Raw genomic sequence first — 56465 nt, 5'->3', positions numbered from 1 at the left:
AGCCACAACAAGGGCAAGCTGCGCGAAATCGGCGCGCTGGTCGCGCCCTATGGCATGGAGGCGATCAGCGCCGCCGATCTCGGCCTGCCCGAGCCGGAGGAAACCGGCACGACCTTCGCCGAAAACGCGCTGATCAAGGCGCGCAGCGCGGCAACAAGCGGGTTCGTCGCGTTGTCCGACGACAGCGGGCTGGAAGTCGCCGCGCTGGGCGGGCGGCCGGGGGTCTATACCGCCGACTGGGCGGAGCGGCAGTGGTTCGAGGGCGAACCGGGTCGCGACTGGTATATGGCGATGGGCAAGGTCGAGGGGATGCTCGCCGCGCTCGGCCCCGATGTCGACCGCTCGGCGTGCTTCGTCTGCACGCTGGCGCTGGTCTGGCCCGATGGCGAGGAACTGGTGGTCGAGGGCAGGGCGCATGGATCGCTGACCTGGCCCCCGCGCGGTACGCTTGGCTTCGGCTATGATCCGGTGTTCGTGCCGACCGGCAGCGACCTGACCTATGCCGAGATCGATCCGGCGGAGAAACATGCGATCAGTCACCGGGCGGATGCGTTCGCCAAGCTGGTGGCGGCGGTTTTTTGACGGCCGGATGAGGTTCAATTGCCGTCATTGCGAGCGCAGCGAAGCAATCCAGGGTGGTCCTGCGCGACTCTGGATTGCTTCGCTACGCTCGCAATGACGTTTGTGTTCGAGGTGAGCGTTTGACCAGATCATTGCTCTCAGACGCACCCACCCCCACCCCATCCCTTGGAAGGGAGGGGCTTCAGGGTCTCGCTCTCTACATTCACTGGCCATTCTGCGTCAGCAAATGCCCCTATTGCGATTTCAACAGCCATGTTCGCGATGGCGTTGATCAGGCGGCGTGGCGCGCGGCACTGCTGGCGGATATGGCGCATGAGGCGCGGGTCACGACAGGCAGACGCGTCTCCTCGATCTTCTTCGGCGGCGGCACGCCCAGCCTGATGCCGCCCGCCACCGTCGATGCGCTGATTGCCGAGGCGGACCGGCTCTGGGGCCTCGCGCCGGACTGCGAGATCACGCTGGAGGCTAATCCCACTTCGGTGGAGGTCGCCAACTTTGCGGCGCTCGCCAGCGCCGGGGTCAGCCGCGTCTCCATCGGAATACAGGCACTTGACGCGCAAACCCTGCAGTTTCTGGGAAGAGCGCACAGTGTCGACGAAGGCCTGCGTGCCATCGCCACCGCGCAGGGACACTTCGCCCGCGTCAGCTTCGATCTGATCACCGCCCGCCCCGGCCAGTCGCTCGCTGCGTGGCAGGCGGAACTGGCGCGCGCGCTTGCCTTCGGCACCGGCCATCTCTCGCTCTACCAGCTCACCATAGAGCCCGGCACCCGCTTCGAGACATTGTATCGCAAGGGCGAACTGCACCTGCCCGACGAGGATCTCGCGGCCGATCTGTTCGCCGCCACCCGGGCGCAGATGGCAGCCGCCGGCCTTCCCGCCTATGAGACGAGCAACCACGCCCGCCCGGGCGAGGAAAGCCGGCATAACCTCACCTATTGGCGCTATGGCGATTATGTCGGCATCGGCCCCGGCGCGCACGGCCGGCGCAATGGCGTCGCCACGGAGCGGCACCGCAAGCCGGAAAACTGGCTCGCCGCGGTCGAAGCGAGCGGCCACGGCATCAAGGCCGAACGCCCGCTCACCCCGCGCACGCGTGCCACCGAAGCCCTGCTGATGGGCCTGCGGCTGGCCGAGGGCATCGATCTCGACGATATCGCCGCCCGCACCGGCGTCGGGGCGACGTCGCTGGTCGACCCGGTTTCAGCCGAACGGCTCGCCGCGCTCGGCCTGCTGCGCCGCGATGGCGCGCGCCTGATAGTCACCGAAAGCGGAGCACCGCTGCTCGATGCGATCATCGCGCAACTGGTCATCGCCTGAGAGGCTTGACTCAATCCCCATTTGCGGCGCGACTGCGCTGCCAAGCGAAGGAGAGACGCGCATGCCGCTGGAAATCGCCCGCATCCCGGTGCTGTCCGACAATTATGTCTGGCTGGCGCATGATCCGGCCAGCAAAGAGACCGCGGTGATCGACCCGGCGGTCGCCGAGCCGGTGCTTGCCGCCGCGGCCGAGCGCGGCTGGACGATCAGCCAGATCTGGAACACGCACTGGCACCCCGATCACACCGGCGGCAACGCGGCGATAAAGGCGGCGACCGGCTGCATCATCACTGGCCCGGCAGCCGAGGCGGAACGCATCCCCACGCTCGACCGGCAGGTGGGGGAGGGCGACAGGGTTCATCTCGGTGCAAACGTGGCCGATGTCATCGCCGTGCCGGCCCACACCGCCGGCCACATCGCCTATCATCTGGCCGAATCCGCCGTCGCCTTCGTCGGCGACACGCTGTTCGCCATGGGCTGCGGCCGCTTGTTCGAAGGCACGGCGGAGCAGATGTACGCCAACATGGCGCGACTCGCCGCGCTGCCTGACGATACCGCCATCTATTGTGCGCACGAATATACGCTCTCCAACGCGCGCTGGGCGGTGACGGCGGAGCCGGACAATGCCGCGCTCGCCGCCCGCCATGACCAGGTGGTGGCACTGCGCGCGGCGGGCACGCCCACCGTCCCCACCAGCATTGCGCTGGAAAAAGCCACCAATCCCTTTATGCGCGCGCATTCGGCTGCGCATCTGGCGGAACTTCGCGCTGCCAAGGACGCTTTCCGTTGAAATGATGAACCGCCGTTCATCGTGCGTTTTGCCTGGATGGCGGATAGTATCGCAATATCCCAACAGTGGAGGTCGTCATGGTCCGTAAATCCACCCTCGCCGTCGCCCTTGTCGCTCCGCTCCTGCTCGCTGCCTGCGCGGCGGGTGAACGGACGGCGGAGCCTGAACAGCTGACCCCGGATCAGCTCGCGCTGCTCGACCGCCATCTCGGCGGCAAGGTGGCGGGAGAGCCGGTAAGCTGCATCCCGGTCGCACGCGGCTCGCTGGAAACCATCCGCGTGTCCGACAATGTGCTGCTTTACCGGGCGTCGGGTCGTCTGGTGTACAAGAACGAGCTGCGCAGCTCCTGCCCCGGTCTGGCGCGGGACAATGACATCATCGTCAGCCGCCAGTTCGGCAATGGCCCGTGCCGTGGCGACATCATCCGCCTCGTCGATCGCAGCAGCGGCATCAGCGGCCCGAGCTGCGCACTGGGAGAATTCGTCCCCTATCGGACGCCGGCAGGGCAGTAGAGTCCGTCGTAAGGTTTTGCCGCAGCAATCGGCTCCGACAAGCCCAGGGTGGTCGGGTCGTTTCAGGGAAGTGACCCGACAGCGGTGTGCACTGCACTACCGCAACCACCCCTCGTCGCCCCGTGCTTGACACGGGGCAGGGCTTTATCTGGCGCCCTTGCCAAAGCAGCCAGGCCCCGCATCACGTGCGGGGCGACAGCGGCAGCGATGCGGATTCAGCTCCGGGGGACTATGTCCTCATGCTCTGAAACCGACAAAATTTGCCCGACTGCCCTAGCCCCGGTACATCGCCCCGATCTTGTCGGCATAGACGGTGTTGAGCACGTGCCGGCGGATCTTCATGCTCGGCGTCATCTGCTCATTCTCGATGGTGAAGGGTTCGTCGGCGAAGTCGAACTTGCGGACCTTTTCGATCACCGACAGATCCTTGTTGACCCGGTCGATGGCGGCGCGGACGGCTGAGCGGAAGCTCTCATGCTGCTTGAGCAGGGCCATGTCGGTGGGCAGGCCGGCGGCCTTGGCCCATTCCATCGCCCATTCAGGGTCGGGCACGACGATGCCGACCAGATTGGGCCGCTTGTCGCCATGCACCATCGCCTGCAGGATTTCGGGCTGCAGCGTCAGCATGCCTTCCACCCGCTGCGGCGAGACATTGTCGCCCTTGTCGTTGACGATGATGTCCTTCTTGCGGTCGGTGATCTTGATCCGGCCCTTGGCGTCGATCTCGCCGATGTCGCCGGTGTGCAGCCATCCGTCCTTCAGGACGCGCGCGGTTTCCGCCTCATTGTTCCAATAGCCGTGCATCACCAGCTCGCCGCGGACTAGGATTTCGCCATCCTCGGCAATGCGCACCTCGGTGTTCTTGAGCGGCGGGCCGACGGTGTCCATCTTCAGGCCGGCGCGCGGGCGATTGCAGCTGATGATCGGGCCGCTCTCGGTCTGGCCATAGCCCTGCAGCAGCGTCAGGCCGATCGAGTGGAAGAAGATGCCGATGTCCGGGTTGAGCGGCGCACCGCCCGACACCAGCGCCTTCATCCGCCCGCCGAAGCGCGCGCGGATCTTGGGGCGGAACAGCTTGTCGACCGCGACGCCGACCGGCTTGTCCCACAGCGGCACGCTTCCGGCATAATCCTTGGCGCCGATGCGCAGCGCCTGGCGCAGCAAGAAATTGGGCAGCTTGCCCTGTTTCTCCACCGCTTTCAGCATCCGTGCGCGGATCACCTCGAACAGGCGGGGGACCACGACCATGATCGTCGGGCTGGTCTCCTCGATGTTCGAAACCAGCTTCTCCAGCCCTTCGGAATAATAGATTTGCGCGCCCATCGCGATCGGCAGGAACTGGCCGCCGGTATGCTCATAGGCGTGGCTCAGCGGCAGGAAGGACAGGAACACCTCGTTGTCGATGCCGAAATCCTCGTCGACGATCGCCGCTGCGCCTTCGACATTGTGCAGGATTGCGCCATGGTGCTGGCGTACGCCGCGCGGGGCGCCGCCGGTGCCCGAAGTGTAGATCAGGCACGCCAGATCGTCGCGGGTGACGCTGGCCGCGCGCTCGCGCACCGCCGCCACCTTGTCCGCACCGCCCTTGATCTGGTCGGCCCAGTCGAGCACGCGCACGTCGCTCTGCTGCGCCATCTTCATGTCTTCCATGACGATGACGAACTCGACCTGCGCCCGCAGCGCCGCCGGCATCACCGCGCGCGCCAGCTTGGCAGTGGAAACGATCACGCCGCGCGCGCCACTGTTGTCGAGGATATGCTGGTGGTCGCGCTCGGTGTTGGTGGTGTAGGTCGGCACCGTCACGCAACCGGCGGCCATGACGCCGAAATCGGCGATCAGGAATTCGGGCCGGTTTTCGGACACCAGCACCACCCGGTCGCCCTTGGCCAGCCCCAGTCCGAGCAAGGCGGAGGACAGCGCCGCGACCTGCTCGCCCACGTCGCGCCAGCTCTGGCTGACCCAGCTTCGCTCGGCCTTGTGCCACAGAAAGGGCCGTTCGCCGCCCTCGTCGACGCGGGTGTAGAACATCGAGACGAGGTTCGGAAAACCGTCGATCTGCGCTGGTTTGGTCATGACTCTCTCTGTCTTTTCCCGGGGAGGGAAATGGCCCTGTCCGGACGTCTTCCGGAATCTTGGGCGCCTATGTGGTCGTTTTGCTATTCGACTGCAACCGCCCCGACGCTGCGCGGGTCGGCGGTGCCCGTCCAGCTCCCATCGGCCTCGCGCTCGGCGGCGTTGAGCTTGGAGCCGAGCTCGCCCGACAGCGTCGGACGGCCGAACTGCGCAAGCTGGGTCGCCAGCGTCGCCCCCAGCGGCGTGTTCTCGATGATCGTGCCGTCGCCCGCCATATAGATGTTGGGGAGGGCAACCGCCTCCTCGACCGGCAGGCCGAAATCGAGCACCCCGACCAGCGTCTTCAGCACATGCATGATGATGCGCGGTCCCCCGGCAGAACCGACCGCGAGGATCGGCGCGCCATCGGGGCCATAGACGATGGTGGGTGACATCGACGAGCGCGGGCGCTTGCCGCCCTCCACCCGGTTGGCCACCGGCGCGCCGTCCCGCTCGGGTGCCAGGCTGAAATCGGTCAGCTCGTTGTTGAGGATCATCCCGCCCGCGACCAGCTGGCTGCCGAAAATGCCTTCGACGGTGGATGTCATGCTGGCGACATTGCCGGCGCGGTCGACGGCGACGAAATGGCTGGTCGACGGTACTTCGCCGGCGACTGCGGTGGTGCGGGGTGCCGCACCCGGCGGCGTGCCCGCACTCACCCGCTCGGCCGCGCGGAACGGCGAGATCAGCCGCGCACGATCCCTCAGATAGCTTTCGTCGATCAGCCCGGAGACCGGCACCTCGACCACGTCGGGGTCGGCGACATAGGTGTCGCGGTCGGCATAGGCCAGCCGCATCGCCTCGCTGATCAGGTGCCAGCTCATCGGATTGTCCTTGCCCATCGCGTGCAGGTCGAATCCCTCGAGCATGCCGAGGATGCCGAACACGGTGGTCGCGCCGGAAGAGGGCGGGCCCATGCCGCAGACGCGATAGACGCGATAGGCAAAGCACACCGGCGCGCGATCCGCGCTGCGATAGGCGGCAAGGTCGGCCAGCGTCATGTCGCCCGGATTGCGCGGCGCGGTGCGCACCGCCTGCACGATCGCGCGCGCGGTGGCCCCGGTGTAGAACGCGTCGGGCCCGCGCGTGGCAATGCCGCGCAGCGTCGCCGCCAGGGCCGGATTGCGCAGCGTCTCGCCTGCGCGCGCCGGGCGCCCGTCGATGAAGAACAGCGCGCGCGTCTGCGGAAAATCGGTCCAGCGCTCGTCGCTGCCGGTCAGCGCCGCGGCCAGCCAAGGGCTTACCTCATAGCCTTCGTCGGCCAGCCGGATGGCGGGGGCGAACAATTGCGCCCAGCTCACCCGGCCATAGCGGCGATGCACTTCGGCAGCGAGGCGGATGTTGCCCGGCACGCCGACCGAGCGCCCGCCCGGCACCGCATCGCGCATGCCCAGCGGCCGCCCGTCGGGGCCCAGGAAGCGGTCGGGCGTCGCGGCTGCGGGCGCTTCCTCGCGCCCGTCGATGGTGATGATCTCGCCCGAGGCTGCGTCATGATAGACAAAGAAACCGCCACCGCCGATGCCGCTCGACTGCGGCTCGACCACGGTCAGCGCCAGCATCGTCGCCATCGCCGCATCGGCAGCGCTGCCGCCCAGCGCCAGCATTTCGCGCCCGGCCGCAGAAGCGCGGCCATCGGCGGAAGAGACCAGCGCCGCACCGCTCGCGGTCCGCGTCGGCGGGCTGGCTGCAGCCACGGTGGGGGCGGTGTTGTCTTGGGCCAGCAGCGGGGCGGGCAGCATCAGGCCAAGGGCGAGCGCGGGTAGGAGCAGATGTCTCATGCCCACGACCCTAGCCGTTACGCCTTGCGCGTCAACGCCCGGATGCGCACCCGCAATGCCTGTCCGGCCCACCAGCCAGCGCTGCCAACCCTTCGTCCAGCAATTGCATGGTGCCGGATGACAATTGCACCCGCCACAATCGCGCGAGCGCCTCGGTCGACACCGGCGCTGCGTTGCTGCCGATCAGGTCGTGAAACGCGGTGAACTCGCATTCCTCGCGCCATATGTCCTCGAGGATGCGGATGCAGCGGAAGCGCGGGTCTTCGCGTACCCGTTCCAGTACCTCGTCGACCGCGTCGCCGGTGCCCTCGATGCAATGCAGGAAGCCGCGCCGATCATAGGCCAATATGCCGCCGATACCGTTGAGCAGGTTGAACCCGCGCGCTTCGAACATCAGGCTCCTGACTTCGTCGAGCGACAGGTCGGCAGGCGCGTGGCTGATATGAATGAGCTGCCGGGTCGGCAATGCTCCAAGGCGCGGTCTGGAATGGGGGAGCGTCAAAAGCGTCATCCTTCAGAGCAGATGATTTGACATTGAAGCACTATCCCACCCCCGCGGCGTGTAGGAATGACACTCGGACGGGCGATGCCGAAGACATCTCCTTCCAGCGGCATTGCCAAGCAGATCAGGCCTTCTACGCGGCGGGCCGCCGGTGCCACATAACCTTTGTTACGCAGCAGCGATAAAGCTCCGTCCGCGCGCGTGCGCCGTCGCCGACACCGTGTCTGCGGAACCGCCGCTCTTTTGCCTCGTTTCGCGCGCGTGGGGATCGTCCCTGCGCAACATGCAGGGGAGGATGATGATAACACGGGATTTTCTGGCCGGCCGCGTGCGCCACGGTCTGGCAGAGGAAGAACTCGCCGCCCTCGATGCGATGATCAGCGGTGAGAGCGTGCTCGCCCCTGGAGAGGCGATCGTCCGGCGCGGGCAGCGCATCGACACCAGCACCTATCTCATCGACGGCTTCGTCATCCGATCGGTGCTGGACAGCGAGGGCGGACGGCAGATCCTCGGCTTGCATGTGCCGGGCGATTTTCTCGATCTGCACGCCTTCCCCATGAAGCGGCTCGATCATGAAGTGACCGCCATCAGCGAAGCGCGGATCGCGCTGGTTCCCCACCATGGACTTCGCGAGACACTGGAGCAGCGACCACATCTCACCCGCATCCTGTGGTATTCGACGCTGCTCGACGCGGCGATGCATCGCGAATGGATCTTTCGCCTCGGCCGGCTCGATGCACTGGGCCGCGTCTGTCATTTCCTGTGCGAAACGGAGATGCGTCTGCGGTTCGTCGGCCGGTCGGACGGCGTGCGCTTCCCCATACCCTTGTCGCAGCGCGAAATCGCCGAAGTATGCGGCATAACCGCGGTCCATATGAGCCGTACCATGACGACGCTGCGGCGGCTTGATCTGGTGCGCTTCGAAGGCGGGGACGCAATCATCGTCGATCACCCCAAGCTCGCTGAAATCGCCGAGTTCGATGGCGATTATCTCTACGGACGCGAAGGCCGCCTGTTCGACGACCGCTACGACGATTGAGCGGATGCAACTTTTTTGGGCGACCCTGCGTAACCGCAGCGCAGCCGCTGGCGAATGGATCAACGAGCCGCCGATGCGGCACCCCGATTACCGCCAGAGGGAAATTCTTCATGTCGTTCACCCATGCCCGCATCGCGCTCGGCGCGCTGGTCGCGACCATCGCCATCACCCCGCTCGCCGAAGCACCGGCCTTCGCACAGCAGCAGCAGGTGCGCGCCATTCCCTTCACCCAGGCCGCCTTCGATGCCGCCCGCGCCGCCGGCAAGCCGATCCTCGTTGAAGTCTATGCCCCCTGGTGCCCGGTATGCCGCGCCCAGCAGGCGCCGCTGGTCGCCGCCCAGAATGATCCGGCCAACGCCGATCTGGTCGTCTTTCGCATCGATTTCGACAGCCAGCGCGCCGAACAGCGCCCGTTGCGCGTCACCCGCCAGTCGACGCTGATTGCCTTCCGCGGCAATCGCGAAACCGGCCGGTTGATCGGCGATACCAATCGCGCGGCCATTGCCCGGCTGGTTGCCAGCACCCGCGGCTGACGATTTCCCCTACCGCCCGGACCATGCGCACTCCCTGCGCTCGTCCCCCCTTACGAACGGTCCGGGCGGACCCCACTCCCAAAGCTGATACAGGGCGCCGCCGATGGACCTGCTCACCCTTGGCGCGGCTTTTCTGGCCGGCGTCCTCACCATCCTCTCGCCCTGCATCCTGCCGATCCTGCCGATCGTGCTCGGCACCGCCAGCAACGAACATCGCCTCGGGCCTGTCGCGCTGGCGCTCGGCCTCTCCACCGGCTTCGCCGCGCTTGGCCTGTTCATTGCCACCATCGGCTTTTCGCTCGGGCTCAACCCGGATCTGTTCCGCACCAGCTCGGCGGTGCTGCTGATCGGTTTTGGCGCACTGCTGCTGATCCCTGCGGCACAGCGGCAGATGCAGGCCGCGCTCGCCCCCATCGGCAACTGGGCCAACCGCCGCACCAGCGGCGTGCGCGGCGGCGGCTTTGCCGGCCAGTTCGGGCTCGGCCTGCTGCTCGGTGCGGTGTGGAGCCCGTGCGTCGGCCCGACGCTGGGCGCGGCGACCCTGCTCGCCAGCCAGGGCGAGGCACTGGGGCAGGCGGGCCTCGTCATGCTGCTGTTCGGCGTCGGCATTTCGATCCCGCTGCTCGCCATCGGTCTGGCCGGACGGCAGATGCTGGCCCGGCTGCGCGGCGGGCTGGGCTCGGCAGCCAGCACCGGCAAGCTGCTGCTCGGCGGCGGCATGCTGGTCGCCGGCCTGCTGGTGCTGACCGGCTTGGACAAGGCCACCGAAATCTGGTTCCTCGATCATGGGCCCGCCTGGGCGACGGAATGGTCGACCCGCTTCTGAGCGCATTGCCAAATTCCGGCGTACCGGCCATGCGGCGGCCGTGTCTTTCCTCACCCGCATCATCCCTGACCGCTTCATCTGGATACTGATCGCCACCATTATGCTCGCCAGCCTGCTGCCGGTGCGCGGCGGGCAGGTGGCGGTGGCCAATCTCGTCTCCTCGGGCGCGGTGTTCCTCATCTTCCTGCTGCACGGCATCCGCCTGCCGCGCGACGAGGTGCTTGCCGGGCTGCGCAACTGGCGGGTGCAGGGGGCCATCGCGCTGTTCGTGTTCGGCGTCATGACGCTGGCCGGTCTCGGCCTTGCCCGGCTGACCGACGGCTGGCTGCCGCCGCTGGTCGCGCTCGGCTTTCTCTATGCCGGAGTGCTGCCCACCACGGTGCAGTCGGCGACCACCTACACCAGCCTCGCGCGCGGGGCGGTCGCGGTCAGCGTCATCGCCTCGGCGCTGATCAATCTTGCCGCGATCATCGTCTCGCCCGCGCTGTTCGCACTGCTGGCCGGACGTGATGGCGGAGTCAGCCTGTCGGGGGATCTGGCCATACGCATCGCGCTGATCCTGCTGCTGCCGTTCATCGTCGGCCAGCTGGTGCAGCGCTGGGCGCGGCCGTGGGTGCTGCGGCACCCCTCCGGCGTCAAGCTGATGGATCAGGGGGCGATCGCCATTGCCGTCTATGTCGCCTTCAGCGCGGCGGTGGTCGATGGCATCTGGAGCAAATTGTCGGGCGGCGACTTCGCGCTACTCGGCGCCGGCGTCGCGCTGATGCTGGTGGCGGGTTTCGGCGGCGCCTGGCTGCTCGGCGGCGCGCTCAGGCTGGCGCAGCCGGAGCGCGCGGCGGTGCTGTTTGCCGGCGCGCACAAGAGTATCGCCGTCGGCGCGCCGCTCGCCGCGTTGCTGTTCCCGGCCAACGCCGCCGGCATGGTACTGCTGCCGATCCTCGTCTACCACCTCGCCCAGCTCATCGTCTCCGCCTGGATCGCCCCGGCACTGGCCAAATCAGCTCCTCCCCGGAACGGGGAGGGGGACCATCCGCAGGATGGTGGAGGGGCCGGAGCAACACAAGGCGACCCCGGCTGACAAGCGCATAGCCCGCCGCCGTCGCCACGGCACTGGCGGCGCGTGCCTGACGCGCCCATTGCGCACACCCGCTGCCTTATCTATATAACACACTGTTTCCCCCTTGCGGGAAGGCGCATCTGACCCCACTCTTCGCAATGGATGGGGCATGAAGGATTTGAGCGGGCCATGAGTGAGACGCAAACCAAGACCGAGACGCTCGATGCACCGGCCATCGTGCTGGAGCCGCCGGCGCCGGTGCCGCAGGTCGCGCCGGACAAGGCAGCGGGCCTCGTCAGCATCTCCAGCGAGCAGCGCAGCAAGCTCGACGAGCGGGTCGACGGCTTCATCGAAGACCTGATCTCGACTGACGCCAACAGCCCGGAATTCGGCCAGAAGATCGACCAGATCACCAACATGGGCCGCGCCGAAATCGCGGCGGCGGTGGCGCACAGCAACCGCTTCCTCGATCGCCCGGTCAGGGCGATGAACAATGATTCCAACGTCGGCGCCGATCTCGCCGCGCTGCGCCGCACGGTCGAGGATCTCGATCCATCGAAGCAGGGCGCGACCTCGAAGAAGAAACTGTTCGGGCTGATCCCGTTCGGCGGATCGCTGCGCAACTATTTCGACAGCTACCAGTCGGCGCAGACCCACATCAGCGAAATCCTGCGCCGTCTCGCCAACGGCAAGACCGAACTGCTCAAGGATAATGGCGATATCGATATCGAGCGCCAGAATCTGTGGGCGGCGATGGGCCGGCTCGAGCAGATGGTGCATGTCGCCAAGACGCTCGACGAGCGGCTCGAAGCCAAGGCCAATGAGCTCGACGCGACCGATCCTGAAAAGGCCAAGGCGATCCGCGAAAGCGCGCTCTTCTATGTGCGGCAGCGCAGCCAGGACATTCTGACCCAGCTCGCCGTCAGCGTGCAGGGCTATCTCGCGCTCGATCTGGTCAAGAAGAATAATGTAGAGCTGATCAAGGGCGTCGATCGCGCCAGCACCACCACCGTCGGCGCGCTGCGCACCGCGGTGACGGTGGCGCAGGCGATGAACAACCAGCGTCTGGTGCTCGATCAGATCACCGCGCTCAACACCACCACTGCCAACATCATCGATGGCACCGGCAAGATGCTCAAGGACAATACCGCGCGCATCCATGAACAGGCCGCCGCCTCGACCATCCCGATGGAAACGCTGCAGCGCGCCTTCCAGAACATCTATGACACGATGGATGCGGTCGATGTGTTCAAGCTGAAGGCGCTCGACAGCATGAAGACGACCATCAACACGCTGACCGTCGAGGTGGAAAAGTCGCGCGGCTATATCGCGCGCGCCGAGGGCCAGGCCCAGGCGCAGGCGCAATTGACCAGCAAGGACAGCCCGTTCGCGGCGCTGGAGGGTTAGGCACGCCGCCATGACCTCCGATCTCCCCTCCGGTCCCACCACCGTCGACACCGCGAACCGCGAGGCAGCGCTCAGCATCAACCGCTCGCGCCAGCGGCGCAGCGGCCAGCCGATGCAGGGCATCCCGCCCGCGCTCGGCCATGTCGCGCGCCGGGCGATGCGGCGCGGCAAGCGCTTCGTGCTGTTCGCGCTGGCCGGGATCGTCGCGCTGTTCCTGTCCGCCGGCATCCTCGGTGCCGTCATTGACGGCATCGGTTTCTTCGGCGTGCTGGCTGTGTTCCTCGCCATCCCGCTGGTGCTGATGATGGCCTTCCTGTTCAGCCGGGAAAAGGAAGTGCGGGCCGACACCATCGTCCAGGCCAGCCTGCCGCAGCTTGCCGATCGCACCATCGGCTGGATCGACCAGCAACGCCGCGCGCTGCCCGCGCCCGCGATGACGCTGGCAGACGACATCGGCCGCAAGATCGCCGCGCTGCAGCCGCAGCTCGCCACGCTCGATGCCAACGCGCCCGAAGCGCACGAATTGCGCCGCCTGGTGGGTGAGGAGCTGCCGCATCTGGTCGAAGGCTACAAGCGCGTCCCCGTCACCATGCGGCGCGAGGAGCGCAACGGCCGCGTCGCGGAGCGCGAGCTGATCGAAGGCATGCAGCTGCTCGACGAGGAAATCGGCGGCCTCGCGCGCCATATCGCCAGCACCGACATGGACCGCCTGTCGAGCCACAAACGCTATCTCGAGCTGCGCTACAAGGGCGACGAAGCCTGATCGCTCCAACGCCGACCCTCCGGCGCAGCATCGCGGTATCCATTCCCCCGCCGTGGCCGGGGCGGACCGTGCGGCCAGGTTGCACCGCCCGCGTGTCGCTGGCAGAAGCAGAAGCATGAGCCAGTCCGCCACCATCCTTGCCGCAGAGGCCGCCCATTTTGACGCACTCGCCGCCGAGTGGTGGAGCCCGACCGGCAGTTCGGCGATGCTGCACCGGCTCAATCCGGCGCGGCTCGGCTACATCCGCCGTGCCATCGACGCGCACTGGCACGCCGATAGCGCGCAATTGCGTCCGCTGGCCGGTCGCCGCGCGCTCGATGCCGGCTGCGGCGCCGGGCTGATCGCGGAGCCGCTCGCCCGGCTCGGCGCGACGGTCACCGGAGTCGATGCCGCTGCGGCCAACATCGCCGTCGCCGCCGCGCACGCGGCCGGGCAGGGGCTGACCATCGACTATCGCTGCGGCGATCTCGGCGATCCCGCCTTTGCCGGCGCGCTGGGCCAGTTCGACCTCGTCACCTCGCTCGAAGTGATCGAGCATGTCTCCGATCCGCACCTGTTCCTCTCGGCGCTGACCGACCGGCTGGCCGATGGCGGGCTGATGATCCTCTCCACCCCCAACCGCACCGCCGCCAGCCGCCTGCTGCTGGTCGAAGCGGCGGAACGCATCGGCATGGTGCCGCGCGGCACCCATGATTGGGACCGCTTCCTCACGCCGGAGGAGCTGACCCTGCTGGCCGGCGATGTCGGGCTCAAGATCGTCGATATCACCGGCCTCTCGGTCGATCCGGTAACGCGCGGCTTCCGCGCCGGCGGCTCGCTGGCGCTCAACTATCTGGCGACACTGACCCGCGCCTGACCGCAACGGTCGGCCGCGCCTCCCACAGATCATCGTTGCCGAACCCGGTTACCGGATCGTCTATGAGCGGGTAGCGCTGCACCGTTGCGGCCGAGGCATGCGCCATCCAGTCGCGCAGGGTGGACGGCGGGCCACGCCGCTTGGCCTCGGTATCCTCCGGCCCGGCTGGCGGCTGTGGCGGCTCCAGCCTGGGCGGGGGCGGGGGAGGGGGGCGCAGTACCACCGGCGGTCCGTTACCGCCCGCTCCTGGCAGCGCCTGCGCCAGGGCAACGGCAGGCGCCGCTGCGGCGAGCAGCGCCAGCCCGCCGGTCAGGGCGCCCTTCCGCCTCAGGCTGCCGTTTCGCTCAGCCGTTCGGCAAAGCGCTTCTTCAGCTTGGCGAGCTTGGGCGGGATCACCGCCAGGCAATAGCCGTTGCGCTGGCCTTCGCCTTCCCAGTAATTCTGGTGGTAATCCTCCGCCGGATACCATTCGCCGCTCTCGATGGTGGTGACGATCGGCTGCGGCCAGTCGGCCTGCGCCCGGGCGATGCCGGCGCGCGCCTCCTGCTCCTGTTCGGGGGTCAGCGGGAACAGCGCGGTGCGATATTGCGTGCCGACATCATTGCCCTGGCGGTTGAGCTGGGTCGGATCATGCGTCCCGAAATGCACGTCGAGCAGGTCGCCATAGCCGATCACCGCCGGGTCGAAGGTGATGCGGATCGCCTCGGCATGGCCGGTCGTGCCCGCACACACCGCCTTGTAGGTGGGGTTGGGCACATGCCCGCCGATATAGCCGCTCTCGACGCTCTCCACTCCGGCCAGCGATTTGAACACGGCTTCGGTGCACCAGAAGCAGCCTCCGGCGAAAATGGCGGTCTCGATGGTCATGGCAATGCTGTCCTAATCAGTGGGTCAGTTGGCAAATGGGGGCGCGTGCGCCGCTGTCAACGTCCCCCCATTCGCGCAGCCCTGCCGGCGCGTTACTGGCGCCCGGCCGGAGCCGCCACCGGCGGCGGCGGGGCGTTGGCGCGATCGAGCAGGGCCGGCCGCGCCTGCGGGTCGGCGGCCTTGGCCGCGCGCATGCGGGTCAGCTCGTCCTCGATCGCCGCCACCCGGTCCTCCCACCGGTCGTGCAGCCGCCCGAAACGCGGCGATCCGTCATTGCCGGGGCCGAACCGGCGCCAGAAGCGCAGCGGCGCCTCCGGGTCATACCCTGCCGCCGCGAGCAGCCAGACCGAAAGCCGGTCGGCTTCCTGCTCCATCTCGCGGGAAATGCGCGCATAGCGGGCGAGATGCTGGCGATAGTCGCGCGGCGTCCCCGCCTCCTCGGATCGCGGAATATGGCGCAGCATGTTGTGTGCCAGCTCATGCGCGATCACCCCGGCCAGCTCCTCGTCGCTTTCCCGGTTGTACTGCGCCATGCCGGCGGTCACCTGCACCACCTCGCCATCGGCAAAGGCATTCTCGAAATCCTCGGCCGACACTTCGAAGCGCGACTGGCAGGCATTGCGCCCGGTCACCGTCACCTGGCGCCGGCTGCCGTCGGTCTCGACCACCTCGAGCTGCAGCGGCCCGGCATCGAGTCCGCGCTGCACGGTGCGCTCGTTGCTGGTCAGCGCGCTGCGGGTCAGGCCCGTGCCGCGGAACCGCACCGGTACGGCATCGCCGATGCGGCTGATGCCGATGCCTTGGCGGATCCCGGTCTGCGCCGCCGCGCCATCGGGCGCCAGGCTGGAGACGAACAGGCTGACATCGGCGGGCAGGCCGAAATGCGCACGTATCGTCGGGCGCAGCGCCTTGGGGTACATGCCCAGATCGCCAAGCGTCCAGCCGGCCGAGCGGGTCGGCGTGCACCAGCCCTGCGCCGCGGCGGCCACCGCCAGCCGCTCGCCGATCGCGGTCACCCGCTCCTCATGCTTGAGCAGCGTGCGCAGATTGTCGATCACCTGCACCGCTGCCGAATTTCCCGGACGGTTCTGCGCCACCGCTGCCGGCCCGCCTGCCAGCACCAGCGCCGCGACCATCGCCCAGCCTGCTGTCCTCATCCTGCCTCCCCCGCCAGTTCGGCGCGCAGCGCCTTGCGATCGAGCTTGCCGATCATCGTCTTGGGCAGGGATGCGCGCACGATCACCGCATCCACCCGCTCATGCTTGCCAAGCTGGGCATTCAGCCAGCCGGTCAGTTCGACGCCGTTGGCCGGCGCGGCATCTTCATCCAGCGCGACATAGGCGCGCGGGCTTTCGCCGCGATAGGCATCGGGCACGCCGATCACCAGCGCCTCCTTGACCGAGGGATGCTGGTACAGCACCGCCTCGATCACCGACGGATAGACCTTGAACCCGCCGACCGCGATCATGTCCTTCAGCCGGTCGACGATGCGGATATAGCCATCCGCGTCGATCACCCCGACATCGCCGGTGCGCAGCCACGCGCCCGATGCGGTGACCACGAAACTGTCGCTGTCGGCCCCGGGCTTGTTCCAATAGCCCTGCATGATCTGCGGCCCGGCGATGACGATCTCGCCCGGCTCGCCTGCCGGCGCGTCGCGGGCCGGGTCTTCCTTGTCGACCAGCCGTACCATCGTCCCCGGCAGCGGATGGCCGATGGTTCCCGGCTTGCCGTCGCCCGAATAGGGATTGGCCGAAACCACGCCCGAACTCTCGGTCAGGCCATAGCCTTCGACCAGCTTGGCCCCGGTCTGCGCCTCGAAGCGCGCCTTGAGCTCGGCAGCCATCGGCGCGCCGCCGGAAATGCACACGCGCAAGTTCGAAAAATCGGTGCGGGCGATGTCGGGATGGTCGAGCAGCGCCTGGTACATGGTCGGCACGCCGGGCATCGCCGTCACCCGCCCGCGCGTCACCGCCTCCAGCGCCTGCCCGGCGTCGAAGCGCGGCAGCATCACGATCTCCCCGCCATTGAGCACGGTGCGGTTGAGCACGCAGGTGTTGGCAAAGACATGGAAGAAGGGCAGCACGCCCAGAATGCGGTCCTCGCCGTCCTTCCACGGATCGAGCATGTTCACCTGCCGCGCATTGGCGGTCAGATTCTGGTGGGTCAGCCGCGCCCCCTTGGGCGTGCCGGTGGTGCCGCCGGTATATTGGATCAGCGCGACATCCTGCTCCGCCTCGATCGGGGGTGGCGTCACCGCGCCGCGATTGGCGATCAGCGCGGAAAAGCGGGTGATGCGCGCGTCCCTGGGCAGCGGCTCGACCTCGCGCCGCTTGAACAGGCGGTAGGCCAGGCTCTTGACCGGGGACAGCACGCCCGCGACCGACCCCACCACCAGCCGCTCGAGGCTGGAGCCTTCCAGCACCTTCAGCGCGGTGGGCAGCAGCGCGGCGGCGGTCAGCGTCACCAGCAATTTGGTGCCGCTGTCCTCGACCTGGTGGGTCAGTTCGTCGACCGTGTAGAGCGGGGAGAAATTGACCACCGTCGCCCCGGCGAGCAGCGCGCCATAATAGGCCGCGACATAGTGCGGCACATTGGGCAGGAACAGGCCGACCCGGTCGCCCTTGCCGACGCCCAGCGCCTGGAATCCGGCCGCCGCGCGCCGCACCGCGTCCGCCACCTCGTCGAAACGGTATTTGCGCCCCAGGAAATCGAGCAGATTGGCCTTGCCGAACCTGGCGGCGGAAGCCGCGAACATCTCGTTCATCGACAGCGGCGGAAACGCGCTCAGCCACGGCACCGGATGGTCGAAATGGCGCGCCCAGATGGCGTCGGGGTCGATGGCAGGGCGGGCGGCAAAGGTCATCGTTGGTCCATGGCAGGGAGAGATGAAGGATTGTCTATCCCAAGCGACGCCGCGCACAAGTGCCGCGCGTCACCGGCCAGCAAATTTCACGCCCGCGGATGCGCGCTGGCATAGACGTCGAGCAGGTGCGCGGTGTCGATCGCGGTATAGATTTGTGTCGAACTCAGGCTGGCATGGCCCAGCAGCTCCTGCAGGCTGCGCAGATCCGCCCCGCCGGCCAGCAGGTGCGTGGCAAAGCTGTGGCGCAGCGCGTGCGGCGTGGTGCGCTCGGCCAGCCCCAGCCGCCGTCGTGCTCCCTGCACGGCACGACGCACCAGCGCCGGATTGAGCGGCCCGCCGCGCGCACCGAGCAGCAGCGGCGCATCGCGCGGCAGCGGCCACGGGCAGAGCGCCGCATAGTGCGCCAGCGCCTCGCGCACCACCGGCAGCAGCGGCACCACCCGGGTCTTGCCGCGCTTGCCGGTCACGCGCAGCACATCGCCGGCATCGAGCGCCGCCCCGGTCAGCGCCAGCGCCTCGCCGACCCGCAGGCCCGCGCCATAGAGCAGCAACAGCACCGCAAAGTCGCGCGCGCCGATCCAGGGGGTGTGCGCCGCATCGGCGACATCCTCGGCCAGCGCCAACGCCTCGCCGGGGGAGACCGGCCGCGGCAGCCGCGGTTTCAGGCGCGGCCCGCGCACCGCCGGCACTGCCGCCCCCTCGCCCCCGGTAAAGCGCAGGAACCCGCGTATCGCGGAAAGCTCGCGCGCGGCGGAGGCGTTGGCGAGCCCGCCGTCGCGCCGGTCGGCCAGAAACGCCCTGAGATCGGCCGGGCCGAGCCGTCCCAGCATCGGCGCATCCACCGCGCCGCCATGATAGGCCGACAGGAAATCGCACAAGCGCTGCGCCGTCGCGACATAGGCGCGCACCGTATGCACCGATCGTCGCCGCTCCAGCGCCAGGCTGTCGCGCCAGGCCGCTACCAGCGGGTGCAGCCCCAGCGCTGCCCCGCCGCCCTCGTCATCGTCGCCCGTCACCATTCCCCGACATTGGGCATCGACGCCCAGGGCTCCTGCACCGGCAGATGCCCGTCCTGCAGCAGCTCGATCGAAATCCCGTCGGGCGAGCGCACGAAGGCCATGTGCCCGTCGCGCGGCGGGCGGTTGATGGTGACGCCGGCGTCCATCAGCCGCTGGCAGGTCGCGTAAAGATCGTCGACCCGGTAGGCGAGGTGGCCGAAATTGCGGCCGCCGCCATAGACTTCCGCCGGGCTGCCGTCCTCGGGCGGCCAGTTATAGGTCAGCTCGACCTCGGCCACGCCTTCCTGCCCTGGTGCGGCAAGGAAGATCAGTGTGAACCGCCCCTTCTCGCTGTCGAAGCGGCGCACCTCCTCGAGCCCGATCAGCTTGAAGAAATTTACGGTGGCGTCGGGGTCGGCGACCCGGATCATGCTGTGGAGATATTTCATGCGGGCACCTTTGCAGCCTTGAGCGACTGCCCCTCATATGTGTCGAACAGCGCGATAATCCAGTCCGGCACCGGCGCGGGCGGGCCCTGCGCCTCGCTGACATGCACTGACACTTCCTCGCCCGTCGCGCGCAGATCGTCCTTGCCCGCCCCATGCAGCTCGAACAGGAAGGTCATCGAGCTCGATCCGATGCGCGAGCAGCGCACGCAGATGTCGATTTCCTCGTCGAGCACAATCGGCGCCTTATATTCGACCACCGCCTTGGCGACGTGAAACTCCGGCCCGCCGGCGATCGGCGCGGCATCGTACATGCCCACCGCGCGCCAATATTCGGTGATGCCGATGTCGAAATATTCGAGGTAGCGGGAATTGAACACCACCGCCTGCGCGTCGATCTCGGCGTAGCGGACGCGCTTGCGGAAGGCGAAGCGGTAGTCGGAACGGGCCATTCTATCTCACTCGGTTCGTCGATAAAAATAAACGGTTCATCGCAGCGACAGCCTGGGCATGGCATGGCGGCGGTGCGGTGGCCGATGGGCGGTATGCCGTATCATCAAGGGAAGGGAAACCGGCCATGCCGGAAGAATCAGTGGCGCAGCGCGAGGGGTGGAGGAGCTGGCTCGCGGATCGCAATCGCGTGCTGCTGTTGGCGACAGCCATCGGCGCCATCGGCATCATGGGCGGCGGCTGGTTCGCCGGATCGGGGCTGGTGCGGATGAAGGATGCCGAGCGCGCCGTCACCGTGCGCGGTCTGGCCGAGCGCGATGTGCGCGCCGATCTCGCCACCTGGACCGTGACCTATTCGACCAGCGCCGACAGCCTTGCCGCCGCGCAGGCGGAGGCCGATGCCGACACCGCTGCGGTGCGTGCCTATTTCCAGGGCATCGGCTTTCCTGCCAGCGCGCTCACCCCGGCCGGGGTCAGCGTGTCGAGCTACAACAACAACGGGCTGATGACCTACACGGTGCAGCAGCGCATGCAGTTCCGCTCGACCGACATCGCCCGCGCGCAGACCGCGGTCGCCCGCCAGTTCGACTTGGTCCGGCGCGGCGTCAGCCTCGCCGAAGGGTCGTCGATGAGCTACAGCTTCACCAAGCTCAACGACATCAAGCCGGCGATGATCGCGCAGGCGACGCAGGACGCGCGCCGCTCCGCCGAACAGTTCGCGCGGGACAGCGGCTCGGCCGTCGGCGACATCCGCTCGGCGACCCAGGGCTATTTCGAGATCACCGCGCGCGATGGCGCCAGCGAAGGCTATGGCGTCTCCGACACCCCCGACAAGCGGGTGCGGGTGGTGACCACGGTGGAGTATTTCCTCGATTGAACGCAGTGGCGCCGATGACACACCGCCAGCAAACCCGTCATTGCGAGCGTAGCGAAGCAATCCAGGGCGGTTGACGCCGACTCTGGATTGCTTCGCTGCGCTCGCAATGACGTGCTGTGTGGCGTGCTATCGCCGCATCACTGGGGCGGCGTTGCGGTTTCCGCCGCAGGCGCAGCGGCCGCCGCCGCCGCTTCCTCCGCCCGGAATGCCGCCAGCTCCTGCAGCCGCGTCCGTGCGGTCGTGCCGGCGGGCGTTTCCCCGCCCAGCGCCACCGCGCTTTCCCAGCTCCGCTGCGCCGCATCGAGCCGGTCGCCAGCGGCGGCGATGTTGCCGGCCTCCAGCGCGATTGCGGCATCGCGCGGGCCGAGCTGCGAGGCGACGGTGATGTCCGCCTGCGCGCGAGCAAGATCGCCCTGACGGCGCGCCAGCGTTGCCGACAGCAGCCACGCCAGCGGGTCCTGCGCGGCATGCTGCACGGCCAGGTCGAGGTCGCTGCGCGCATTGCTCCAGCGCTCGAGCGCCAGCGCGGCGCGGGCGCGGTCGAGATAGGCCTCGCCCAGTTGCAATCCGCTCAGCCGCCCCTGCACCAGCGCGGCATTGAGGTGGCCCAGCGCGCGTTCCGGGTCGCCCGCCGCCAGCGCGGCATTGCCCGCCTGCGCCCACAGGTTGGCGGCGCGCCAGTCGCGTGCGGCTTCCGCATCGGTCGCGGCCTGCGCGAAACTTTCGGTCGCGGCGTCGAACAGCCCCGCCTTGGCCTGTGCAAAGCCCAGGCACTGGCGCGCGATGAAGCCGCCGCCCTCGACGATCCAGCGCTGCGCCTCGACCATGCCCGCCACCGCATCGTCGGTCGCGGTATCGTGGCAGCGGTCGAACCGGTCGGCATCGAGGATGCCGAGCGTGCGCGGTCCGGCGAGCGGCACCGGATCGGCAGCGGCAGGGGATTGCATCAGCAGCAACAGGGCGGAGAACAGCACGGCGATGGTCCACTTCGGGTCGAATCTGTGCCCCTGTCGAGACACTTAGCGCCCAAGAGCGGTTTCCGCAAAGAATGCCGACGTCGTTCGGCCCGCCTACTGCTCCGTGTCTGCCCGCCGCGCCCCGGCCCGGGCGGAGAACAGCGCGCGATACTCGCTCGGCGTCGTGCCCATTTCCCGGCGGAATGCTGCGCTGAAATGCGATTGCCGGGCAAAGCCGCAGCGTTCGGCAACCTGGCTCAGCGGCATCGCCGGATCGTCGAGCAGCGCCAGGGCGCGCTTCAATCGGCTCAGGCAGACATAGCGATAGGGCGTCTCGCCGGTGCTGTCCCGGAACGCGCGGATGAAGTGAAACGCGGACATCTCCACCAGCTCGGCCAGCTCGCCCAGCGAGACATGGCGATGGAGATTGGCCTGCACATAATCGCGCACCCGGTTGAGGCGGTGCGGCGCCATGTACAGCCGGCTGTCCTGCTGCCAGCGCTTCCTTATCAGCACGCCGGTGCGCTCCTTCATCATCCGCAGCGCCGCATCGAAGATCAGGTCGGCGCCGAAGGACGGGCTCTGCGCCTGCGCTTCCAGCATGTGCGACAGGCGCACCATCCATTCGTCGGTGCCGCCCAGGATCGGTGCCGGCTCGCAGCCGAACGCCTCACTGCCCCCGTCGGCCGGACGCTCGACATAGAGCAGCAGCACGCCGAGCGACGCCGGCTGCACCCAGCGCCCTGCCAGCCCTGCGGGCATGAAATGGAAATCGTGCAGCCCGTTTTCCAGCCGCACCTCGCGCCCGTCGCTGAACACGCTGCTGGCCAGCCGCTCGCGGCGCGGGAACATCCAGCAGTCCCAGCGGTCGCCTTCTCCCGGCGAATCGATCTCCGCCTTCGCGCAGCCGGAAAAGCCGTCCATCCGCGACATCAGCAGGCCCGTCGTGGGTACCGGCAGGCTGGTCACCGTGCACGCCGCCGACGCGCGCATGCGGTCGACCGGCTCGATGCCCGAGCTCAAATATTGAAATCCCATCGCCTCCGGCTCCGCTCCATCCGTCGAACGAAATCCAGTTGTAGCACATGCTACATGCGTAACAAAGCAATTTTGTAGCAGGCGCTACGCAATCCCTTTGTGTCCGGGCCATTTTTGTCACCCGGTTTCACGATTCGCAAAGCGCTGCGGCATTTTTGAGCAATATTGCGATATCCTGTGGCCGCGACAAACGATGGTCGCCGTCCTTGATCAGCAGCGTCTGGATATCGGGGTTGGTGAGGGCGGCGGCCAGTCGCAGCGACACGTCGAACGGCACGTCCCTGTCCGCCTGGCCGTGCAGCAGCCGCACCGGGCAGTCGATGGCGATCGGGCCACCCAGCAGCAGGTTGGCCTCGCCCGACTGCCACAGCGCCAGCGTCGTCAGCGTCGGCTCGGGGCCATAGGGATTGGGCTCCAGCAGCCGCCCGTCGCGCTGCAGCACCGCTTTCTGCGCGTCGCTGAACCCCCAGTCGGTGAAGTCGGGCGCAGCGGCTATTCCCACCAGCCCCGCCACCCGCGCGCCGAGCTGCAGCGCCACCAGCAGCATCAGCCAGCCGCCCATCGATGATCCGACCAGCAGCACCGGCCCGTCCGGCACCCGCGCGGCGATCATGTCGAGCGCATCGTCGCGCCATGTCTCCAGCGTCTCGTCGGCGAATCGCCCGTCGGACAGGCCGCACCCGGCATAATCGAACAGCAGGCACGCCCGCCCTTCGCGCGCCGCCCAGTCGATCAGCGCCGTCGCCTTGGATCCGGCCATGTCGCTGGCATAGCCGGGGAAGAAGACGATGGTCGGCCCCGCGCCCTCGCACTGTCGCCAGGCGAGGGCAGGGCGGCGGGGTCGGGTGAGGCGGCCGTCGATGATGCGCATGGCCTGACAATACTGCGCTTTGCCGCGCGCGATAATCCCCTGCGCCATCTCGACCGATCGAGTTCGGCGCTACCGGTCCGATCGCCCGATGTCCCCGCACGCCAACATTCGCTTCCCTTCGCGGCCAAGCCTCGCCACACTCCCGCCCGTCAACAGGGAGCCTTCGAGACCATGTCCTTCCGCCTTGCCGCCGCGCTGCTGCTCGCCGCCACCGCCACCCCCGCGCTCGCCGGGCCGGTCAGCGAGGAACAGCGCACCGCCATCCTCGCCGATGTCGATCGCAACGCCTCCTCGCTGTCGAGCACCGCGCTCGCCATCTGGGGTCATGCCGAGCTCGGCTTCCAGGAACAGCAGTCGAGCGCGCTGCTGCAGCGCCAGTTGCGAGAGGCGGGGTTCGAGATAGAGGCCGGTGTCGCCGGCATGCCCACCGCCTTCATCGCCCGCTATCGCCACGGCAGCGGCGGCCCGGTGATCGGCCTGCTCGCGGAGTTCGACGCGCTGCCCGGCTTCAGCCAGCAGGCTGCGCCGGAACAGGCGGCGGCCGCGGGCATGACCAGCGGCCATGGCTGCGGCCATAATCTGTTCGGCGCGGCTTCGGTCTATGCCGCCATCGCCACCCGCAACTGGATGCGCGCCAACAATGTCTCCGGGGAGCTTCGCCTCTATGGCGCCCCGGCGGAGGAAGGCGGATCGGGCAAGGTGTTCCTCGTCCGCGCCGGCCTGACCAGCGACGTCTCCGCCATGCTCCACTGGCATCCGGACGATCACAACAGCGCCGCCCAGAACACCGCGCTCGCTAACGTCAGCGGCAAATTCCGCTTCACCGGCATCTCCGCCCACGCCGCCGGCGCGCCCGAACGCGGCCGCTCGGCGCTCGATGGGGTCGAGGCGCTCAATTACATGGTCAACATGATGCGCGAGCATGTGCCGCAGGAGGCGCGGCTGCATTATGTCATCACCGATGGCGGGCGTGCGCCCAACGTCGTGCCGGCCAGCGCCGAAGTCTATTATTACGTCCGCCACCCCAATCAGCAGGTCGTGGTGCAGATCATGGAACGGGTGCAGGCGGCGGCGCGCGGCGCGGCGATGGGCACCGGCACCACGGTCGAATTCGCGCAGGTCGGCGGCACCTTCGACCTGCTGCCCAACGATACGCTGGGCCGCATCGTCGATGCCAACCTGCGTCTCGTCGGCCCGCCGGTGTGGGGGGAGGCGGAACGCGCCTTCATCGATCGCATCACGCCCAGCTTCGGCCCCAACGCCGTCATCCCCTCCACAGAGATCGCGCCCTATTCCAGTGGCGAGATCAACTATGGCTCCACCGATGTCGGCGATGTCAGCTACACCACGCCGACCGCCGGGCTCGGCACCGCCACCTGGGCGCCCGGCACTGCGGCGCATAGCTGGCAGGCGGTCGCGGCGAGCGGCAGCAGCATCGGCGTACAGGGCGCGATGACTGCGGCCAAGGTGCTGGCACTGAGCGCGGCCGAACTGTTCCAGAGCCCCGACGCGCTCGCCGCCGCCCGCGCCGAGCTTGAGCGGCGGCGCGGCCCCGACTTCGTCTATCGCTCGCTGCTCGGGGACAATCCGCCCAGCCTCGACTACCGCCGCAACCCCGGCGCGCGCTGACCGGCGGGCGGGGCGATGGAGACAGTGCGCGTCGCCATCGTCACCCCCTATTGGCAGGAGCCGCCCGCGCTGCTCGCCCGCTGCATCGACAGCGTGGCGCAGCAGAGCGTGCCCGCCGACCATCTGCTGATCGCCGACGGCGCCGGGCAGGACTGGCTCGACGACACCGCCGTGCGCCACATCCGGCTGGACCGCAACCACGGCGATTGCGGCAATGTCGCGCGCGGCATCGGCGCCCTGCTGGCGGCGGGCGAAGGCTATGGCGCCATCGGCTTCCTCGATGCCGACAACCGGCTCGACCCCGATCATGTCGCACAATGCCTCGCCGCGCATACGCCGGACTGCGGCCTCGTCGTCGCGCGACGCCGCTTCGAACTGCCCGATGGCACGCCGGTGCCGGCTGCGGAGGAAAGCGGGCTGGTCGATACCAACTGCCTGTTCCTGCTGCCGCCCGCCTATCCGGTCATCGCCCGCTGGGCGCTGATGCCGCGTCCGCTCGCCCCGATCGGGGATCGCATCGTCCACGCCGCCCTGATCCGCATGGGCCTCACCGCCGCCCGGACCGCCGCGCCGACGCTGACCTACGTCAGCCGCTGGGCAGAGCATTACCGCGCCGCCGGCCGCCAGCCACCGGACGATGCCAGGGCACTGGATCTGGTTTCAATCGCCCGCTGGGTCAGCGGCCTAACGCCCGATCAGCTTATATCGGCAGAGCAACTTGCAGGAGTGACGCTGCAAGTTAAATAATTGCTCGATGACCTGTGGAGCCAGAATTATTTCCAAGCATATAGCGCAAATACCCGCATCGATACGCTATAGGAACAATATATCACGCAAAAATGTTTTAACATTCCCAATAAATTCATCACAATTCACCCAAGTCCAATCTAATTGTCCTGAACAGAACGGCAGTGATCCATCAGCCAATTCGCCATTTGAGTCGAAATGGATTCCGAAGCACCATTGCTGCTAGTCTTGGTACTGGATAATATAGAAATTTGTACACTATTCTTAATATCGTTGATTTCAGACTCGGACAATTTCCCCATAGGGCAGCTTTGTTCCACAGGCTGGGCCGTTTCAGCGGAGGATGCAGTATTCCAGGCGGTTACAGTCAGTGGTACTACGCCAGGTAGCAAAGCTATCACGACGACCGCGGGCCATTGCGCCTTGTTTGGACGCGTTGGTTCGGAAGGGCTGCGAGCGCGGAAATTCAGCATCCGCTCGTGATCCAGCGACGTATACTTGTTTTGGAAAGGATGCTTTTTGCATAATTGATTGCCGGACTCATATCGTTTTGTTCTCTCGCTTGAATGTTAATAGCAATTGTGCGGACATGGCTTCGCATGCCATCCCTTTTGCACCGAAATACCAGCACCAGTGCTTTGCCGGAGCCTTCCACCGCTCTTGTCAGTGCAGGCATCGTCCTTATCCGTCCGGTAGCTGCACTTCGTAAGGCAATAAAGGCTGCAACATCATCAGAACTTGCGTTCAGTCTTTCTAAATCGTCGCGTAGACTTCCCTGGCCTTGAGGGCATCTGGCAACAGGCGTCATCGTCAATCGCAGGACGCCGGGTGCACCTGTTTCTCTGACCACCAAGGAATCTCCGGCCCTTAGTTGCCAAGATAAGCAAGGATACCGGTCTGCAGCAGCGCTGGCGGCAGTTTCAAAGGTGCCGGTCTTGGCATACACATCGAAGCTGGAATAACTATCGCGCAGCACGTCATGGAGGGCCGCAGCGGTCCCTGAATTCGTACCGTTGTAGTTGCGGCTGACTACGTGGCGCATACCCAGCAGCAACGGCTCAAGGCCTTTAGGTGCCTTCTTGCCAAACAACAGGGGTGGCAGCGCTGCCTGTTCTTGATGCGTGAATCCGGCATTGACCTCACGCATTGTGACGATCCGGCTGAATGCCTGCGCGAGCCCGATCGTCGACCATAGCGAGCGACCGCCGCCCAGCACGTTGATATAATAATCGGGATAGTTGTTGTTCAGGAGGTAAGCATCGCCCAGATTGAAGGACACAGGATCAATTTCTACCGCCCTCAATGCTTGCGGTCTGACAAAGTCGACGTTCGGCCACAGGGTGGAGGCGCATTGTCCGCCAGTAAACCAGCCCCCATAGCGGTCGTCGCTGGAGGCATCGCCCTTCGCCGTCGCTACGCCGCAATTGAACGCCCAGAAAGCCGGTGCCCATTCCTGCACTCTTTCGGCACCGCTGCCGCGCTTCATCATGGCAAGCGCGAAATAGTTATTGGATCGGGCGATGAAGTCGACAAATCCGAAGGATTGGGTGCCGTGCAGGTTTTCCACCGTCACAGCTTGCCCGTTACTGCGCAGACGAGAACCCTCGATGCTGCTGATGGCGCCCGCGTCTGCCGAGGCGTACGTTAGGCGCGGGTCGCCCAACCCAGGATAGGTTTTGAGTAGTGCGGCGGCGAAAGGCACCTTGGCTACCGACCCAATCACCAACGGCACCATGGCCATATTGGTCGTCAGCCATCCTTGCCGAAATTGCCGCTCACCCTCACCCGTGCCCAACTGATCTTCGCGGTGCGGAAATGAGGGCAGGGCGACGATGTCCCCGGTCCAACCATCCAAGAATGTTGCCGATGCGCGGACAGTTACCGCCCGCGGCTCGGCTAGCAGCTCGTCGAGCGCTCGCTGCGCGTCGATGTGTACGTCCCGCCGGATCGATGTTTGAATATCGCCCTGTGGTCGGGCCGCGCGTACGGCGGCTGCTATCCCCGCCATCGCGGGCAGATCGGCAAGATCGACAGCGCGCTCGACAATCTGAAACTGCGCTTGGATGCCATTTCTACTGATCTGAACAGTCTGGTTGGGTCGCAGCGGTGCGAACACGGGATAATCCTGCCGCGTTCGCTTTTGCTGGCCGTCAATTGTGACCGACATCGGCGCCGATCTGCTGTCGCCGACGGTGCTTCCTTGGCGGGGGATGCGCAGCATGACCCCATATCCCGGCAAATGAATGACGGCCACCTCATCCTGGCACCGCTCGCGATCGCTTCCAAAAGACAGGCACAGCAGCTGCGGCGGGTCTGCGGTGTCGGTCGCTGGCGTTCGCGCGCCCGTCAGCCGTTCCGAATGCATCGCACCTGTTCCGAGAGGAACAGCAAAAACACGCCCGTTCGCTCGGCCTTCGACCACGAATTGCCGTGCGTCACCTTTGATTCCGATTTGGATCTGGCGGTTCGGCCCTGCTACTCTGGCAACGGCCAGAGCGCGAGCGCCGGGGGTCGTACCTGACAGGAAGGCATTCTCATACCGCCATACCGGGCTGGTCGCGTCAGCCATGTCTCCCCTCAGGAACGACTTGTCGGCGAAACTGTCGATGGCCGCTCGACACGTGCCAATCGCCGCGTCAGCCGCAGCATTCCCGCCTGACCACGGGCCGCAAGGGACAGCGTTCTCGGCATCCCCGTCAGTTCTCACACGAGTGATCAATTGGGCAATGCCGATCTCATTCACTTGAACTTGCAAGCCATTGTCCGACAGCTTGAACAAATTGTTGTCGATGAGTGTATCGACCAAATCCTGATAGCTGGTCGTCGCCAATTGAGAGGAGGGTGTAACTGCATAAGTCTTGATTGTCGGGAGAAACGCAACGACAGTACAACATAACAGAGTCAACAGCATCTGCTTCTGCTTGGGATCGACCGCTAGTGCCGGTCGGATTCCCCGACCGAGCTTCTTGTCCTTTTGGCGCTCTGCTGCGCGCTTTATGCCCACCATGTGGCGACTATTGGTTCCCACCATCGTCCTCTCCCCCAGTGGCAAGCCCGATTGCGACCAGGAGTACCATCGCCTCCATAAGGTCACTGGTCGAACCGGGTGACAACAGCACCATGTTGCGACCGGTAAATGGTGCGAGTCCCAAGTTTGCCAACACCATATAGGCGGTTATTCCCGGCAACAGCCAAGCAGCAAATGTGGCGCTCGCATCACGCCATCGCTCGATTATCGTTGCCGTCGCCGGCAGCGGTGGCGGCCGGGTCGAGATTACCAACATCATTGTCACGCCCAGGATCAGAATCAGGCCGACCCGACCGAACGGCCAGTGAATGTGCGCGGCGGCAAAATTGTCATTGAGCTGAAAATCTCTGAGATTGCCAAGGTTCGCCGGCGCGAGATATCCGTGCCCAAACCAGTTGTTGTCGCTGATCTGGTCGAGCAGGGCCTGTTGCTCGAGCTGGGTAAAGGCGGCCTTGTTGCCGATTGTTTCCAAGCTATCGGGCGACGCAAATCCTATGAGGCGCGCATCATTCTCGCCAATTTGCGTCGCAGCGGCAATACGATCATGCAAATCCGCATTCCTGCCTGGCAAGGTGTGCACAAGATAACCAGCATAGGCCGATATGGCCAGCACAGGGGCCAAAGCCAGCACAGGTATCATTCTGCCCCACCCTGTGGAGGGATCCGAGACAAGCTGCCGTCGCCATGCCCATAAGGTGGCCGCGATCAGCGGTCCGCTCGCAACGAGTATGAACCCCGAATCCCTGCCAAGCAGCGGGCCGAGCGCAATGGCAAAAAGAAAAATCGCGCAAATCACCGCGTTCGCAATATGAGATCGACCGCGCGCTTCAGCCATCAGCAGGCCACCCCCGATAACCGTCAGTATCAAACTCAGCGTGGCGGTCGAAACGCCAAGCACGCGTTCCTTGGCAAAGAACCATATCACCACAAGAACCGCCGCTGCGGCCAGCGGCAATGCATAACTCGCTACTGCTTTGCTTCCGTTCGACTTTTGCGTGGGTTGGTCGCCATCAGGTGCCGATTTCGCCCGGGCAGCGATTGTGTCACCTATCCGCGCGCCGAGCCAGATCAACACCAGCAGGCCGACCTTGACGAGCGCGGCCGCGTAGTTCCCGCTTGCGCTTCCGGCTATCGCCTCTGCCGAAAGCAGCGTTGTTGCCGCAAACCCGATGTGGAGCATGGCGAAGCGCCAATCGCGCCGCATTTCACGCCACAGCATCATGCGAAGCGCGACAAAGAGAACAACCGTATCGCTGATGAGCTCTGCGACAGTCGGAATGCTCGACAGGCCTGGGCTGAGGTAAGTCGCTGCCATGGTCGCCAGCATGCGTATCGCCAGCAGAGAAAGTACCACAGGCTCCGCAATGGTAAGGTACCTGCCCCGGTTGCCGATGGCCGCGGCCGTTACAAACGAGAAGAGGAGAATAAGCGAAAACAGCGTGACGCCGGGCCAATTGACCCCTGCACGGGTGACATTGAGCACCAGGGACACGCGCGTGCCGTCGGCTCGCTCGGCGGGGAGGGCGATAGAGTCGGTCCCTGCCGCGCACCTCTGGTCAAGCGGCAGCGCGTCGCTTGCCACGATTTGCGGGTTTAGATTGGTGAAAAGAAAGCCCGACGCAGCGATTCCATCGGCTGCCGCGTCTTCAGGTCCGCGCGCCTGCATCGCCAGCTGTGGTTGCTGGCAGGTGCCACCGTCTGCACCCTCCGGGCTGTCCAGCCTCAGGCGGATCACTGACTTGCCGCTGGCTTCAGCCAAAGAGAGAGTAAAGGATCGCCGCTCGGTGGACCGTATATGCTGTCGCCGGTCGCAGCCATTCTCGTCGGACCGGCAAGGTTCCGCGCGGATCAGGCTGATACGAACCGGTGCAGAGGTCCATGGAACGGAGGCTCGGCCGACTGGTGCCCCGGTCGGACCGCACGAAGTGTTGTACCGCAGTCTACAGCTTGTTCCATCGGCGGCGGTAAACAGTACATCCATCCCGGCCCGCTTGCCATCGCCCGTTGCCGCAAGCGACAGGGCACCATCTGCGGTCGCAGTAACAAACGGCTTCGGCGCTGGGCTGGCACTGCTTTTGCCTGGAAAATAGGGAACGAACAGATCGTCGCGCCTGCGGTCGTTGCCAACCGTCAGATGGTTGGACGATTCAATTCCCGTAAGCTTTATTGCCACTGGATTGGGTTCTCGATGGCTGCTGGTGAGCGGCACCAAAGCGATCAGGATCAGCGGAACGATGAAGCTATAGTCCCGTGCGCGCCCCGTTGAGGCTCCGCCGCCATTGCGCGACCATCTGTGCCCTATGATCCACAGCAACAGTAACAACGCAGCGATGAAAGCCACGGACATTCAGGGGTGCTCGCTCGCGTAAAGCCAGTATACCGCGCGGCGCGTCGCATAGGTTCGCCAAGCGAATCCCACAGCCAAGATCAGCAGCAGCAAGCCGGTTAAATTTCCGATCCAGAAAGACGCCCGTGCGGACACCAGGCCGTAGCGATAGAGCGGGCCCCGTGTCGCGAGCCATTCTCCCAATGAGCAATCGACCAGACCTTCGCCGACCAACCATGCTTCGCGGCTAGGGTATCGCAGTCCGTCGACGCCGCCTCGCCCGATCGCGCACAGCATTCGTGCCGCAGTTGTTTCAGAGGCTGGAGCCCCGCCGAAGTGGCTGTTGATGTAGTCTGCCACGTCGGCACCGCAGGTCCCGGCCTGCTGCTCGGCTACGGGACCACACGCAAAAACGGGTCCGACACTTTCGGCCGTTACATTTCCAGCCGGGATGTCCGGGCCGTCGAATGCCACTGGCCAACCGGCCAGAAGAGCCCAGATCACCAATGCCGCCAAAATCAGTCCGCCCAAGCTTGCGCGAAACCCCCGCTCGGTTTGCAGAATTAGATCGGAATAGAGTCTGATCCCCACGCTTTGCGTCCCCTTTGCATCCATCCCGTCAGGACAAGAATTGCAGATTTTTGAAGCGCTCGCTGCCCGGCGTCATCGCCGCACGAAACGCTTGCGCGCGTTGCAGCGAACCGCTGTTGATGGGGTCTGGGCGCCAGCTGCGCTTTCCAGCCAGCACAAGATTGCTGCGTTGCCGCAGGCGGTGGGCAGTGTTGAACCACTGGATTATGCTGTCCACGCCAAAGCTCTGCTGACGGTTGTCGATCATGTCGGTTGGCGGCTGCCCATAATAGGCCGTGACGAGATCGAAGCGGTTCATCGGCATCCAATTGTCCATTATCGACAACAACTGGCTGCGATGGATACGGACCAGTTCTCTTGGATTGCCGAACAGTTCGCGGTCGTCACGATGGTCGTCGAGCAGGTCGAGCAGAATTTTCAATCCGGCGTTGCCGAGTCGGGCAAGCAGTGCAGCGTCCTTTCCTGATATTGCCGCATTGGTCTTCGGGTCGACAGGGACGAGTTCACCGACGGTCCGGAAGAAGGGCAGATGGACATCGGCCTTAGTCAGGGCAACAAACACCGGCAGCCCGATTCCGCTGGGTCCGCCCAGCGGCGGGATGTCGCCATGCCTGAAATCGGCGAGCTTTTTAGGTGTCAGTTGTGCAGCCTTGATCCCCGCTTCATCGGCGGCCAGTTCGTTCGCTTTCAGATAAGCCGCAGCGATTGCCAGCGACTTGATGCCATTCTGGAAAGCATTGAGTTTGTCATGTTCGTCCGCGATTGCGTGCGCCAGCTTGATGGCTGCATTTATCTCCTTGTTGTCGAGCGTTTCGCAGCCCGGCAGGCTTCGAAACATCGCGCGGCTGGCTGCAGGGACAGTAGGCACACCGTTCCTCGTTGGCCCGAGTGCAATATTCTTGTCATGCAGCAGGAGTTTCAGTGCTTCGCCCAGCACCACCGCATCCGCCGGCATGGCTAGCACCAGCGCCGAAGATCGCATGATCGCATCGAGGATCGGGGCTGAACGCACGTAATTGCCCGCAAGGAAAAAGGGCAGATAGTCGCCGGGTATATCGGCAATGGCAAATCTGCTCTTGTCCCGCTTCCGTTCGAACCAATGCATGGTCGGCACTGTCGTGCGTTCGATCTTTTCCAGCGTCTGGACAAAGGGCGGCTCGGAATAAAAACCGTGTTCGCCTGTGCTCAGTTCATATTTAAGCCGGTTGAGCAGGAACGATTTGCCGGCGGCAGAATGGCCGATCAGCGTTATCGTGAACAGACCATATTTGCGGACCTGTTCCAGTTCGCGATCAAAGGCTTCGAGTGCGTCCACAAAGGTGGCCGTTTCTGTCTCGCTATAGCCGGCCGCAGCTTCGCGGCTACCTCCCCGGTCGGATTTGGGTTGCGTGTCGCGCGTCGATTGAGGGCCGGTGCTGCGCTTCCCCTCATCTGTCTCCGTTATTGTTGGCTCCTCGATTGCCGGTGCGACGGACGGGCTAGGCGGTGCCGCCATCGGTCCCGGCACATACGCATTCTGCTCTCCTGAGCGATCATTCCCGCGCGTTTCGTCTTCGCTAGAAGCCAACACAGTACAGACCGGGCAGCTGCCATCTTCGGAGAGGGGTTCGCCGTCGATCGGGCAGGTCGCAGGGTCAGGCTTCGGCGTACTCATCGTCCGCTCCTCTGCTCGCTATTGACCAGTGCCAGTGCGGCACCGAAGGCGCGCCAACGGTCGCTCGATGCGAGATCCATTTTCCTGGTCCGGCCAAGAACGCTGCACAGCGCCTGGTTAAGCACACCCTGCGCAGCTGGGAGCAAAGGTCGCAGTCGCCGCACCAGGCCGATGGACAAAGCCAAGCCCACCGCACGCACCCGCCCAGCGGTCACCAATCGCTCAATCGTCGCCAAGAGCCCTGGTACATCGTCGACCGTACTGCGCGCAGCCAATTTTCGCACCAGCTTTGCCAGCACGGGGTCGTCAGCGCCATCGCCAGTCGTCCCGGCATGGCTAAGCACCAGCCTGTCGATCTGCCAGAAGGGCGCTGCTTTCAGATAAGCGTCGAACCATTCGAGGGTCGGCAACGCCTTCAATAATCCGACATCGGCCAAATTTGCAAAGCCGTCCTGATCGAGCGCCGCCAGCGATGGCGCGGTCACCGCCAGCCAGCCTTCGGCAAACAATGCCTGCCGCTGCGCCGCATCGAAGGTCGACGCACGAGCCAGAAAATAGGGGGCGGCACGTGCGTCCGTCGCTTCGATCATCATTGATCGGAACATTGCCGCCGCAGCCCGCCGCCATTGCCGCGCACTGGCTTCGCTGTCCGGCAGGTTAAGAAGGGTGCCAATGCAGCCCATCATCGCACCGCCATCGACGGCCCGCGCCACACGGTGCAGTAAAGATATTTGCGCCGCACCATTGGCAAGGCCGCTGTCCTCCCGCCGCCATGGCAGCGACAGGCTGGCAAGCGCCGGATCATGATGCCGTGAGAGAATCGCTGTCAGTTGCTGCCATGCGTCATAGGCGACAGGTCGTGTCACCCCAGACTTCGCGCCCTCGCCCAGCGTGAAAGGCAGATGCTTCGGATAAGCGGCTGTTGCAGCGCTATCGGCAAAGATCAGGTTGAACAGACGCCGCGGGTCGAAGCGTCCCACCGGTTCCATCGCGGCGCTTGTCGACCAACCTGTGATCCGGCTGCGTTGCTCAGGGGGATCAACCGAAGCTAGCGCCGACAGCATCAGAGCCTCGAGAGAAGCCGGCCAAGCCTGCGCGTCCGGCCTGACGATAATCCGGTCCGCCCACGCAAGGTCGAGGCCCGACCAGTCCAATGCAGCAGTGGCAGGGAGCGCGGAATCGAGCTGCTCAAGACCAACGGTCAGAGGTGCGGAAGCAAACCGCAAGCTGCCGTCGGGCGGGGGGACAAGTCCCACCAGACTTGCTGCGCGCGCGGGATCATCCAGCAATCCCGGCTCGACCAACAGGCCATGCCCGAATGTGCGCACGCCAATGCCGCTGCGTCCCAGCAACGCGGCGCGGCACAACAGTTGCGGTGCCAGAGCAGGGCCCAGTGCTACAGCAAACAAAAGCGCACGCTCACCGCTGCTACCCCATGCGGAAAGCAGCAGCGGAATGTCATAGATCAGCCCCTGCGCCTCGACCGGCAAATGCTCGATGCCGTTCGACTGGGCCAAAATCTGGAAGTCCCGACCCTCGGCATTGCGTGGACCAAAGACAAAGGTCGGCAGTGAGAGGGCAGCAGCGGGGGGCGTCATGTTGTAGAAGGCGACTCGCTGATCTGCTCGGTCGGCGGCGGCGCGGGTGGAGTCGCGCTTGCTGGTGGCGCAGCGCTCGAGGGTTGCGTACGCTCTATTGAGGGTCGCGTCGACCTTGCGCCACGGGTGACAGCGCCGCCCTCGCGGTTCAACTCTGTAACAGCTTCCGGCGCTGGAGGCGCGTCTTCCGGTGACGCGCCCGTTTCGGTGCTTGCATCATCGTTGTTCTGGAGTGTCGGGGTCGAAGTGTTGCTGTCGACTCTTGGCGTTTGTTCGCTGGCTGAAAATGCCGATTGATACAGCAATGTGCCCGCAACACCCAGCGCTGCGCATGCCACCCCCGCTAACACCCCCACCAGCCAGTTTTGCAAAATGGAGCGCCGTTTTGGTGTATCGCCATCACCGGACCAATTGGCATCCACCATCGACCGGTCCGCTCCACCCGATTTTGGTCGGGCGCGATCTGCATTGGTCCGCGCCAGCCCGAGTGCCTCGACTTCCTTGATCGAAACCGCCCGCTGCGTGTCGAAGGAGCCGCCTTGCCCCTGCATCAGCTGCTCCATGCCGCCGATCAGGATTGCAAGTTTGGCCGCCATGGCATCCATTTGCGCATCGCGTGCGGCCTGACTGTCGCCACCCAACCGCGCCTGAGCAAAAAGTTCATGCCTGAACGCTACGGGGTCGGGCAGATTGGCCTGCGCCATTCGCGCTTCGACGGTGCGCACGACTTCCGCGTCAATCGCATCGGCCAATGCCTTGGGCAATTGCACTACCGGCGCTGCACCAACCCGCGAGGAGAGTTCGTCGAGGATGAATATCAGCAGCTGCTGACGCAGCTCGTTGAGACTTTTGTCCACCTGCGAATTCTCCGCGGTCACCGCCATCTCCCGCAACTTTCGCCAACCGAATCAGGTTCGGCGAAGTTCTATGAAAACGTTATTGCACCGACAGGTCAGGCAGCAACTGCAAATATTTCGATATCGTAAATTCTGGCGCTTGCGCGCGCTGGCCAATTGCGATGTTCTGCGCTGGGAACCGCCCGATTCGAATGGCGGTGTGGGTGAGTACGTTGACCGACCCTTTGCTTAGCCTGATTGGCCCAGTTGCCTGTAGGCCAGGGTTGGTTGTTGAGCGCTGCTTCGGTCGTGCCCGCAGCCTCATACTCTACCGGGCCACTTACCTGGACAAGCCGGTTCTTGCTGTCGAATATGCACCCTTGGCGCTAGTAGAGCGGCAGGATGACGGGTCGTTGCACAGCATCGGCGATCTGGCCATGCTCTCTAAGGGAGCAAGCCGCTGGCAGCAATGGGCGATGCACGCCACAATCTGGACCGATGAAAGTGAGTCGCGGACGATGGGCAAGGGACGCAAAGTCCAGCCGGTCACCGGGCTCGATTTTCCCAACTGGTTCATCCTGCCGATCGAGAGGCCGACCATCACGTCGCTTGCCGAATGGGTCGGTGCTGGTGACACCGCTCGCCCGCTGGGCCGTTTCGCCGCCGCATCGCTGACGAGGGCGCTGGCGCGCGACATGCAGCTCACCCACCAGGCCAGGCGGGCAAATCTCAACATTTCGCCAGTCACGCTGTTTCAATGCGATCCGGACAAGAGCGTGACCTCCACGCAAGCGCTCGCCCCGCTGCCCGATGAATTCGGGCTGATGGCACCCAATATTTATAACCTTGGTATTCCGCGTCACTATGCGTCGCCGGAAATGCGCGACGGATCGGGTCGTTTGCCGGTCGGCAGCCTGTCTGACATTTATTCTGCCAGCGCGGTCATCGCCTATGCAATCAGTGGCGAGCCGCCGCCCGATTTTGCTGCCGGCATCGACCCTGCCCGCTGGCTGGCGGACCACCCGGTAGCGAGCCAACATCCGCCCGAGTTCCGCGCCGCCATCGCCGCTGGCCTTGCCGTACCGGCAAGGCAGAGACCACAAGATGTCGCCGAATGGTTCGTGGCATTCGACCTCGGGCCGATGCCCGGAACAGGCGACCTGCGGGCGGCTGGCTGGCAATGGACGGCAGACCACGCATCGGTCGCGATACCCGTGCGACCGTCGACTGACGGAGGCAACACGCAGGTCGATCCCGGGAACCGTCCGGCGACCGGCATTCTCGATGCCAATGGTGCGCTGCAAACCCCGATCAGGCCCATAGAACTTCCAACCGAGCAGCAGGGGCCGACTTCGGAATCCGAAACCGGTTCTGGCAGCGGATCGCTTGTGCGCGGTGCATTGCTGGGCTTGGGCGCAGCTGGGGTGGCGTTCGGCCTTGCAACATGGCTGTTCGAATCGATCGATCTTGGTCCTTATTGGCCCTATTGGAATGTGTATCGCAATGCGCTGGCAGCCGCGCTACTCGGCTTGTTCGCTGCCTTTGCGGCAATCGGGACGCGTGCGGCCAACAAGAGCCGACGCAGCGCATGGGCGGCTTTGGCGGTAGCCCTGCCGCTGGCTCTGTTCCTTGCGGTTGTGGCCGCCTCGGAACGGCCTGCGCTCCCAGCAAAAGAAGAGGAGGTAGATCCGCCGCCCGATGGGCCAATTCCAGTGGAGCCCGCACCTGACCTATCCGAACTGTCCCGCGACGGCGTGTTCGACCTTGGCGGCAAATGGATCGATCTTAACCTGTTCGCTGGCCGCTATCGCGCGCGTTCTGACGCTTGCTCTGAAAACGATCTGACACTTGATTTTGGCTTTGGCCCGGATGTTGAGGCCATGGCAGCACCACCTGCAGGTACGATGAGGGCGCAAATGCCCGATGGCACAATCTTCAATCTGGTGCTTACAAACACGACCTCAGGGTCACAGGCGGGTCAAGTCATCAGGCTTGAGGTCGGTAGTCTCTCACGAGGGGCGGATTCCCCTAACCGGTCGCAAGCCGCGCTAGACGCACTGCGCGCTTGGCGCAGCGCCAGCAGCCAGACCGTAGAATTTACGGTCAACTCGGTGGCTCTGCCCGGGGACAGCCGCGTCAATCCCAATCCGCCCAATCGGGCGATCCTCGTCCGCACGGGCAATGCGCTCTCGTTCGCCGTCGGTTATGAAGGCGATACCGCCTCGTTCGTTCCCGCCGACTTTGTCAAATGCGCTCCGCATATTTCCGAATGAGGAGGTGAAGAAGTGAGGCTGTTGCACGCGCAGGTTGCCGTCCATGTCACGCTATTCGCGCTCACGGCATTATTGCTGACGCCTCAGCCCGTCGCAGCACAGGATGCCGAACAGTCTGCCTGGCTGCGCGTGACCGACTGCGCGGCTCTCGCCAACTTTCGCAGCCGCTTCCCCAACAGCCGCTACGCCGGCCAGTTTTCCCGGATCCGGCAGGCTAATGGTCAACCCTGCCCACCGCGGCGCACAGCGCCTCGCGAGCCGCGCGTCGATACTGTGCCGCCGCCGCCACCTCCGCCGCCAACGATCACCTGTGACGCGCGCTGGACCACGGCCGATCGCCGCAATACTGCAACGGCTCTTGAGGATTTCGCCGGGCGCTGCCCCCGCCATCCCCAATGGAGCGAAGCATTGCGCCGCGCACGCGCGCTCAGAAATCCGCCACCGCCGCCGCCGCCCGTACTCACCGGATATGAGCTGGAACGTAGGGCTAATGCGGAATTTGCGAGCAATCGATTCGACGCCGCAAGAGAATTGTATAGGCAGGCGTGCTACGCATCCGCACCGTCAGCAAGCGCGTGCAATAACTATGCTTTCGAACTCGAGCGAAATGCAAACGATCTTCTGAGGACCGGGTCAGGGCAAGAAGTCCGCCAGCGCGCCGATGCCATTTTCGCGACTGCTCATATCAACTGGGCAAGGGGCTGTACGCTCCAAACGGATGCGATCAGGTGCGGAAATGCCTGGCTGACGGGGATCCAGCGGCCACGAGCCGAAGTTCCGGCCGCACAGATATTGGATTATCATCGCAGGTCCGGGCGCGGCGCCAATGTTGATTGTACCGAGTGGAAGGCAACATGGTGCGATGCGCTTGCTCGACTGTACGATGCCAGAAATGCAATGGCTGATCGTCCAATGACCAAGGCGTTGTATGAATCGGCATGTCGGAACAACTCTGCTTTGGCTTGTTCAAGCGCTGCCCTTGCTCATGCGCTTGATTATCAACCGGTCGGCAGTGCTATCTCCTATGACTTTGGCGCTGTGAGATACTTTTTCGATCGCGCTCCAGCAGCCTCCCGTGTCCCAGGGTCTGGGGGGGTCGACTGTAGCCGACATGCATTCCCATGCTTCGCCATTGCTTATGGCCTTGCCTATCCCTTGCGCTACCAGAACCAACCATTGCCCACGGCCAACCTGCCGTTGGCCCAGCGCTTCGCCACCGCCTCATGCGCGGCTGGGGATCATCGTGGCTGTAATCTCAAGGGCCGGCTAATCTGGGATAGTCGTACTTACTATCAGGCGCAAACGGCATTCGGCCATTTCGAAAATGCCTGCCGGGTGGGACGGGTGCCGGATGCGTGCAACAATCTTGGACTGGCGTACGAGCAGGGGTTCGGAATCCGGGCCAACCCGACCTTTGCCGTGCTGAATTTCCAGACGGCGTGCCAGATGGTGTCGGCGGATTGGCCCGGCGGGCCCAGTAACGGCAGGGCCAATGGCTGCTATAATCTGGGCAGGGCCTATCGGGATGGCATTTCTTTTGCTCGCAACCCCACTGCGGCGAATAGCAATTTCAACCTCTCCTGCAATCTGGGTCACCGTCAGGCATGCCAGATTGTCGGACGGCTACCTCCGGCGAGTTCAGTGCTGGGCGGTTCAACGGCCTCGAATTGAAGGTCGGTTGAGCGAATAGCGCACGTCTCCGTGGCTTGGCAGAGGTTTCAATGAACAACCCCGGGCACAGCGTCAGCGCGGAGCGCAATGAAGAATACGAGCGGGCGAAGGGATTCGAACCACAGCGCAGCGCGCCAGCGCGGAGCGCAATGAAGGACGCGAGGGGGCGAAGCCCGCAGCGCGATACAGTTTGACCAAAGGGAAAACTGGAGCGGGCGAAGGGATTCGAACCCTCGACCCCGACCTTGGCAAGGTCGTGCTCTACCCCTGAGCTACGCCCGCTCTGGCGTGTCGGAAAGACGGTGGCTTTGGCCTCCGCCGGGGACAGGAGGGGGCCAATAGCCGCGAAGGATGCACCGGGCAAGGGGGGAAAGCGCAATTTTTTGCGCGAGGTGGTTAAGCCCCTCTCCGGGGTTTGCAGCCGCGCTGCTTGACCCCATATATCGCTGCAATCGGATGCGCAGCGCGCGACTAGAGGGGAATCACTGGCCATGGCCACATTGGGTTTGAGCGCCGAAGACCAGCAGGCAGTGGCGCAATTCAGGGCGGACGTCGTCGAACCGTCGATGACCAGCCTCGTCATCCTCGACTTCTGGGCCGAATGGTGCGGCCCGTGCAAGCAGCTCACCCCGGTGCTGGAAAAGGTGGCTGCCGACTATGCCGGCAAGGGCGTGGTGCTGCGCAAGATCAACGTCGACGACAACAAGTTCATCGCCGCGCAATTCCGCATCCAGTCGATTCCCACCGTCTATGCGATGTTCCAGGGCCAGCCGGTGGCCGATCTCACCAACGCCCGCACCGAATCGCAACTCAAGGGCCTGCTCGACCAGATACTGCGCCAGCTTCCCGTGGCCGGCGCCGATGCCCAGGCGGAGCAGGAAGTCGAGCCGCTGCTGGCCATGGGCGAAGAGGTGCTGGCAGGCGGTGAGGCGGAGCGTGCAGCCGGCATCTTTGCCCAGATCGTCGAAATCGCACCGACCAGCGCGCCCGCGCACGCCGGCCTTGTCCGGTCGCTGGTGGCGCTGGGAGACTTCGACCAGGCCGACGCCGTGCTGGCATCGCTGCCAGAGGATGTGGCGAAGGATGCGGCGATCGGCCAGGCGCGGTCCGCTCTCGCTCTCGCCCGCAACGCCCCGCCGCCCGGAGAGATGGCGCGGCTCGCTGCGGCGGTCGCCGCCAATCCCGACGATCACCAGGCCCGGCTCGATCTCGCCGGTGCCCAGATCGCCGCGGGTCAGCGCGATGCCGCCGCCGACAATCTGCTGGCCAGCATCGCCGCCGATCGCGGCTGGAACGATGGCGCCGCGCGCACGCGCCTGCTCGAACTGTTCGAAGCGGTGGGGCTGGAGGATGACTGGGTCAAGGCGCAGCGCCGCCGCCTGTCGGACATATTGTTCGGCTGATGGCGGGCAAGCGCGTCTCGGTCTTCCCGCTGGCGGGTGCGCTGCTCTTCCCGGGGCTGCAATTGCCGCTGCATCTGTTCGAGGAACGCTACCGCGCGCTCGTCTCCGATGCGCTGGCGCGCGACCGGCTGATCGGGATGATCCAGCCGCGCGAGGCCGAACTGCAGCAGGGCCGCCCGCCCGGCTATCGCGGCCCCGCGCTGTTCGACGTCGGCTGCCTCGGCCGCATCGCGGATGTCGAGGCGCTGGAGGACGGCCGCTTCAATGTCATTCTCGAAGGGCTCAACCTGTTCCGCATCGAGCGCGAACTCGACGTCACCACCAAGTTCCGCCAGTTCGAAGTGACCATGCTCGATCCGCCGCCCTTCACCGCGCTCGCGTCCATCGAGCGGGCGGCGCTGGAGAATGAGGCCAAGCGCTTCGCCATCTGGCTTGGCTATCGCGTCGACTGGGATGGCGTCGGCCAGCTCGACGACGCCACCTTCGTCAACGCCATCGCCCAGATCGCCCCCTTCGACGTCGCCGCCAAGCAGGCACTGCTCGAAGCCCCGGACCTCTCCAGCCGCTCCGAACTGCTCGTGCAACTGATGCGCTTCGCCGCAAGCAGGCGTGACCCCGACGATAACCGGGCGACGCTGCAGTAACGTCGAAATTTGGGGGGGCGCAGTTCCTCGCATTTAGCCGTCATTGCGAGCGCAGCGGGACGCAGTCGGCCAACGGCCAACCAATCCAGAGTCGCGTAGCGTCGCCCTGGATTGCTTCGCTGCGCTCGCAATGACGAACGAATTTCCGATACGTACGACCGGATTCGCCCCCCTTACCGCCCCTTCCAGTTCGGCTTGCGCTTCTCGGCAAATGCCGCCGCGCCCTCGCGTGCGTCTTCGGATGTGAACACCGGCATGATCATCCGGCCCTGCTTCTCCCACATCTCCTCCTCGCCCCACAGCCGCGATTCGGTGATGATCTGCTTGGAGATGGCCACACTCAGCGGGCCATTGGCGGCGATGGTCTCGGCCAGCGCCAGCGCCGCGTCGAGCGCGGGGCCGTCGGTCAGCCGGTTGACCACGCCCAGTTCGTAGGCGCGGCTCGCCGTCATGAATTCGCCGGTCAGCGCATATTCCATCGCCACCCGCGCCGGGATCAGCCGGGGCAGGCGCAGCACCGCGCCGGCCGCCGCGACCAGCCCGCGCTTCACCTCGGGGATGCCGAACTTGGCGTCCTTGTTGGCCACGGTCATGTCGCAGGCCAGGGTAATTTCCATGCCGCCCGCCAGCGCATAGCCGTCGACCGCGGCGATCAGCGGCTTCTTCGGCGGCTTCTGGGTCAGCCCGGCAAAGCCGCGCCCCTCGACATGCGGCCGCTCGCCCTTGAGGAAGCCCTTGAGGTCCATGCCCGAACAGAAGGTGCCGCCCGCGCCGGTAATGATGCCGACGAACAGGCTGTCATCGGCATCGAGCCGGTCCATCGCCGCGGCAACCCCCTGCGCCAGCGCCAGATTGGCGGCATTCTTGGCCTCGGGCCGGTTCAACGTGACGATAAGCACATTGCCGCGCACTTCGGTCAGGACGGGGGTTTCTTCGGTCTCGGACATGGCTCTCTCCTCCATATGGTTTCACGCTTGCACAGTTGGTGGCTGTCTCAATCCCCACCAGCCCCAGATGGCCAGGCCAGCGCTGAGGATGGCGATCAAATCGAAGGCGAATTGCGCGTGCCAATTGTAGATCAGCACGCCGATGGCCGGCGCGATGATATAGGCCGCGCCGTTGATCGACGCGGTCTGCCCCGCCACCTGCCCCTGCAGCGGGCGCGGTACGGCCAGGCTCGCCCCTGCGGTAAAGCCCGGGCGGAACAGCCCGAAGCCCAGCATGGCGAGGCCGAAGCCGGTGCTGATCGCGGGCAGGGTGGTGGCGAAGCCGACCAGGAACACCCCCAGCGCGCCGATCGCCGATCCAGTGATCACCGCCGTGCGCGGGCTCATGTTGAGCAGCGGGATCAGCCCCCATTGCGCCAGCAGCGTCGCGATTGCGCCGATCCACAGCACATGCCCGGTCGGCTCGGCCGCCAGGTCCGGCGTCGCGCGTAGCCCCAGCCGGTCGAGGATCAGGAAGCCGACCACGCCCAATATCATCGCCTGCGCATGGCCGCCGACCAGCCCGGCGATGTTCCAGCCGCGCACGCGCGGGTCGAACCAGCCGATCCGCTCCGGCATTCCGCCATAATCCTCGGCGTCGAAATCCTCGCGCTCCTCCTCGCTCGCCGGGCGCGGCGCCGCGCCACCGGCGGCAGGGTAGGAACTGATCTCGCCCTTCACCTCGAAGCGCGGCGTATCGTCGGGCAGCGCCAGCCTGAGCGCGATCAGCACCAGCACGCCGACGCCGGCAAAGACGAACAGCGGCCCCGCCAGCCCCAGCACCGGCAGGATCAGATAGGGCGCCACCGTCGGGCCGATCACCGTGCCCAGCCCGAAGGAGGAGGCGACGAGGCTCAGCGCCTTGGTCCGCTCCGCCGCCTCGGTGCGCGCCGCGACATAGGCCTGCACCGCCGGCGGCGCCGCCGAACCGAAGCCGCCGTAAAGGCTGCGGAACAGCGCGAACAGCGCAAAGGTCAGCCCCGCACCGATCAGCCCTTCCAGCCCCGCCCACAGCACCAGCCCGCAGCACAGCATAGAGGTCAGGAATCCGGTGATGCCCAGCGCCATCAGCGCCTTGCGCCCGCGCTTGTCGGACTGGCGCGCCCAGCGCGGCGCGGTCACCACCCACAGCAGGGCGGACCAGGAGAAGGCGAGCGACACCCAGACATCGGCAATGCCCAGCTTCGCCCCCAGCGCCGGCAGGATCGACTGCATCGCCGTATTCCCGGCCGCCGCCACCAGCATCACCATGAACAGCACGGCAAGCCGCGGTGTCGGGATGGCGGGGGCAGGCGTCGCAGTCATAACGGCAATGGCCGTGCCATAAGGGGAGGGGGGAGGCAATCATGCATCCTCCCCCTTGGCCTACGGCACCTCTCCCCTTGCGGGAGAGGATAGACTTGGCTTGGCGGCTTTGCCGCCTAGCAAGTCTTGGAGAGGGGGGCGGCACAGAGCCGAGTGCAGTGCCGCCCCCCTCTCCAAGTTCCGGTAGCCAGCAAACCGGCAACCTCCACTATCCTCTCCCGCAAGGGGGAGAGGTGCTTGAAGCCGCTCGCCCATCGCCCTATCGCTCCCCCATCACGACGGAGAACCCCACCCCCATGGCACGACGCTTTTTCGGAACCGACGGTATCCGCGGCCTCACCAACGCCGCGCCGATGACGGCGGAGATGGCGATGAAGGTCGGCATGGCCGCCGGCGCGCATTTCCTGCGGGGGAGCCACAAGCATCGCGTCGTCATCGGCAAGGACACCCGCCTGTCGGGCTATATGCTGGAAAATGCGATGGTCGCAGGCTTTACCGCGGTCGGCATGGACGTGGTGCAGGTCGGGCCGATGCCTACCCCCGCCGTCGCCCTCCTCACCCGCTCGATGCGCGCCGATCTTGGCGTGATGATCTCCGCCAGCCACAATCCCTTCCACGACAACGGTATCAAGCTGTTCGGTCCGGACGGCTACAAGCTCTCCGACGAGGACGAGATCGCGATAGAGGCGCTGATCGAGGCTGCACCGGTGCTCGCCCAGCCCAACGACATCGGCCGCGCCCGCCGGATCGAGGATGCGCGCGGCCGCTATATCCATGCGGTCAAGGCCAGCCTGCCCGAAAGCGTCCGGCTCGACGGGCTCAAGATCGTCATCGATTGCGCCAATGGCGCCGCCTACAACACCGCGCCCACCGCGCTGTGGGAATTGGGAGCGGAAACCATAGCCATCGGCGTCACCCCCAACGGCCGCAACATCAACGACAAATGCGGCTCGACCCACCCCGAAATGCTCTGCGAAACCGTGGTCGCCAGCGGCGCCGACATCGGCATCGCGCTCGATGGCGATGCCGACCGGCTGATCGTCGTCGACGAACATGGCACCATCGTCGATGGCGACCAGATCATGGCCGCGCTGGCCTTGAGCTGGGCACGGGCAGGTCGGCTCACCGGCGGCGGTCTCGTCGCCACGGTCATGTCCAACCTCGGCCTCGAACGCCGCCTCGCCGCCGAAGGGCTGCGCCTCGAACGCACCAAGGTGGGGGACCGCTATGTGCTCGAACGTATGCGCGAAGGCGGCTTTAACGTCGGCGGCGAACAGTCGGGCCACATGATCCTCTCGGACTATGCGACCACTGGGGATGGCACTATCGCCGCGCTGCAACTGCTCGCCGCGCTGATCGACAGCGGCAAACCGGCCAGCGATTTCCTCAAGCTGTTCGATCCGGTGCCGCAATTGCTCAAAAATGTCCGCTACCCCAAGGGCAAGCAGCCGCTCGACGCGGACAGTGTCAAAGCCGCCATCGCCGATGGCGAACGCGCGCTCGACGGCACCGGCCGCCTCGTCATCCGCCCCTCGGGAACCGAACCCGTCATCCGGGTGATGGCCGAAGGCGACAATGGCGACACCGTCACCACCGTGGTCGACCGCATCTGCGAGGCGGTGGAAAAGGCGGCGGCGTGAAACCGGAATTCGCCGCCCGCTTCCGCCAGGGCCTGCTGATCGGGCTGTTGCTCACGCTCGGCATCATCGCCAAGGATCTGTGGCTGGGCACGTTCGAAGGGCTGGACAGCCGCAAGGTCGGCACGTTGCTCGTTACCATGTTCATCGCCGCGCTGCTGTGGGCGTGGCTCGGCCGCTGGTTCGGAAGGAACACCGATGCTTGAGATGCGCCCCGATTGCGAACGCTGCGGCACCGATCTGCCCGCCCAGGCGCATGGCGCCTTCATCTGCAGTTTCGAATGCACCTTCTGCGCCGATTGCGCCGACGAACTCGACGAGCGCTGCCCCAATTGCGGCGGCGAGCTGATGGATCGCCCGACGCGGGCGAAGAAGCTGCTGGAGAAATATCCGGCCAGCACCGAACGGAAGCACAAGAGGTGATACGAGCGGCCATTCCCCTGACCCGTAGCCCTGGGCTTGTCGAAGGGCGCTTATCAGCACAGCGCCCTTCGACAGGCTCAGGGCTACGGACTTGTGGCAGGGGCATGCAGTCATGACCCCCCGCATCCTCATCATCGCCGGCTCGGACTCCGGCGGCGGCGCGGGTATTCAGGCGGATATCAAGACCGTGACCATGCTCGGCGGCTTCGCGATGACCGCGATCACCGCGATCACCGCGCAGAACACGCTCGGCGTGCAGGCGGTCCACCCCGTGCCCACCGACATCGTCCGCGCGCAGATCGAAAGCGTGGTCAGCGACCTCGGCGTCGATGCGATCAAGATCGGCATGCTCGGCAGCGCCGCCACCGCCGAAGCCGTGGCCGACGCCATCGGCGGCATAGAGGTGCCGGTGGTGTTCGATCCGGTGATGGTCGCCACCTCCGGCTCGGTGCTGGTCGATGCCGATACGGTCAAGGCCTTCGGACGGCTGATGGACCTGGCCTGGCTGACCACACCCAACCTGCCCGAGCTGGAGGCGCTGGGCGGAGAGGACGCGATCCTCGCGCATGGCTGCGCGCTGCTGGTCAAGGGCGGCCATGCCGACGGCGACCTGCTGATCGACCGGCTGCTCGGCGAATGGGGGGAGGCGGCGCGCTGGGTCGATCCCCGCATCGACACGCTCCACACCCACGGCACCGGCTGCACGCTGGCCAGCGGCATCGCCACCGGGCTGGGGCAGGGGCTGCCAATGGCCGACGCCATCGCCCGCGCCCGCGCCTTCGTCCGAGCGGCGCTTGAGGCCGCACCGGGCTTCGGCAGCGGCCATGGGCCGATGGGGCATCAGGCGGTGGTCGTGCGGGGGTTAGGCAGTGAAGGCTAAGCGAATCCGAGCTGGCTGGATGGCCCTTGCGGTTTTTGCGCTCTATGCATGTTCACCGGCCGCCGAGCAGCCTTTGGAGGTGTTGAGGCTGACTTCTTTCAGCGGATGGGGTGAGTCAGTAACGGTCGAACTTAGTCGCGATGGACAGAGCTATTATCAGACCGAAGATGTCGATAACCCGGAAAATGCCGGCCGGGGTTTACTGACAATGACACCGGAAAGGTTCGATGCCGTTGCGAGAGCGGTTCAACGATATCGCGCGGAAGGCAAAGCTGTTTCAACTATAACAGTTGATGATATTGTAAATGCAGGATGTTTGCCCGGCCAACCCTATGTTACTGATCAAGGCGGACTAACTATTGAGTGGAAAACTCGGCAGGACAGATTCGTTACCTCTGTAAATTTTGATTGCGATCCAGAACGCAACGCTGCAGAGTTCAACCGGTTAAAGAGGCTGTTCGAAAATTTGAATGTACCTGATCTTCGCGCAGTCGGTGCCGGTAACCAATGATCGTCGGCGTCGACGAGGCGGGGCGCGGGCCGTTGGCCGGACCTGTGGTCGCGGCGGCGGTGCTGCTGTGCAAGCCGTGGCCGGCGGGGCTCGACGATTCGAAGAAGTTGACCGCAAAGCGCCGTGCCGAGCTCGATTGCGCGATAAAGCGCCGCTGTCAGTGGGCGGTCGGCGTCGTCGACGTCGCCGACATCGACCGGCTCAACATCTTTGGCGCGACGATGCTGGCGATGACGCTGGCGGTCGAAGCATTATGCGCCAAACTCGGCTGCGATCCGCTCGAGGTGCTGATCGACGGCAATCTGACGCCGCACGGCCGGACGGCAGGCTGGCGCTGGCCGGCGCGAGCGATTGTCGGCGGAGATGCGCTCGAACCCTGCATTTCCGCCGCCTCGATCATCGCCAAACAGGCGCGCGATGCGATGATGGTGGAAGCCTGCGCCGCCCACCCCGGCTACGGTTTTGCGCAGCACAAGGGCTATGGCACCGCCGCCCATCTCGATGCGCTGCGCACCCTCGGCCCCAGCCCCCTGCACCGCCGCAGCTTCGCGCCAGTGCGCCAGATGGCGCTGCTGTAGGTCCTCCCCCGCAGGGGGAGGGGGACCATCCGAAGGATGGTGGAGGGGCACAGGCAGGGCAGCCCAAGGCCGAGCCGTTGCGCGTCACCGCACCTGCCCCTCCACCAGCCTCGTCATTGCGAGCGTAGCGAAGCAATCCAGGGCGTGCGCAAAACGCACTGGATTGTTTCGCTACGCTCGCAATCACGACTGGGGACGCAGACCGTTCTGCGTGCAGCCCTCATAAATTGCGATCGGTCCTTTTCTTCCCATCCGAGTCTTTTTCGCCACACCACTACCGGTTGAGTCCCAAGCTGCGCCCGCACCCCATCCCCTAGCGCGCGGACTCGCTTCGTTCGCATCGCATTAACCATTTGGCGAAACCTGCCGTTTACCAAGACTCTTGACCCCGGACTCCCGGGGATTCACACCGGAATCCTTGTGTTTTTAAGGGGCAGGTCATGGGTGTAATCGACAAGGTCAGGAGCCGTGCGCCTCAGGTGGCACAGCCGCTGTCGCTCGCGACAGGGGAAGGCCAGACAAAAAACGCTCTCCCGCTCGACACCATCCTCAAGGGCGATTGCATCGCCCGCATGCGCGAACTGCCCGCCGCGTCGGTCGACATGATCTTTGCCGATCCGCCCTACAACCTCCAGCTCGGCGGAGACCTGTTCCGTCCCGATGGCAGCCAGGTCGATGCCGTCGATGACGAATGGGACAAGTTCGACAGCCTCTCCACCTATGACCGTTTCACCCATGCCTGGCTGGCGGAGGCGCGCCGCATCCTCAAGCCCAATGGCTCGATCTGGGTGATCGGCAGCTATCACAACATCTTCCGCGTCGGCGCGGCGCTGCAGGATCAGGGCTACTGGATCCTCAACGACATCGTCTGGCGCAAGGCCAACCCCATGCCCAACTTCAAGGGCACCCGCTTCACCAACGCGCATGAAACGCTGATCTGGGCGAGCATGGGTGAAAATTCGCGCTACACCTTCAATTATCGCGCGATGAAGACGCTCAACGACGAGCTGCAGATGCGCTCGGACTGGCTGATCCCCATCTGCGGCGGTCAGGAACGATTGAAGCGCGGCGGCACCAAGGCGCATCCGACACAGAAACCCGAAGCCTTGCTCTACCGCGTCCTGCTCGCCTGTTCGAACCCCGGCGACGTCATCCTCGATCCCTTCTTCGGCACCGGCACTACCGGCGCGGTCGCCAAGCGGCTCGGCCGGCACTTCATCGGCATCGAGCGCGAGGACGCCTATATCGAGGTGGCTGAGGAGCGCATCGCCATGGCGCTGCCGCTCGACGAAAGCGCCTTGAAGACCATGCAGGCCCCCAAGGCCACCACCCGCGTCGCCTTCGGCACGCTGGTCGAAGGCGGGCTGATCCCCGCCGGCACCATCCTCACCGACGTCAAGCGCCGCTGGCAGGCCCATGTCCGCGCCGACGGCTCGCTGCTGTGCGGCGACATCACCGGTTCGATCCACGGCGTCGGCAAGACGCTGCAGGGCGCGCCGAGCTGCAACGGCTGGAGTTTCTGGCATGTCGAGACCAGCGACGGCCTGCGCGTCATCGACGCGGTACGGCAGGACTGGCTGCTGGCCAACGAGGCGTAGAGCGATTCCCTTCCATCGTCATTGCGAGCGTAGCGAAGCAATCCAGTGCGGTTTGCGCCAGCGCTGGATTGCTTCGCTTCGCTCGCAATGACGGTTAAGGAAGCAGCATGTTCGAACCCATAACCCCCGCAGATCTCGCCACCGCCACCGCAGACGCGCGCATCTACCTCCAGCCCGCCTGCTTCGTCGAACGCCCGCACGGCCTCGACGGCCGCTGCCTGCGCCTCGCCGATACGCTGCTGTGGTTCGCCGCCTGGCAGGTCTCGGTGCGCGAGCCCGGCGCCCGCGCCCGCGAGGCGCTCGTCCCGGTCGAGGCGATGGAGCAATGGCTCGCCTCCATCCCCACGCACCTCGCCGCCCGCGCCGCGACGCAGATCGCCGCCGTCGCCGCCCCGCGCCCTGCGCTCGCGCTCGGTCAGCGCACCGTGCGTCTCGCCGAACCGCAGATCATGGCGATCCTCAACGTCACGCCCGACAGCTTTTCCGACGGCGGCAAGCATGGCGATCCGGAACGCGCGGCCGCCGCCGGGGTCGACATGGCCGCCGCCGGTGCCGCGATCGTCGATGTCGGCGGTGAATCCACCAGGCCCGGCGCGCCGCTGGTGTGGGAAGGGGACGAGATCGAGCGCGTCGTGCCGGTGATCGAGCGCCTCGCCCGCGCCGGCGTCGCGGTCAGCGTCGACACGCGCAAGGCCGGTGTGATGGAAGCCGCGCTCGCCGCCGGCGCCACCATGGTCAACGATGTCGCAGCGCTCGCCTATGACGATCGCGCCATCGCCGTCGTCGCCAGGGCCGGCTGCCCGGTGGTGCTGATGCACGCCCCCAGCCAGACCAGCGACCCGCACGACCTCTCGAAGCTGCCCGGCGGCAGCTATGTCGACGCCGCACTCGATGTCTTCGACTGGCTCGAAGCCCGCATCGCCGCGGTGGTCGCCGGCGGGGTGGCGCGGGACAGGATCATCGTCGATCCCGGCATCGGCTTTGGCAAGACCGTCGAACAGAATCTTCGCCTTATCAATGCGTTACCGCTGTTTCATGTGCTCGGTTTTCCGCTGCTGTTCGGTGCCAGCCGCAAGCGCCTGATCGGCGCCATCGACGGCGAAGCCGAGGCCAATGCCCGCCTCGGCGGCTCGCTCGCCCTGGCGCTGACCGCCGCGCAAGCCGGCGCCCAGCTCCACCGCGTCCATGATGTAACGGAAACCCGCCAAGCGCTCCGGGTCTGGCGCGCCAGCCGCGATGCCGCGCTGACGCGGATGTGACAATCAAGACATCCTGATCATTGTCCGTTTGCGCAAATAATGCTTTCAAAGTAGGATTTTTATTCATATCCCAACATCAAGGAGGAGATTTTCATGGTTCCAGATTTGTTGGAAAGCTCGATCGCCGATCTTGTGAATAGCCAAGCAGAGGCTCTTGAGGATAAACTTAATTGCGATATTATTTTCTACAATGGAAATATATATCCTCACTACTTTAGATTTTTCCGGAATTTTGTCGAAGAGGTCAAGAAAAAATCTACCAGACAGGAAAGCAGGATTGGAGTTGTTTTGAGAACTGGAGGCGGCTCTGCTGAAACAACCGAGAGAATGGTAGGTGTGCTTAGGCAACATTTCGACGAGGTAAATTTTATTGTCCCCGACGTGGCTATGTCTGCTGGCACGATATTTTGCATGTCGGGCGATAGGATATATATGGACTATGCTTCAAGCCTTGGGCCCATCGATCCACAGGTCCCTACCCCTGATACTGGTGATTATGTACCGGCCTTGGGTTATTTGGATAAAGTGAACGAGATAACAAACAAAGGTGATCTCTCGCCGGCGGACGTAGTTTTGTTGAGAAGCATTGATTTGGCAAAGTTGGCATTGTTTGAGCAAGCAAGGGATTTGTCTGTCGATCTTTTAAAAAAGTGGCTTGTAACATTCAAATTCAAGAATTGGACGCACCATCGAACGACTAATGTTGGTTCGCCTGTGACGCTCGAGGAGAAGGAGGCTCGAGCAGAGGAGATCGCGCGAGAGTTGGCCAATCACAAGCGCTGGCGCTCCCATGGTCGCAACCTCGACATCTCCAAGCTCTTACAGCTTCGTATCGAGATCGACGATTATTCTAACGACGCCGAGCTGACGCAAGCCATACGTGGCTACAACGATCCCTTAACCGGCTACGTCGATAGGATGTCACTTGCCTTCTATCTTCACAATCGCCATGTGCCGTTTTGAGAGGAGCCCACCATGAGTCTGACTGACAAGGTTCGTGAGCTACTTGCTGCTCATGAGGATGCCGTACCTTCGAACGCACTTGCAAAGGCGGAGCGACTCGCTGAACGGTTTTCGGATGTGAAGCCAACTCCATATGTTGTGCCAATCGAACGTTTTGTGGGCATGGCCGTGCAACAGAACGCCGGAAAGATTTAGATTGCAATACAGACTGTTATCGCAGGCGACGCAGGGGTAGTTTGACGTTTAACGAGGCTTTGACACTTCGCCTATCGGTCGTCTGTTGAACGTAGAGGCACTTACAAAGTCATGTCTCTGAACGATTGCTCAGAGCGTATACCCCCCATCCGCGACCAGCACCGCCCCGGTCACACTCGCCGCCGCATCGCTCAGCAGAAACGCAATCTGCCCGGCAATTTCCTCCGCGCTGGCATAGGCTCCCAGCGGCGTCGCCGTCTTCGCCATCGCCGCGATTGCCGCCGCGCGGGAGCCTTCGCTGGCGACCAGCTCCTCGAAGAAGGGCAGCCCGTCCCAGATCGGCGTATCCACCCCGCCGGGCGCGATGGCGTTGACGCGGATGCGGCGCGGTGCGCCCTCCAGCGCCGCCACCCGCACCAATTGGATCACTCCCGCCTTCGACGCACCATAGGCACTCGTCCCCGGCTGCGCCTTGGTCGCCGCGGCAGAGCTCAGCGCCACCATCGCCCCGCCGTCCGTCATCGCCCTTAGCGCCGCGCGCATGGTCAGGAACGCGCCGTCGAGATTGACCGAGAGCGTCCGCCGCCATTCGGCGAAGTCGAGCGCGGCAATCGCCCCGCCGCTCGCCACCCCGGCGTTGATCACCGCCCCGGTCAGCCCGTCGAGCGCTGCCGCCAGCCCTTCCCACAGCGCCTCGTCCGCGACGTCGCCGCACGTGAGCGTCGCTCCGGCAAACGCGGGCGCAATGGCGTCGAGCCCGTCCTGGCTGCGGTCGACCAGGATCAGCCGATGGCCAGCCCCCGCCAGCAACCGCGCGGTGGCAAGGCCGATCCCCGATGCGGCGCCGGTGATGAGAGTGGTGTGCATGCAAGGGCCTTAGCGTGATCTGGTTGCCCGATCAAAATCCGTAGCCCTGAGCTTGTCGAAGGGCGCTTCTCAAGCCCAGCAAATCGCCTTTCGACACACTCAGGTCTACGATCCCTTTCGCAAGCCCCTCACGCCGCCGTGTCGATCCCCAGGTCGGCCAGCTTGCGATACAGGGTCGATCGGCCGATCCCCAGCCGCCGCGCCACTTCGCTCATCCGGCCGCGATAATGGCCGATGGCGAGGCGGATGACGTCGGCCTCGATGTCGGAGAGCGCGCGCAAATTGCCGTCGCTGCGATACAGCGTCACGCCGATGCCGTCGCCCGGCATGGTGTTGGCCAGCCCCATGTCCTCGGGCGCGCGGGCGCGCTCGGCGGAAAGGCCGGGGAAGTCGGAAAGGCTGAGCTGCGGCCCGCTGGCCCGGCTGGCCGCGCGCACCAGCGCATCGTGCAGCTGGCGGACATTGCCCGGCCAGGTCCAGCTCGACAGCGCGGTGACCAGCTCCTGCGAGAGCGACAGGCTCGCCATCCCCGGCCAATTCTCCAGCCGCGCCAGGAAATGGCGGGCAAGGCTGGGGATGTCGACCCGCCGGTCGCGCAGCGGCGGCAGCACCACCTCGGCGACACCGATCCGCGCCAGCAGATCCTCGCGGAAATGCCCGTCGCGCGCGCGCTGCTTCAGATTGGCGCTGGTGCAGGCGATGAACCGCACGTCCACCGGCTGCGTCCCGCTGCCGCCATAGGTCTGCAGCGCCGGGGTGGCGAGCAGCTCGGCCAGCCGGGCCTGCACATCCATCGGCAGCCGCTCGATGCGGTCGAGGATCAGCGTGCCGCCATCGGCCTTGGCAATCTCCCCCACCCGCCGCTCGAAGGCGCCGGCGAAGGCGCCGCGCTCATGGCCGAACAGCAGCGGCCCGATCATCGCCTCGCTATGGTGGCCGCAATCGACCTGCACCAGCGGGCTGCGCGGCCGGAAACCGGCATGATGGATGGCAGCGGCGACTAGCGCCTTGCCGGTCCCCGGCTCGCCCTCGACCAGCACCGGCACGCGCGTGCGCGCGGCCTTGGCGGCAATCGCCAGCGCAGTGCGGAAGGCGGGGGTAGAGCCGATGATTTCCTCGACCGAAAGCGGCGCTGCAAATTTCTCGGAAAGCGGCCGCAGCTCGTGCGCAAAGCGCGGCGCGATGCCATGGTCCAGCGCATGGTGCAGCCGCTCGGCGGTCAGCGGCTTGTCGAGGAAGTCGGTGGCCCCGGCGGCGATGGCCGCCAGCGACGGCCCGCGCACGCCGGGCTCGCCCAGATAGAGTATCGGCAGTGACGGCCGCCAGTCGCGCATCGCGGATATGGTCTCGGCCAGGCCCAGCGGCGCGCAGCGCCCGTCGATCAGCACCGCATCGAGCAGCAGCCCGTCATGCGTGCCCAGCGTGGCGATGGCGCGTTCCAGATCAGGGGCGAACAGTGTCCGCCAGCCGCCCCGCGCCGCCAGCGAGGCGAGAAAACGGCAGTGCGCCTCGTCCCTGTCGACGAGCAGCAGCATCCGGTCTCCCTGCAATGTCGCCACCGAAATCCCCTTGTACCACTGCGTCTGGCAGCCGCCGCCCTCCGGCCCGGACAGCGCGGATAGCAGGCGGGGGTAAAGGCGGGCTTAATCCTGTTTTGGCCGCACCCTTCCGCCCTTGCCTGATTTCGCATCGCTGGGTTAAGGGATGGTGCATCGGAACAGATACGAGCGGTGCCACGCACCGCCGCAACAAGGGAAACCGGCCAATGGCGCACAACGACATCAGCGAAGCCAGATCGACCTACGAAAGCTTCATCAGCATGGCCAAGGTCAGCACGGTCATCATCGCGCTGGTCGTCGCCTTCGTCGTCGTCATCATCCAGTAAATCGAAAAGGCAGCCCAGCCCATGAAGATCGCGGTCCTCGCCGAAACCACCCCCGGCGAGCGCCGCGTCGCTGCGACTCCCGAAACGGTCAAGAAGTTCATCGCGCTCGGTAACGATGTCGCGGTGGAGGCAGGGGCGGGCGCGGGCGCCGCCATCGCCGATGCCGATTTCGCCGCGGCCGGGGCCAGCGTTGCCGATCGCGCCGCGACCGTGGCCGGCGCCGACATCCTGCTCGGTGTGCAGGGGCCGGATCCCGCCAGCCTCGCCGGCGTCAAGTCCGGCGCGTGGCTCGCCGCCGGGCTCAACCCCTTTGGCGAACGCGCCCGCGTCGATGCCTATGCTGCGCTGGGGATCGAGGCGCTGGCGATGGAATTCATGCCGCGCATCACCCGCGCGCAGTCGATGGACATCCTGTCCAGCCAGGCCAATCTCGCCGGCTACAAGGCGGTTCTGGAAAGCGCCAATGTCTATGGCCGGGCCTTCCCGATGATGATGACCGCCGCCGGCACGGTCAGCGCCGCCAAGGTGTTCGTGATGGGCGTCGGCGTCGCCGGGCTGCAGGCCATCGCCACGGCGCGGCGCATGGGCGCGCAGGTCTCGGCCACTGACGTCCGCTCGGCGACCAAGGAACAGATCCAGTCGCTCGGCGCCAAGCCGATCTTCGTCGAAAGCGTCGCGGGGATCGAGGGTGAGGGCGCCGGCGGCTATGCCACCGAAATGTCGGACGAATATAAGGCCGCGCAGGCGGAGCTGGTCTCGGGCCATATCGCCAAGCAGGACATCGTCATTACCACCGCGCTGATCCCGGGCCGCGCCGCCCCGCGCCTGATCAGCGACGCCCAGATCGCGACGATGCGCAACGGCAGCGTCATCTTTGATCTCGCGGCGGAAAGCGGCGGCAATGTCGAAGGCTCGGTGCCCGGGGAAACCGTGGTCAGGCACGGCGTCTCGATCATCGGCGCCAGCAACGTCCCCGCCACCCTCGCCGCCGACAGCTCGGCCCTCTTCGCCCGCAACCTCTACAACTTCCTCTCCGCCTTCTGGGACAAGGACGCCGGCAAACCGGTGCTGGATGAAGAAATCGGCACCGCCATCCGCCTGACCCAGGACGGCAAGGTGGTCAGCGAGCGGTTGCTCGCCTAACCAAACAGACCCCCCAGGTCCTCCCCGGAACGGGGAGGGGGACCATCCGCAGGATGGTGGAGGGGCATGAGCACCGCCTCAAAGGGTTCGCGCAGAGGCGCAGAGATCGCAGAGACGGAGCGCCAAAGCAGGTTCGCGCCAAGCCGCCAAGAGTGCAACCCAATCCGCGAAGCGGCTGAATCATCCCCGCTCGCCCGCCACGCAGCAGCCACAGCACGAAATCCGCCTCGCCGCCAAACACACCTTCTTGGCGACTTGGCGTCTTGGCGCGACCCCTTTTCAAAGCACCAACTCTGCGATCCACCACGCCTCCGCGCCTCTGCGCCTCTGCGTGAAAAAAAGCGCAGCAAAACACACCATCCGCATCGGCATACCATCCTTGACAAAACG

At 65.4% G+C, this 56465-nt stretch carries 53 protein-coding genes and 1 tRNA gene (1 of these 54 running past the window's edge); 30 read left to right on the top strand and 24 right to left on the bottom strand.

All coding sequences use genetic code 11. From position 1 onward, the window contains the following. The 4 genes from rdgB to AC0QC4_RS16220 form a co-directional block, all read left to right on the top strand. Nucleotides 1–582 carry the 3' portion of an RdgB/HAM1 family non-canonical purine NTP pyrophosphatase gene (gene rdgB, locus AC0QC4_RS16235; RefSeq protein ID WP_483661155.1) on the top strand. Its footprint begins 39 nt before the window's first position, so 582 of the gene's 621 nt are visible here — the last part of the coding sequence; its start codon lies beyond the left edge, outside the window; it ends in the stop codon at nucleotides 580–582. A gap of 131 nt (nucleotides 583–713) precedes the next feature. Beyond that, nucleotides 714–1901 (top strand): radical SAM family heme chaperone HemW, encoded by a 1188-nt coding sequence (gene hemW / locus AC0QC4_RS16230; RefSeq protein ID WP_483661171.1) that lies wholly within the window; start codon nucleotides 714–716, stop codon nucleotides 1899–1901. A 61-nt stretch (nucleotides 1902–1962) separates the two neighbouring features. Beyond that, nucleotides 1963–2691 carry a hydroxyacylglutathione hydrolase gene (gene gloB, locus AC0QC4_RS16225; RefSeq protein ID WP_483661154.1) on the top strand — a complete coding sequence of 243 codons (729 nt, stop codon included), beginning with the start codon at nucleotides 1963–1965 and terminating at the stop codon, nucleotides 2689–2691. A gap of 77 nt (nucleotides 2692–2768) precedes the next feature. Then, complete coding sequence (locus AC0QC4_RS16220) at nucleotides 2769–3203, top strand: DUF6491 family protein (RefSeq protein WP_483661153.1); 435 nt, start codon at nucleotides 2769–2771, stop codon at nucleotides 3201–3203. 273 nt (nucleotides 3204–3476) lie between these two features. On the opposite strand, the gene AC0QC4_RS16215 is transcribed toward AC0QC4_RS16220, so the two are convergent. The 3 genes from AC0QC4_RS16215 to AC0QC4_RS16205 form a co-directional block, all read right to left on the bottom strand. After that, nucleotides 3477–5276 carry an AMP-dependent synthetase/ligase gene (locus tag AC0QC4_RS16215; RefSeq protein WP_483661152.1) on the bottom strand — a complete coding sequence of 600 codons (1800 nt, stop codon included), beginning with the start codon at nucleotides 5274–5276 and terminating at the stop codon, nucleotides 3477–3479. An 83-nt stretch (nucleotides 5277–5359) separates the two neighbouring features. Beyond that, on the bottom strand, nucleotides 5360–7093 hold the full coding sequence (gene ggt, locus AC0QC4_RS16210; RefSeq protein ID WP_483661151.1) for a gamma-glutamyltransferase: 1734 nt from the start codon (nucleotides 7091–7093) through the stop codon (nucleotides 5360–5362). 31 nt (nucleotides 7094–7124) lie between these two features. Next, nucleotides 7125–7559: a BLUF domain-containing protein gene (locus AC0QC4_RS16205; protein WP_483661150.1), complete on the bottom strand. Its 435-nt coding sequence runs from the start codon at nucleotides 7557–7559 to the stop codon at nucleotides 7125–7127. Nucleotides 7560–7890: 331 nt separating this feature from the next. Between AC0QC4_RS16205 and AC0QC4_RS16200 the strand changes: the two genes are divergently transcribed. The 7 genes from AC0QC4_RS16200 (at nucleotide 7891) to ubiG (ending at nucleotide 14076) form a co-directional block, all read left to right on the top strand. Further along, nucleotides 7891–8634, top strand: coding sequence for a Crp/Fnr family transcriptional regulator (locus AC0QC4_RS16200; protein WP_483661149.1), 744 nt, complete (start codon nucleotides 7891–7893; stop codon nucleotides 8632–8634). A 110-nt stretch (nucleotides 8635–8744) separates the two neighbouring features. Then, on the top strand, nucleotides 8745–9167 hold the full coding sequence (locus AC0QC4_RS16195) for a thioredoxin family protein (protein WP_483661148.1): 423 nt from the start codon (nucleotides 8745–8747) through the stop codon (nucleotides 9165–9167). A 103-nt stretch (nucleotides 9168–9270) separates the two neighbouring features. After that, nucleotides 9271–9993 (top strand): cytochrome c biogenesis CcdA family protein, encoded by a 723-nt coding sequence (locus AC0QC4_RS16190; protein ID WP_483661147.1) that lies wholly within the window; start codon nucleotides 9271–9273, stop codon nucleotides 9991–9993. A 40-nt stretch (nucleotides 9994–10033) separates the two neighbouring features. Then, nucleotides 10034–11071, top strand: coding sequence for a bile acid:sodium symporter family protein (locus tag AC0QC4_RS16185; protein ID WP_483661146.1), 1038 nt, complete (start codon nucleotides 10034–10036; stop codon nucleotides 11069–11071). Nucleotides 11072–11239: 168 nt separating this feature from the next. After that, complete coding sequence (locus AC0QC4_RS16180) at nucleotides 11240–12457, top strand: toxic anion resistance protein (protein ID WP_483661145.1); 1218 nt, start codon at nucleotides 11240–11242, stop codon at nucleotides 12455–12457. A 10-nt stretch (nucleotides 12458–12467) separates the two neighbouring features. Next, complete coding sequence (locus AC0QC4_RS16175) at nucleotides 12468–13220, top strand: GtrA domain-containing protein (protein ID WP_483661144.1); 753 nt, start codon at nucleotides 12468–12470, stop codon at nucleotides 13218–13220. 115 nt (nucleotides 13221–13335) lie between these two features. After that, nucleotides 13336–14076, top strand: a complete 741-nt coding sequence (ubiG, locus tag AC0QC4_RS16170) for a bifunctional 2-polyprenyl-6-hydroxyphenol methylase/3-demethylubiquinol 3-O-methyltransferase UbiG (RefSeq protein WP_483661143.1) — start codon at nucleotides 13336–13338, stop codon at nucleotides 14074–14076. On the opposite strand, the gene AC0QC4_RS16165 is transcribed toward ubiG, so the two are convergent. The 7 genes from AC0QC4_RS16165 to AC0QC4_RS16135 form a co-directional block, all read right to left on the bottom strand. After that, nucleotides 14045–14299 carry a hypothetical protein gene (locus tag AC0QC4_RS16165; protein WP_483661142.1) on the bottom strand — a complete coding sequence of 85 codons (255 nt, stop codon included), beginning with the start codon at nucleotides 14297–14299 and terminating at the stop codon, nucleotides 14045–14047. The two genes, ubiG and AC0QC4_RS16165, sit on opposite strands and share 32 nt — an antisense overlap. Nucleotides 14300–14403: 104 nt before the next feature. Beyond that, nucleotides 14404–14943, bottom strand: a complete 540-nt coding sequence (gene msrA, locus AC0QC4_RS16160) for a peptide-methionine (S)-S-oxide reductase MsrA (protein ID WP_483661141.1) — start codon at nucleotides 14941–14943, stop codon at nucleotides 14404–14406. Nucleotides 14944–15035: 92 nt separating this feature from the next. Continuing rightward, entirely contained in the window at nucleotides 15036–16100 is a 1065-nt protein-coding gene (locus AC0QC4_RS16155) for a M48 family metallopeptidase (protein WP_483661140.1), read from the bottom strand. Then, nucleotides 16097–17809, bottom strand: coding sequence for an AMP-binding protein (locus tag AC0QC4_RS16150; RefSeq protein ID WP_483661139.1), 1713 nt, complete (start codon nucleotides 17807–17809; stop codon nucleotides 16097–16099). The genes AC0QC4_RS16155 and AC0QC4_RS16150 overlap by 4 nt, the downstream gene beginning before the upstream one ends. An 86-nt stretch (nucleotides 17810–17895) precedes the next feature. Further along, a complete protein-coding gene (locus AC0QC4_RS16145; protein ID WP_483661170.1) occupies nucleotides 17896–18783 on the bottom strand; it encodes a tyrosine recombinase XerC in 888 nt (295 codons plus the stop codon). 38 nt (nucleotides 18784–18821) lie between these two features. After that, the gene (locus tag AC0QC4_RS16140; RefSeq protein WP_483661138.1) at nucleotides 18822–19256 is read right to left on the bottom strand and encodes a VOC family protein; all 435 of its coding nucleotides are present in this window, start codon (nucleotides 19254–19256) and stop codon (nucleotides 18822–18824) included. Beyond that, the gene (locus AC0QC4_RS16135) at nucleotides 19253–19705 is read right to left on the bottom strand and encodes an acyl-CoA thioesterase (protein WP_483661137.1); all 453 of its coding nucleotides are present in this window, start codon (nucleotides 19703–19705) and stop codon (nucleotides 19253–19255) included. The genes AC0QC4_RS16140 and AC0QC4_RS16135 overlap by 4 nt, the downstream gene beginning before the upstream one ends. Before the next feature lie 125 nt (nucleotides 19706–19830). On the opposite strand from AC0QC4_RS16135, the gene AC0QC4_RS16130 reads away from it, so the two are divergent. Continuing rightward, nucleotides 19831–20580 carry an SIMPL domain-containing protein gene (locus tag AC0QC4_RS16130; RefSeq protein ID WP_483661136.1) on the top strand — a complete coding sequence of 250 codons (750 nt, stop codon included), beginning with the start codon at nucleotides 19831–19833 and terminating at the stop codon, nucleotides 20578–20580. Between the two features lie 137 nt (nucleotides 20581–20717). On the opposite strand, the gene AC0QC4_RS16125 is transcribed toward AC0QC4_RS16130, so the two are convergent. From AC0QC4_RS16125 to AC0QC4_RS16115, 3 genes are all read right to left on the bottom strand, one after another. Next, entirely contained in the window at nucleotides 20718–21554 is an 837-nt protein-coding gene (locus tag AC0QC4_RS16125; RefSeq protein ID WP_483661135.1) for a tetratricopeptide repeat protein, read from the bottom strand. A gap of 96 nt (nucleotides 21555–21650) precedes the next feature. After that, nucleotides 21651–22559 carry a helix-turn-helix domain-containing protein gene (locus AC0QC4_RS16120; protein ID WP_483661134.1) on the bottom strand — a complete coding sequence of 303 codons (909 nt, stop codon included), beginning with the start codon at nucleotides 22557–22559 and terminating at the stop codon, nucleotides 21651–21653. A gap of 142 nt (nucleotides 22560–22701) precedes the next feature. Then, nucleotides 22702–23445, bottom strand: a complete 744-nt coding sequence (locus AC0QC4_RS16115; protein WP_483661133.1) for an alpha/beta hydrolase — start codon at nucleotides 23443–23445, stop codon at nucleotides 22702–22704. A 171-nt stretch (nucleotides 23446–23616) separates the two neighbouring features. Here AC0QC4_RS16115 and AC0QC4_RS16110 point away from each other — a divergent pair, with 171 nt between their 5' ends. Then, nucleotides 23617–25074 (top strand): amidohydrolase, encoded by a 1458-nt coding sequence (locus AC0QC4_RS16110; RefSeq protein ID WP_483661132.1) that lies wholly within the window; start codon nucleotides 23617–23619, stop codon nucleotides 25072–25074. Between the two features lie 15 nt (nucleotides 25075–25089). Next, nucleotides 25090–25821, top strand: a complete 732-nt coding sequence (locus tag AC0QC4_RS16105) for a glycosyltransferase family 2 protein (RefSeq protein WP_483661131.1) — start codon at nucleotides 25090–25092, stop codon at nucleotides 25819–25821. Between the two features lie 466 nt (nucleotides 25822–26287). On the opposite strand, the gene AC0QC4_RS16100 is transcribed toward AC0QC4_RS16105, so the two are convergent. From AC0QC4_RS16100 to AC0QC4_RS16075, 6 genes are read right to left on the bottom strand one after another with little or no spacing between them, the layout of a single operon-like run. After that, nucleotides 26288–28852: a hypothetical protein gene (locus AC0QC4_RS16100; RefSeq protein ID WP_483661130.1), complete on the bottom strand. Its 2565-nt coding sequence runs from the start codon at nucleotides 28850–28852 to the stop codon at nucleotides 26288–26290. Continuing rightward, complete coding sequence (locus AC0QC4_RS16095) at nucleotides 28836–31190, bottom strand: hypothetical protein (protein ID WP_483661129.1); 2355 nt, start codon at nucleotides 31188–31190, stop codon at nucleotides 28836–28838. Before AC0QC4_RS16095 ends, AC0QC4_RS16100 begins: the two co-directional genes overlap by 17 nt. Nucleotides 31191–31196: 6 nt before the next feature. Continuing rightward, nucleotides 31197–31766 carry a hypothetical protein gene (locus tag AC0QC4_RS16090; RefSeq protein ID WP_483661128.1) on the bottom strand — a complete coding sequence of 190 codons (570 nt, stop codon included), beginning with the start codon at nucleotides 31764–31766 and terminating at the stop codon, nucleotides 31197–31199. A gap of 28 nt (nucleotides 31767–31794) precedes the next feature. Continuing rightward, nucleotides 31795–33420 carry a hypothetical protein gene (locus AC0QC4_RS16085; RefSeq protein ID WP_483661127.1) on the bottom strand — a complete coding sequence of 542 codons (1626 nt, stop codon included), beginning with the start codon at nucleotides 33418–33420 and terminating at the stop codon, nucleotides 31795–31797. Further along, on the bottom strand, nucleotides 33417–35018 hold the full coding sequence (locus AC0QC4_RS16080) for a hypothetical protein (RefSeq protein ID WP_483661126.1): 1602 nt from the start codon (nucleotides 35016–35018) through the stop codon (nucleotides 33417–33419). The genes AC0QC4_RS16085 and AC0QC4_RS16080 overlap by 4 nt, the downstream gene beginning before the upstream one ends. Continuing rightward, the gene (locus tag AC0QC4_RS16075; RefSeq protein WP_483661124.1) at nucleotides 35015–35902 is read right to left on the bottom strand and encodes a hypothetical protein; all 888 of its coding nucleotides are present in this window, start codon (nucleotides 35900–35902) and stop codon (nucleotides 35015–35017) included. Before AC0QC4_RS16075 ends, AC0QC4_RS16080 begins: the two co-directional genes overlap by 4 nt. A gap of 164 nt (nucleotides 35903–36066) precedes the next feature. Between AC0QC4_RS16075 and AC0QC4_RS16070 the strand changes: the two genes are divergently transcribed. Together AC0QC4_RS16070 and AC0QC4_RS16065 are read left to right on the top strand one after the other, a co-directional pair. Further along, the gene (locus tag AC0QC4_RS16070; RefSeq protein ID WP_483661122.1) at nucleotides 36067–38127 is read left to right on the top strand and encodes a serine/threonine-protein kinase; all 2061 of its coding nucleotides are present in this window, start codon (nucleotides 36067–36069) and stop codon (nucleotides 38125–38127) included. A 12-nt stretch (nucleotides 38128–38139) separates the two neighbouring features. Continuing rightward, nucleotides 38140–39798: a tetratricopeptide repeat protein gene (locus tag AC0QC4_RS16065; protein WP_483661120.1), complete on the top strand. Its 1659-nt coding sequence runs from the start codon at nucleotides 38140–38142 to the stop codon at nucleotides 39796–39798. 207 nt (nucleotides 39799–40005) lie between these two features. On the opposite strand, the gene AC0QC4_RS16060 is transcribed toward AC0QC4_RS16065, so the two are convergent. After that, nucleotides 40006–40080: transfer RNA gene (locus tag AC0QC4_RS16060), tRNA-Gly, on the bottom strand. A 209-nt stretch (nucleotides 40081–40289) separates the two neighbouring features. Here AC0QC4_RS16060 and AC0QC4_RS16055 point away from each other — a divergent pair. Both AC0QC4_RS16055 and AC0QC4_RS16050 read left to right on the top strand, forming a co-directional pair. After that, nucleotides 40290–41201, top strand: a complete 912-nt coding sequence (locus AC0QC4_RS16055; protein ID WP_483661118.1) for a tetratricopeptide repeat protein — start codon at nucleotides 40290–40292, stop codon at nucleotides 41199–41201. Further along, nucleotides 41201–41845, top strand: a complete 645-nt coding sequence (locus tag AC0QC4_RS16050) for an LON peptidase substrate-binding domain-containing protein (RefSeq protein ID WP_483661116.1) — start codon at nucleotides 41201–41203, stop codon at nucleotides 41843–41845. Before AC0QC4_RS16055 ends, AC0QC4_RS16050 begins: the two co-directional genes overlap by 1 nt. Nucleotides 41846–42018: 173 nt before the next feature. Here the strand turns inward: AC0QC4_RS16050 and AC0QC4_RS16045 are convergent, their stop codons facing one another. Further along, the gene (locus AC0QC4_RS16045; RefSeq protein ID WP_483661114.1) at nucleotides 42019–42792 is read right to left on the bottom strand and encodes a crotonase/enoyl-CoA hydratase family protein; all 774 of its coding nucleotides are present in this window, start codon (nucleotides 42790–42792) and stop codon (nucleotides 42019–42021) included. Between the two features lie 21 nt (nucleotides 42793–42813). Further along, nucleotides 42814–44136, bottom strand: coding sequence for an MFS transporter (locus AC0QC4_RS16040; RefSeq protein ID WP_483661112.1), 1323 nt, complete (start codon nucleotides 44134–44136; stop codon nucleotides 42814–42816). A gap of 296 nt (nucleotides 44137–44432) precedes the next feature. Between AC0QC4_RS16040 and glmM the strand changes: the two genes are divergently transcribed. The 10 genes from glmM (at nucleotide 44433) to AC0QC4_RS15990 (ending at nucleotide 52180) form a co-directional block, all read left to right on the top strand. Continuing rightward, nucleotides 44433–45776, top strand: coding sequence for a phosphoglucosamine mutase (glmM, locus tag AC0QC4_RS16035; RefSeq protein ID WP_483661110.1), 1344 nt, complete (start codon nucleotides 44433–44435; stop codon nucleotides 45774–45776). After that, complete coding sequence (locus AC0QC4_RS16030; RefSeq protein WP_483661108.1) at nucleotides 45773–45979, top strand: hypothetical protein; 207 nt, start codon at nucleotides 45773–45775, stop codon at nucleotides 45977–45979. The genes glmM and AC0QC4_RS16030 overlap by 4 nt, the downstream gene beginning before the upstream one ends. Then, complete coding sequence (locus tag AC0QC4_RS16025; RefSeq protein WP_483661107.1) at nucleotides 45972–46196, top strand: DUF1272 domain-containing protein; 225 nt, start codon at nucleotides 45972–45974, stop codon at nucleotides 46194–46196. Before AC0QC4_RS16030 ends, AC0QC4_RS16025 begins: the two co-directional genes overlap by 8 nt. Nucleotides 46197–46308: 112 nt before the next feature. Further along, on the top strand, nucleotides 46309–47076 hold the full coding sequence (thiD, locus tag AC0QC4_RS16020; RefSeq protein WP_483661106.1) for a bifunctional hydroxymethylpyrimidine kinase/phosphomethylpyrimidine kinase: 768 nt from the start codon (nucleotides 46309–46311) through the stop codon (nucleotides 47074–47076). A gap of 19 nt (nucleotides 47077–47095) precedes the next feature. Continuing rightward, nucleotides 47096–47587, top strand: coding sequence for a hypothetical protein (locus tag AC0QC4_RS16015; RefSeq protein ID WP_483661104.1), 492 nt, complete (start codon nucleotides 47096–47098; stop codon nucleotides 47585–47587). Beyond that, the gene (locus tag AC0QC4_RS16010; protein WP_483661102.1) at nucleotides 47584–48165 is read left to right on the top strand and encodes a ribonuclease HII; all 582 of its coding nucleotides are present in this window, start codon (nucleotides 47584–47586) and stop codon (nucleotides 48163–48165) included. Before AC0QC4_RS16015 ends, AC0QC4_RS16010 begins: the two co-directional genes overlap by 4 nt. Before the next feature lie 440 nt (nucleotides 48166–48605). Beyond that, nucleotides 48606–49763: a DNA methyltransferase gene (locus AC0QC4_RS16005; RefSeq protein ID WP_483661100.1), complete on the top strand. Its 1158-nt coding sequence runs from the start codon at nucleotides 48606–48608 to the stop codon at nucleotides 49761–49763. A gap of 107 nt (nucleotides 49764–49870) precedes the next feature. Then, nucleotides 49871–51022 (top strand): dihydropteroate synthase, encoded by a 1152-nt coding sequence (gene folP / locus AC0QC4_RS16000; protein WP_483661099.1) that lies wholly within the window; start codon nucleotides 49871–49873, stop codon nucleotides 51020–51022. 93 nt (nucleotides 51023–51115) lie between these two features. Continuing rightward, nucleotides 51116–51985, top strand: coding sequence for an SDH family Clp fold serine proteinase (locus AC0QC4_RS15995; protein ID WP_483661097.1), 870 nt, complete (start codon nucleotides 51116–51118; stop codon nucleotides 51983–51985). 12 nt (nucleotides 51986–51997) lie between these two features. Next, complete coding sequence (locus AC0QC4_RS15990) at nucleotides 51998–52180, top strand: hypothetical protein (protein ID WP_483661095.1); 183 nt, start codon at nucleotides 51998–52000, stop codon at nucleotides 52178–52180. 129 nt (nucleotides 52181–52309) lie between these two features. Here the strand turns inward: AC0QC4_RS15990 and AC0QC4_RS15985 are convergent, their stop codons facing one another. Continuing rightward, complete coding sequence (locus tag AC0QC4_RS15985) at nucleotides 52310–53047, bottom strand: SDR family NAD(P)-dependent oxidoreductase (RefSeq protein ID WP_483661093.1); 738 nt, start codon at nucleotides 53045–53047, stop codon at nucleotides 52310–52312. A 128-nt stretch (nucleotides 53048–53175) separates the two neighbouring features. Beyond that, nucleotides 53176–54606 carry a sigma-54-dependent transcriptional regulator gene (locus AC0QC4_RS15980; protein WP_483661092.1) on the bottom strand — a complete coding sequence of 477 codons (1431 nt, stop codon included), beginning with the start codon at nucleotides 54604–54606 and terminating at the stop codon, nucleotides 53176–53178. A gap of 206 nt (nucleotides 54607–54812) precedes the next feature. Here AC0QC4_RS15980 and AC0QC4_RS15975 point away from each other — a divergent pair, with 206 nt between their 5' ends. Together AC0QC4_RS15975 and AC0QC4_RS15970 are read left to right on the top strand one after the other, a co-directional pair. Further along, on the top strand, nucleotides 54813–54932 hold the full coding sequence (locus tag AC0QC4_RS15975; RefSeq protein WP_483661091.1) for an aa3-type cytochrome c oxidase subunit IV: 120 nt from the start codon (nucleotides 54813–54815) through the stop codon (nucleotides 54930–54932). 21 nt (nucleotides 54933–54953) lie between these two features. Further along, a complete protein-coding gene (locus AC0QC4_RS15970) occupies nucleotides 54954–56075 on the top strand; it encodes an NAD(P) transhydrogenase subunit alpha (RefSeq protein WP_483661089.1) in 1122 nt (373 codons plus the stop codon). Nucleotides 56076–56465: the final 390 nt, after the last annotated feature.

Source organism: Sphingomonas sp. jy18 (assembly GCF_056931895.1).
Note: the sequence above shows the minus strand (reverse complement) of the source record. Positions and strands in the feature narration are given on the sequence as shown.

Bases quoted from the DNA above. Each gene is read 5' to 3' on its own strand.
- AC0QC4_RS15985 (WP_483661093.1), bottom strand. From the start codon at position 53,047: ATGCACACCACTCTCATCACCGGCGCCGCATCGGGGATCGGCCTTGCC.
- AC0QC4_RS16105 (WP_483661131.1), top strand. From the start codon at position 25,090: ATGGAGACAGTGCGCGTCGCCATCGTCACCCCCTATTGGCAGGAGCCG.
- AC0QC4_RS16040 (WP_483661112.1), bottom strand. From the start codon at position 44,136: ATGACTGCGACGCCTGCCCCCGCCATCCCGACACCGCGGCTTGCCGTG.
- AC0QC4_RS16220 (WP_483661153.1), top strand. From the start codon at position 2,769: ATGGTCCGTAAATCCACCCTCGCCGTCGCCCTTGTCGCTCCGCTCCTG.
- AC0QC4_RS16175 (WP_483661144.1), top strand. From the start codon at position 12,468: ATGACCTCCGATCTCCCCTCCGGTCCCACCACCGTCGACACCGCGAAC.
- AC0QC4_RS16075 (WP_483661124.1), bottom strand. From the start codon at position 35,902: ATGGCGGTGACCGCGGAGAATTCGCAGGTGGACAAAAGTCTCAACGAG.
- AC0QC4_RS16085 (WP_483661127.1), bottom strand. From the start codon at position 33,420: ATGAGTACGCCGAAGCCTGACCCTGCGACCTGCCCGATCGACGGCGAA.
- AC0QC4_RS16070 (WP_483661122.1), top strand. From the start codon at position 36,067: ATGGCGGTGTGGGTGAGTACGTTGACCGACCCTTTGCTTAGCCTGATT.
- AC0QC4_RS16190 (WP_483661147.1), top strand. From the start codon at position 9,271: ATGGACCTGCTCACCCTTGGCGCGGCTTTTCTGGCCGGCGTCCTCACC.
- ubiG (WP_483661143.1), top strand. From the start codon at position 13,336: ATGAGCCAGTCCGCCACCATCCTTGCCGCAGAGGCCGCCCATTTTGAC.
- AC0QC4_RS15975 (WP_483661091.1), top strand. From the start codon at position 54,813: ATGGCGCACAACGACATCAGCGAAGCCAGATCGACCTACGAAAGCTTC.
- AC0QC4_RS16200 (WP_483661149.1), top strand. From the start codon at position 7,891: ATGATGATAACACGGGATTTTCTGGCCGGCCGCGTGCGCCACGGTCTG.
- AC0QC4_RS16180 (WP_483661145.1), top strand. From the start codon at position 11,240: ATGAGTGAGACGCAAACCAAGACCGAGACGCTCGATGCACCGGCCATC.
- AC0QC4_RS16150 (WP_483661139.1), bottom strand. From the start codon at position 17,809: ATGACCTTTGCCGCCCGCCCTGCCATCGACCCCGACGCCATCTGGGCG.
- AC0QC4_RS16025 (WP_483661107.1), top strand. From the start codon at position 45,972: ATGCTTGAGATGCGCCCCGATTGCGAACGCTGCGGCACCGATCTGCCC.
- AC0QC4_RS16115 (WP_483661133.1), bottom strand. From the start codon at position 23,445: ATGCGCATCATCGACGGCCGCCTCACCCGACCCCGCCGCCCTGCCCTC.
- gloB (WP_483661154.1), top strand. From the start codon at position 1,963: ATGCCGCTGGAAATCGCCCGCATCCCGGTGCTGTCCGACAATTATGTC.
- AC0QC4_RS15995 (WP_483661097.1), top strand. From the start codon at position 51,116: ATGGTTCCAGATTTGTTGGAAAGCTCGATCGCCGATCTTGTGAATAGC.
- AC0QC4_RS16130 (WP_483661136.1), top strand. From the start codon at position 19,831: ATGCCGGAAGAATCAGTGGCGCAGCGCGAGGGGTGGAGGAGCTGGCTC.
- AC0QC4_RS16135 (WP_483661137.1), bottom strand. From the start codon at position 19,705: ATGGCCCGTTCCGACTACCGCTTCGCCTTCCGCAAGCGCGTCCGCTAC.
- AC0QC4_RS16110 (WP_483661132.1), top strand. From the start codon at position 23,617: ATGTCCTTCCGCCTTGCCGCCGCGCTGCTGCTCGCCGCCACCGCCACC.
- AC0QC4_RS16215 (WP_483661152.1), bottom strand. From the start codon at position 5,276: ATGACCAAACCAGCGCAGATCGACGGTTTTCCGAACCTCGTCTCGATG.
- AC0QC4_RS16015 (WP_483661104.1), top strand. From the start codon at position 47,096: ATGGCCCTTGCGGTTTTTGCGCTCTATGCATGTTCACCGGCCGCCGAG.
- thiD (WP_483661106.1), top strand. From the start codon at position 46,309: ATGACCCCCCGCATCCTCATCATCGCCGGCTCGGACTCCGGCGGCGGC.
- msrA (WP_483661141.1), bottom strand. From the start codon at position 14,943: ATGACCATCGAGACCGCCATTTTCGCCGGAGGCTGCTTCTGGTGCACC.
- AC0QC4_RS16080 (WP_483661126.1), bottom strand. From the start codon at position 35,018: ATGACGCCCCCCGCTGCTGCCCTCTCACTGCCGACCTTTGTCTTTGGT.
- AC0QC4_RS16140 (WP_483661138.1), bottom strand. From the start codon at position 19,256: ATGAAATATCTCCACAGCATGATCCGGGTCGCCGACCCCGACGCCACC.
- folP (WP_483661099.1), top strand. From the start codon at position 49,871: ATGTTCGAACCCATAACCCCCGCAGATCTCGCCACCGCCACCGCAGAC.
- ggt (WP_483661151.1), bottom strand. From the start codon at position 7,093: ATGAGACATCTGCTCCTACCCGCGCTCGCCCTTGGCCTGATGCTGCCC.
- AC0QC4_RS16100 (WP_483661130.1), bottom strand. From the start codon at position 28,852: ATGGTGGGAACCAATAGTCGCCACATGGTGGGCATAAAGCGCGCAGCA.
- AC0QC4_RS16055 (WP_483661118.1), top strand. From the start codon at position 40,290: ATGGCCACATTGGGTTTGAGCGCCGAAGACCAGCAGGCAGTGGCGCAA.
- glmM (WP_483661110.1), top strand. From the start codon at position 44,433: ATGGCACGACGCTTTTTCGGAACCGACGGTATCCGCGGCCTCACCAAC.
- AC0QC4_RS16010 (WP_483661102.1), top strand. From the start codon at position 47,584: ATGATCGTCGGCGTCGACGAGGCGGGGCGCGGGCCGTTGGCCGGACCT.
- AC0QC4_RS16195 (WP_483661148.1), top strand. From the start codon at position 8,745: ATGTCGTTCACCCATGCCCGCATCGCGCTCGGCGCGCTGGTCGCGACC.
- AC0QC4_RS16045 (WP_483661114.1), bottom strand. From the start codon at position 42,792: ATGTCCGAGACCGAAGAAACCCCCGTCCTGACCGAAGTGCGCGGCAAT.
- AC0QC4_RS16050 (WP_483661116.1), top strand. From the start codon at position 41,201: ATGGCGGGCAAGCGCGTCTCGGTCTTCCCGCTGGCGGGTGCGCTGCTC.
- AC0QC4_RS15970 (WP_483661089.1), top strand. From the start codon at position 54,954: ATGAAGATCGCGGTCCTCGCCGAAACCACCCCCGGCGAGCGCCGCGTC.
- AC0QC4_RS16155 (WP_483661140.1), bottom strand. From the start codon at position 16,100: ATGAGGACAGCAGGCTGGGCGATGGTCGCGGCGCTGGTGCTGGCAGGC.
- AC0QC4_RS16005 (WP_483661100.1), top strand. From the start codon at position 48,606: ATGGGTGTAATCGACAAGGTCAGGAGCCGTGCGCCTCAGGTGGCACAG.
- AC0QC4_RS15990 (WP_483661095.1), top strand. From the start codon at position 51,998: ATGAGTCTGACTGACAAGGTTCGTGAGCTACTTGCTGCTCATGAGGAT.